Here is a 49,287-nt window from a genome sequence, read left to right as displayed (position 1 = left end):
GAGCAGCATCGAGCCATGCCCCGCTGACAGCACGAAGCGGTCGCGGTCCGGCCAGTTGGGGTGCGCCGAGTCGAATTTCAGGAAGCGCGAGAACAGCACGGTCGCAACGTCGGCCATACCCATGGGCAGACCTGGATGGCCGGACTGCGACATCTCGATGGCGTCGACCGCGAGGAAGCGGACGGCGTTGGCGAGATCGTTATGCGAGACCGCGGTGAGGTCGGCTTCGGCGTGGACGGAGATGTTCATCGGGTTCTCTCCTTGCTCACTTCAAGCTGCGCTTGCGCTCGATCAACTGCATGATCAGCGGCGTCAGGATCAGTTGCATCGCCAGGTCGAGCTTCGCGCCGGGGCACACGATCGAGTTCGCGCGGGACATCCAGCTTTGCGGCAGCATCGACAGCAGATACGGAAAGTCGATGCCGCGCGGATTCTTGAAGCGGATCACCACCATCGATTCGTCCGGCGTCGGGATCCAGCGTGCGACGAACGGATTTGAGGTATCCACCGTCGGCACGCGCTGGAAGTTGATGTCGGTCTCGGTGAATTGCGGACAGATGTAGTGGATGTAATCAGGCATCCGCCGCAAGATCGTGTCGGTGACCGCCTCGGTCGAATAACCGCGCGCGCTGCGGTCGCGGTGCAGCTTCTGGATCCATTCGAGATTGATGACGGGCACGACGCCGATCTTGAGATCGGCATAGCGCGCGACATTCACTCTATCGGTGACGACGGCGCCGTGAAGGCCTTCGTAGAACAACAGGTCCGAGTTTTCCGGCAGCTGCTTCCATTCGGTGAAGGTGCCGGGCGCGGCGCCATGCAGCGCGGACTCCTCGGCGTCGTGCACATAGTGCCGCGTCGTCGCCGTGCCGGTCTCGCCGTAGTCGCGGAAGGCCCGCTCCAGCTCCTCGAACAGATTGGTCTCGGGGCTGAAATGGCTGAAGTGCTTGTTGCCGCGCTCGGCCTCGTTAGCCATCTGCGCGCGCATCTCGGCGCGGTCATAGCGATGGAAGGCGTCGCCCTCGATGTAGGCGGCATTGACCTTCTCGCGGAAGAAGATCTGCTCGAAGGTCTTCTTCACCGAGGTCGTGCCGGCGCCGGAGGAGCCGGTGATGGAGATGATCGGATGCTTCCTGGACATCGGTCACCTCCCTCACAGCCGGAAGAAGCCGCGGCGCGCGAACAGCGGCGCGGAGACGCTGGCACCCAGCAGCGGATCGCAGTGCAACTCGGCGGCGCGCCGCACCTCGTTGCTCGAGCCCATGATCAGCGGCACGCGCTGGTGCAGGCTCTGCGCCGAGAGGTCGAGGATGCGCTCGCGGCCGGTCGTGGCGGAGCCGCCAGCCTGCTCGATGATCATCGCCATCGGGTGCGCCTCGTAGACCAGGCGCAGACGCCCGTCGCCGTAGCCGGGCCGCGCATCGGAGGGATAGAGGAACACGCCGCCGCGGGTGAGGATGCGATAGGCCTCCGCGACGAGCGAGCCGATCCAGCGCATGTTGAAATTGTGGTTCGCAGGCCCGTCGACGCCGGCGAGGCATTCGTCGATGAAGGCGCGCACGGGCGGGTCCCAGTGCCGGCGGTTCGACGCGTTGATCGCGAATTCCTCGCAGGCCTCGGATATCTGCACGCCGCTGCGCGCGAGGCGGAAACAGCCGGCTTTGCGGTCGAGCGTGAAGATGTCGACGCCCTCGCCAAGCGTCAGCACCAGCGAGGTCTGCGGACCGTAGGTGACGAACCCCGCCGCGAGCTGCGCCGATCCGCGCTGATGAAAGGCAAGCGCGAGATCATCAGGCGCGGGCAGGATCGAGAAGATCGTGCCGACGGTCATGTTGATATCGATGTTGGAGGAGCCATCCAGCGGATCGATCGCAATGCAGATCTTCGCCTGGCGATCCCAGATCTGGGGCTCGCGCATTTCCTCGGATGCGAGCGCCGCGATCGGCTGCCTGCCGAGGTAGCGGCGCAGGATCGCGTCGGCCTGGACATCGAGGTCGCGCTGGACGTCGCCGTCGCTGTTGCAGCCGGTGGTCAGGCCGGAAGCGTCAGCGAGGTCTCCGCTGGCGATGAGGTCGGCGATCTCGATCGCCGCCGCCGCGATGGCATCAACTGCCGCCGCCACGGCCAGCGCATGCGGCGCCGTCTCGGAATACCGTTGAAGGTGGTCGTCCAGCCTGAGTTGCCCGGTCATCTGCGTCCATCCCCTTTGCCGGCGCCGCATCCATGTCCTCCCCGCTGGAGGTCGGTGCGGTCAGTCTCGGCACGAGGAGATTGACAGGGGCGGCTTAATAAGGAAAATTTCTATTCATAATGAGTGCCAAAGAATTTTCTTATAATGGCTCCGGCCATGCAGCCGCCCAGCTCCGGCATCTGACGATCCGGCAGTTGCGCTCGCTTGCGGCGCTCTCGGCCAAGGGCAGCGTCACCGCTGCGTCGACCCAGCTCGGCCTGACCCAGCCGGCGGTGACGCAGCAGCTGCGGCAGCTTCAGGACCTTGCAGGTTTGCCGCTGGTGCAGCGGACCGGCGATGGGATGCTGCTGACGGAGGCAGGTCGGGAAGTTCTGGCGCTCGCCGAACGCGTCGAAGCCGCCATCACCGACTGCCAGGGCGCCCTCGATCTGCTTGCGGGCAGGACCGGCGGCACGGTGCACCTTGGCGCGGTCTCGACCGCGAAATACTTCGTGCCGCATGCCATCGCGGCGTTCTCCAAGCGCTCACCGAAAATCGAGATCAAGCTCACCATCGGCAACCGCGAGGAGATCCGCGAGGCCATGCACGGCTACGAGCTCGATTTTGCCGTGATGGGTCGGCCGCCGGCCGACGTCAGCGTCGACGTCCGCCAGCTCGGGCGCAATCCGCACATCATCGTCGCGCGCAAGGGGCACTGGCTGGAGAAGGATTCAGGCCTCAGCCTGACCGATCTCGTGCACGAGACCTTCCTCACCCGCGAGCCGGGGTCGGGCACGCGCACGCTGATGGAGGGCATGTTCCAGAAGTCCGATCTCGAGCCGATCATCGGCATGGAGATGAGCAGCAACGAGACCATCAAGCAGGCGGTGATCGCCGGGCTCGGCATCGCCTTCATCTCGGCACATACCGTGGCGCACGAGCTCGCCGAAGGCCGCCTCATCGTGCTCGACGTCGCAGGCCTGCCGATCGTGCGGCAATGGTATGTGATCCGCCGCAGCGACAAGGTGCTGCTGCCGCCGGCGCAGGCGATGTTCGATTTTCTGGGCTCGGAAGGCGCGAACTATCTGCCCGAAGTCCCCGATTTCGGCAAGCGATAGCGCCGCCAGCGCTCAGGCCATCAGCTTCATCGCGACGGTGGCCGCCAGGATAAGGATGATCTGGAGCAGACGCTCTGTCGTGAAAATACGGTTGAATGTGGTCATCGCGCGCCCCCGGCCGTCGTAAACGGATTTGGACGAATTGCTAGCACAGGCGGGCAACAGGGCAACTCCGTAGTCGCCCCGGGCCCGCTCTCGACTACGCTCAGGCGGCGAGCACGGCGGCGTGATCCGCGCGGGCCGCGAAATAGGCTTCCAGTTCCGACAGCGCGCGAGCTTCCCACTCGTTGGCCTGCTCCAGCAGCGAGCCGCGCTGGCCTGGACGAAACGCCGCGGTCTGGCGATAGAGCGATGCGATGCCGCGATAGCGGCGCACGTTCTCGAAGATGGCGTGTCCGTTGATCTGGCCGGTCATGTCGAAAACTCCCTCGTATTCCCGCGGGAGAAATTGCGGCCAAATCTTTTTTGAAAAGTTAGCGGCGTGACCCAAGCGCGCGGATGGTTGCCGGACTGTTGCCTCAGCGCAACGAGCGCTCTCGGCGGCACCTGTTTATTGCGAATTCGTTGCCGCGCTCTCGCCCGACGACTTCAATCCGCCACGGCGGTTGATGGTCATGCTCGCACGGCAGAGATCGGCAAGGCCAATCACCAGCACGGCCAGCAGGCAGAACAGGTTGACGGAATCCGCGTTCGCACTCGACAGCGCCGTGAACTCGAAGAAGGGCGGGATGAACGCCCACCACACCAGGGGAATGGTGAGCAGCGCGGCAAACACGGCCGCCGGCACGCCCGCGACAATGCCGAGCACGAACAGGCTGGGCAGGAACGCCGCAAAATAGAGCTTTGCACCGAGCGCGACGCAGACGCCTTGAAGCACAGCCGACGCTGCGACGACGACAAATCCGAACAGAAACGCCTGCCACGACCATGGCCGCAACCGCGGTACGCCAACCAGTCCCGCACGCCTCATAGGGCCTCCCCTGCCGCCGTTAACCAGGCCGCTTGCGACCAAAGTACTACAGCAGCAGGGAATCCGCGAGGCGGAAATCGCATCTTCACCGCGGCCCGATGCGAGGCTGGTAAACGGGGCCACGGCACACAATCGTACCTCTATTCCGTGACCGCGTAGAGCAGGCCGGCGACGGGCAATGCAAGGCCAATGGCCGAGGCCAGCGTCCAGCCGCCTTGCGCGAACGCCCAGGCGCCGAGCGCGGACCCCGCTGCTCCGGCCGCAAAGAACGTTGCCATATAGAGCCCGTTGAGGCGGCTGCGATGTTCGTGTCCGAGCAGGAAGATGGCGCGAAAGCCGAGCACCACATTGCCCTGCACGCCAAAATCGATGGCGATCGCGGCCACAACGAGAGCGGCCAGATTGAGCATCGAGCCGGCCGCGCCGACATGCGTCACCAGGAAGCCCAGCGCAACGAACAGCATCGCGGCGAGCGTGGCGATGCGGCTATGGCCGCGATCGGCAAGCCTGCCTGCGATCGGCGCTGCGAACACGCCGGACACGCCGGCGAGCGCGAACAGGGCGATGCCGCGCTGGGTGAAGCCGAATTGGACGGCGAGCTGGAGCGGCACCACGGTCCAGAACAGGGTGAAGGCGCCGAACAGGCCGGCCTGGTACAGCGCACGCCGCCTGAGCAGCGGCGTGGTCCGCACCAGATGCGGCATTGACAGCAGCAGCGCGCCGTAATGCATGCGCGCCACCGGCTTGCGCTTCGGCAGCGTGATGCGCAGCACGACCGTGAGCGCGATCATCAACGCTGCCGAGCAGAAGAACACCGCATGCCAGGACAGCGCCGCGGTAACGAAGCTCGACACCGGGCGCGCCAGCATGATGCCGAGCATCAAGCCGGTCGAGACGTTGCCGACGACACGGCCGCGAATGGCTTCCGGCGCGAGGTGGGCGGCATAGGGAATGATGATCTGCACCGCGACCGAGCCGAGACCGATGAACAGCGCCGCGATCAGGAACGGCAGCGCATGGGTCGCGAGCGCGGCCGCGAGCAGCGCTGCCGCGCCGAGCGTGATCACGGTGCAGATCAGCGTGCGGTTCTCGACGAGGTCGCCGAGCGGCACGATCAACAGCAGCCCCGTGCCGTAGCCGATCTGCGTCATGGTCACGATCAGGCCCGCGGCCGCATGCGACAGGCCGAGCGCCGCGCTGATCGGAGCGATCAGCGGCTGCGCATAATAGATATTGGCGGCGACCATGCCACAGGCCGCGGCAAGCACGAAGGTCAGTCGCTGCGAGACCGCATCCGCCTGCGGTGCGGTCTCGATCGTGGCATTCATCGTCATCTAGAACTCTCCGACACTCCAAGGCCTTCAGATATAGGAAACGATCATTCCCTAATTCGACAAAAGTTCACGCGAGCAGCTTCATCGCGACGCCGATCAGGCGCTCGCCCTCGAGCGACAGACGCGCCTTGCCGACCACGCGCAGCCCCTGCGTCATGCAGATCATCAGCCGCGCCGTACCGTCGGCATCGACATGGCCGGGAATCGAGCCATCAGCCTGCCCTTCGCGGATGAGGCCGGCGATGAAGGCCTCGTTGCTCTTGAGCTGCGCCGTGACGCGGGCTCGCATCACCGGATCGACCGCCGACAGTTCGACCGCGCTGCCGACCACGATACAGCCGCGCCGTCCCTCGCTGCCCTGGGAGTGCTCGACATAGGACATGAGCACGTGCCGCACCCGCTCGCGACCGTTTGCGCCGCGCGCGGCCGCCGCGCGGGTCTGCTCCCCGCGTATCGCGGTGTAACGCTCGAAGGCGGCGAGGAAGACGGCATGCTTGTCGCGAAACGCCTTGTAGACACTCCCGGTGGCAAGCCGCATCGCCGCCGTGAGGTCGCCGATCGAGGTGGCGTGATAGCCGCGCTCGCAAAACACCTTGACGGCGCCGTCCAGCGCGATGTCCATGTCGAACTCGCGGGGACGACCGGGAGGAAGGGCGAATGCTCTCGATTTTCGAGCGACTTTTTGCATCGCGACATAATAGGGAATGATCGTTTCCGAATAAAGACACGTGGTTGTGACTTGGGAGCGACGGGCCGGCGGCCCGGGCTCTGCAGCGCGCCGCCGAAGAGACGCTGCGCTGCGTCCGGGCACGAGAGCGGCGTTTGGAGCACGCTCTTTCCACACCGTCATTGCGAGCGCAGCAATGACGGCCTATGAGGGGACGGGCATCGCTCCTGCGACCAGCACTCAAATTGCAGATACGCCTTCTCGCCCTCGCGAGAGCGCGATCACCCCTTCGGCATCACCGGCGTCCCGTCCGCCATAACAGCCACGCCCTTCCGCTCGGCGATCATCCCATAGGCCTGCGGCTGGCGATGAATGTCGAAATTGAAAGTCGTCCGCTTGTAGGAATTGCAGAGATCGAGATCGCAGCGGGCGAGCGCGAGCTCGTCGCCCTTGGTGGTGCAGCGAGCGACGATTTCGCCTGACGGAGCGATGATGCAGCTGCCGCCGATATGGTCGACGCCTTCCTCGACACCGGCCTTGGCGACGCCAACGACGAAGGTGCCGTTCTGGTAGGCCCCTGCCTGCATCACCAGATGATTGTGGAACAGCGAGAGGTCGTCGTGCTCCGGCGCGGGCGGATTGTGCACCGGAGTGTTGTAGCCGATCATCACCATCTCGACGCCCTGCAAGCCCATCACCCGATAGGTCTCGCTCCAGCGGCGGTCGTTGCAGATCGCCATCCCCATCACGCCGCCGAACGCATCGACCACGCCGAAGTCGCCGCCCGGCTCGAAATAGCGCTTCTCCAGATGCTGAAACTTGCGCCACGGCTCGTGCTCGGCGTGGCCGGGCAGATGAACCTTGCGGTACTTCGCAACGATGGTGCCGCCCTTGTCGACGAGAATCGAGGTGTTGTAGCGATGGACGATTCCGGCTTCGAGCGTGAGCTCGGCATAGCCGAGGCAAAATCCGATGCCGCACGCGCGGGCGAGATCGAACAGCGCTTGCGTCTCCGCTCCGGGCATCTCGCGTTCGAAGAAGCTGTCGATCTCGGCTTGGTCCTCGAAGTACCAGCGTGGAAAGAACGTGGTCAGCGCAAGTTCGGGATAGACGATCAGATCGCAGCCATTGGCATGTGCTTGGCGCATCAACGCCATCAGCCGCGCCACCACTTCGGTCCGGGTCTCGGTCCTCGCAATCGGGCCCAACTGGCCGGCCGCGACAGTCACAAATCTCGCCACGAATTGTCCCTCGTTCGTTTCCCGGTCGATCGGGCTCTCGCGCCCATGCAGGTTCTGCGCCTGACGGCGCCGGTATCGGAGGATGAGCTATCGGCCACAGCTATTCCAGGAACTTTCGTTGCCAATCTGCAACGGTTCCCCACGATCTAAGACCGGACAAAAGAAACGCCCATTGCGGCCACGAACCCTGCTCACAACGCCGTGAGACAAGTCAGGGGAACGACGATGCGTGCACAACGCGTTTGGAACGTGACGGGAGCCGCCAGCATCGGGCAGCTTCAGTCCAGATTGGACGATTTGAACAAGCGACTCAGCCAGCTCGAGGGCCAGCACCCCGAGGGCGCGAAAATCGACGAGCTGAAGTCGAGCGCGCTCAGCCTCTCCAGGGAAATCGACGACATCCGCTGCGCCGAGGCGACGGCCGCGTTGCGCGAGTTGCTCCGGAAATAGCCGGACCTCGACGATTCGGCGCGGCGCAACGGAACCAACGCTCTGGCCCGCCATTTCCATGGAGAGCATGGAGCGAAATCATGACCAGGCATCTGACGCGAGCCCATCTCGCGCGCGGTGTGGCCGGCGCGGTTTCCACGCTGGTCCTGTGCGCGACGATGGCCTTCACCATCGCCTACCACTTCGCATTGTGAGGAAGCACTCGCATGATGTCCGACCCCGAGGAGTCGGTAAGGCTGCAAGGCTACGGCGAGATGACGTTGCGCACCGCAATCGCGACGGTGATGCTGCTTGCCCCACGCGAGCGCGCGGACGCCGCGATCTTCCGTGTCCGTGACGGCGTGCGGCTCGCGCAAAGCGAAATCGCCGAACTCGCATCACACTGGGACATTCCGCCGGCGGCTCACGTCAGGTCACCGAGATTGGTCCCGGAGCAGCACTGGTCCGATATCGTCCGCGGCATGGTGCGTGAGGCGCCGCTGCCGTCGCTGATGGTGGCATTCATGCTGGGCGTTCTGGTGGCGCGGCGGTAGGGCTACCGCTCCTGCAGCAGCACGATCGATGAAGCAGAGGACGATTGATCAGGGCGCGCCCTGAAGTTCAATGCGCCCTAGACCTCAGATCGTTTCTTGCCCGCAGATCAGCCAGCCATGCCCGCGGAACAGGTCACTCTGCGAGGACCAAATCGGCCGTGGACCCGCCCGCAAAATCGTTGCAAAAGGGGACCTGAGACGCCAGCGGCCGGTCCGCCAAGCCTTTGCAAAACGCCAATTTTTGGAAGAATGGTCGGAGTGGCAGGATTCGAACCTGCGACCCCTGCGTCCCGAACGCAGTGCTCTACCGGGCTGAGCCACACTCCGACAAGAGGCCGGCTTATAGCGTCCGGTTTGGCGCACCGCAAGCGGCCGAGATGAGGAATTTTATCCCTGTGAAAACGGGTCTTGAGACGCTGATTTTGCCGGCCGGCGCGGCTGCCGCCGAGGCCGCCGCCGGGACCTTGGCCGCCGGCGGGCTGGTCGCGTTTCCGACGGAGACGGTGTATGGGCTCGGCGCGGACGCCGCCAACGCCACGGCCGTCGCCCACATCTACAGCGCCAAGGGGCGGCCGGCCTTCAACCCGCTGATCGCCCATGTCGCAGACCTCGCCGCCGCGCAGCGGATCGGCCGGTTCGATGCGCGCGCTCTCAGGCTTGCCGAGGCGTTCTGGCCGGGGCCGCTGACGCTGGTGGTGCCGAAGACGGAGAATTGTCCGGTGGCCGATCTTGCCACCGCAGGCCTCGACACGGTCGCGATCCGCATTCCCGCCCATCCGGTAGCGCAGGCGATCTTGCGCGCGTTCGGCGGGGCGGTGGTGGCGCCGTCGGCCAACATCTCGGGCCACGTCTCACCGACGCTGGCCGGCCATGTCGAGAGCGATCTTGCCGGGCGGATCGACCTGATCGTCGACGGCGGACCAGTCGCGGTCGGCGTGGAATCGACCATTGTCGGCTGCTTCGAGACGCCGATGCTGCTGCGCCCGGGCGGGCTATCGCGCGAACGGATCGAGGCGGTGCTCGGCGCGAGCCTGGCGCGGCCGGCCGTGGAGGCCGACAGCGGCGACAGCCAGCCGCTGGCCCCGGGCATGCTGGCCTCGCATTACGCCCCGCGCACGACCGTGCGGCTTCGCGCGGGGGACGTTGCGCCTGATGAAGCGCTGCTGGCGTTCGGCCCTGCGCGCCTGCCCGGCCAGGACGCCGCCGCCGCTGTCATGAATTTGTCGCCCGCGGCTGATCTCGATGAAGCCGCCGCCAATCTGTTCGGCTATCTTCGCACGCTCGATGCGAAGAGCCCACGGGCGATCGCCGTGATGGCAATTCCCGAGGAAGGTCTGGGCGAAGCGATCAACGACCGGCTGCGGCGCGCGGCTGTTGCGAGATAAGAGTGGAAGACGAGACAATGAACATCAACCAATCCGCTACCCCGCCGCTCGCGCCCGAGCTGATCGACCAATTCCGTAAGATCGTCGGCGATCGTCATGCGATCACCGATGCGACCGACATCCAGCCTTACGTGACCGAAGAGCGTAATCTGTTCCACGGCCGCTCGCCGCTGGTGCTGCGTCCGGGCTCGACCGCCGAAGTTTCCGCGATCTGCAAGCTCGCCTCCGCGCACAAGATCGCGCTGGTGCCGCAGGGCGGCAACACCGGTCTCGTCGGCGGGCAGACGCCGCATAATGGCGAGGTCGTGGTCTCGTTGCGACGCCTGGACAAGATCCGCGAGGTCGACACCGCCTCCAACACCATGACCTGCGAAGCCGGCGTGGTCCTGCAGGTCGCGCAAACGAAGGCATCGGACGTGGACCGGCTGTTTCCGCTGTCGCTCGGCGCAGAGGGAAGCTGCACCATCGGCGGCAATCTCTCGACCAATGCCGGCGGTACCGCCGCGCTCGCCTATGGCGTGGCGCGCGAGATGGCGCTGGGGCTGGAGGTAGTGCTCGCCGACGGACGGGTGCTCAACGTGCTGTCCAAGCTGAAGAAGGACAACACCGGTTACAATCTGCACAACCTCTTCATCGGCGCGGAAGGCACGCTCGGCATCATCACCGCGGCGACGCTCAAACTGTTTCCCAAGCCGCGTGCGGTCGAGACCGCCTATGTCGGGCTGAAATCGCCGGCGGCAGCGCTCAAACTGCTGACCATCGCGCAGAGCGAAGCCGCCAATGCGCTGACGAGCTTCGAGCTGCTGTCGGAGATGGCGGTCGATTTCTCGGTGCGCCACGGCATCGACGTGCGCGATCCGCTCGCAGAGAAGCACCCCTGGTACGTGCTGATGGAATTGTCCTCTGCGAGTGACGATGCCCGTACGCCGCTGGAGACGATCCTCGCCCGCGCCATGGAAGAAGAGATCGTCGACGACGCCGTGATCGCGGCCAGCCTCGCCCAGCGCAACAATTTCTGGAAGCTGCGCGAGGAAATGTCGGCGGCGCAGAAGCCCGAGGGCGGCTCGATCAAGCACGACATTTCGGTGCCCGTGGCCGCCGTGCCCGCCTTCATCGAGGAAGCCAACGCCGCCGTGGTGAAGCTGATCCCCGGCGCGCGGCCGGTGCCGTTCGGGCATCTCGGCGACGGCAATTTGCACTACAATGTCAGCCAGCCCATCGGCGCCAACGCCGCCGATTACCTGGCGCGCTGGCACGAGGTGAACGCCGTCGTGTTCGAGATCGTGCTGCGCATGGGCGGCTCGATCTCGGCCGAACACGGCATCGGCGTGCTCAAGCGCGACGAACTGCCGGAGGTGAAGGACAAGACCGCGATCGAGCTGATGCGGTCGATCAAGACGATGCTCGACCCGCTCGGCATCATGAATCCGGGGAAGGTGCTGTGAGCGTTCTTGCAATCGAAGCGATCAAAGATGCCGATGTCGAGAACGTCGTGGCGCTGTGGCAGCGCTGCGGCCTGACGCGCCCCTGGAACGATCCGCACGCCGACATCGCGCTGGCGCGGCGGCGCGACAATTCGACCGTGCTGATCGGCCGCGACGTCCGTGCGATCGTGGCGACCGTCATGGTCGGCCATGACGGCCATCGCGGCTGGGTCTATTACGTCGCGGTCGATCCCGATGGGCGCAAGCGAGGCTTTGGCCGGGCGATCATGACAGCCGCCGAGGATTGGCTGCGCGCGGCCGGCATCGCCAAGCTCCAGCTGCTGGTGCGCCGCGAGAATGCGCAAGCCAACGCGTTCTATCAGTCGCTCGGCTTCGAGGAATCGACCTCGGTGATGTTCCAGAAGTGGCTCGACGGCCGCGAACACTGAAAGACAGCAATGACCATTTCCGATCGCGTCCGCATCAAGGACGTCCGCGTGCTCTCGGACAACTGGACGCCCCTGAAGGAGACGACGTTCGAGTACCGGCGCGCCAGCGGCGAGTGGCAGACGCAGCATCGCGAGACCTATGAGCGCGACAACGCCGCCGCCGTGCTGCCGTACAATCGCGCTCAACGCAGCGTGATCCTGGTGCGCCAGTTCCGCCTGCCCGCCTTCATCCGGGGCTATGACGACCTCCTGATCGAAGCGGCCGCCGGCGTGCTCGATAACGCCGAGCCCGAGGAGCGCATCCGCGCCGAAGCCGAGGAGGAAACCGGCTATCGCCTGCATCACGTCGAAAAAGTGTTCGAGGCCTTCATGAGCCCCGGCGCCATCACCGAGAAGCTGCATTTCTTCGTCGCGGAGTACGAGCCTTCGATGCGCGTCAGCGCCGGCGGCGGGCTCGCGCACGAAGGCGAGGACATCGAGGTGCTGGAGCTTTCCATCGATGAGGCGCTGATAATGATCGCCGATGGCCGCATCATCGACGCCAAGGCGATCATGCTGCTGCAATACGTGGCACTGCATATCTTCAGATAGAGCTATCTTCACCTCGCCCCGCTTGCGGGGAGAGGTCGGAATTTGCGCGTAGCGCGAATTTCGGGTGAGGGGGAGCCTCCGCGAACCCAACTCTCACCGTCCTCTCGGAGGCTCCCCCTCGCCCCAACCTCTCCCCGCAAGCGGGGCGAGGGAGCGCACCTCCCGCGCGGCGAGCCATAGCGCATGCAATTCAGACCTGCGCCGGCGCTCCCCCCGTTGAGCAACCCGAAAACTATCTCTAGTCTGGCGCTCAACAAGAACCAGGAGACGCGCCCATGTCAGCTGAGACGTCCGCCCCGCGCGACGATGAATTCGGCTTTGCGCCCGACTACGACTCCCCCATTCCCTATATGCAGCGCACGCGCGACTATTACGCGGCCATCGGCTACACCACGCCGTATCGCTGGGCGCATTACACCGCGGCGCCGTTTCAGCCGCTGAAGAAGCCGCTGGCGAAGTCTCGCGTCACGATCATCACTACGGCGGCGCCTTATGATCCCGCCAAGGGCGACCAGGGGCCGGGCGCGGCGTATAATGGCAGCGCGAAGTTCTACCAAGTCTATGACGGGGACACGTCGCAGCCGCACGACCTTCGCATCTCCCATATCGGCTACGACCGCAAGCACACCTCGGCCACCGACAGCGGCACCTGGTTTCCGCTGCCGCAGCTGCTGAAAGCGTCGGCTGCCGGCCGCATCGGCGAAGTCGCTCCGCGCTTCTTCGGCGCCCCGACCAATCGCAGCCATCGCGTCACGCTCGACACCGACGCGCCGGAGATCTTGGCGCGCTGTCTCGCGGACAAGATCGACGTCGCCGTGCTGGTGCCGAACTGTCCGGTCTGTCACCAGACCACGGCGCTGGTGGCGCGGCACCTGGAGGCAGGCGGGATTCCGACCGTCATCATGGGCTGCGCCAAGGACATCATCGAGCACGCCGCTGTCCCGCGCTACCTGTTCTCTGATTTCCCGCTCGGCAATTCCGCCGGCAAGCCGCATGACGTCGCCTCGCAGGCGCAGACGCTGGAGCTGGCCTTGAGGCTGCTGGAGACCGCGAGCGGGCCGCAGACCACGATGCAGTCGCCGCTGCGCTGGAGCGAGGACGCGTCCTGGAAGCTCGACTACAACAACGTCGCGCAGTTGTCTCCGGAGGAACTGGCGCGCCGCCGCGCCGAATTCGACAAGCAGAAGGAGATCGCGCGCGGCAATCGCGCCGCCTGACGTCCTCCAATAACCAAAGCAAACAGGGAGAGCGACGTGACGCGACCATTCGAGGGCGTGAAAATCCTGGACTTCACGCAAGTGCTCGCCGGCCCCTATGCGAGCTACCAGCTCGCGCTGCTAGGGGCCGACGTCATCAAGGTCGAGCGGCGCGAGGGCGAGGACATGCGCCGCACGCCGCTCTCGCGCGAATGGGCCGAGCGCGGGCTGGCGCCGGCGTTCCAGGCGATCAACGGCAACAAGCGGAGCTTGACGCTCGATCTGCAAAAGCCCGAGGCGATCGCGATCGTGAAGAAGCTCGCGGCACAAGTCGACGTCGTCATGGAGAATTTTCGCCCGGGCGTCATGGACAAGCTCGGCATCGGCTATGAAGCGCTCTCCGCGATCAATCCAAAGCTGATCTATTGCGCGGTGTCAGGCTTCGGCCAGACCGGACCGGACCGCCTGCGACCCGGCTATGACGGCAAGATGCAGGCATTGTCGGGCATCATGGCGATTACCGGTCACCCCGAGACCGGACCGACGCGCGCAGGCTTTGCGGTGTGCGACGTTCTCTCGGGCGCGACGGCCGCATTCGCGGTGTCGAGCGCGCTCTACCAGCGCGACCGCACGGGCAAAGGCCAACTCGTCGACGTCTCCATGCTGGAGGCGACGCTGGCGTTTTTGTCGGGCCAGATCGCGGACTGGTCGGTCGCCGGCCATCGCCAGCAGCTGTCGGGCAACCAGGCCGTGAGCCGCAAGACGACGGCGAATCTGTTCAAGGCCGGTGACGGCTACATTCTGCTCGCAGTCAACAACGAGAAGCAGTACCGCGCGCTGATGACCACGCTCGGCCGCGAGGACACGCTGTCGGATCCGCGCTTCGCCGACTGGTTCTCACGCAACGAGAACGAACCGGCGCTGCGTGCCATTATCGAGGAGGCACTCGCCGCCAAACCCGCGCGCGAATGGGAGACGATCCTGGAAGACGCCGGCGCGCCCTGCGCCAGCATCTGGAAGGTCGAGGAGGTAATCGACCATCCGCAGGTGAAGGCACGCGGCGCGATCCAGGAGCTCGATACGCCCTACGGCCGCCTCCGCTTTGCCGGCAGCGGGTTCAAGCTCGCGCATGGTGGCGGAAAGCTCGATCGCATGGCACCGGAGCTGGGCGCGGATACGGATGCGGTGCTCGGCGATTTAGGGTTTGATGCGGCGGAGATCGCGGCACTGAGGGCAAGGGAGATCGTTTAGAACTCCGTTACCGGAGGATGGGCAAAGGCGCAACGCGCCGTGCCCACCATCTCTCTTTCCTCAACACGCAATGGTGGGCACGCTTCGCTTTGCCCACCCCACGGAAACGGGGCTAAAACAACGACCCCTGCCCGTCATCGGCCGACACGGTGGCCGCCTTCCGCGCGACCTTCTTTGGCTTCACCGCCTCAGCCTCGATCTCTGCCGCGCTGATCGGCAGCAATAGCTGCTCGTCGTCGTTGACGACGCGGTTGACGCGGGTGGAGACCGGGTGCCAGTCGAATTCGCCGATGCGCGGCGCGGTCATCAGCGGCAGGATCGCGTCGATCTCGTCGCCACGGCAATCGAGCCAGCGCTCGAAATCGCGAGGACCGATGGTCACGGGCACGCGGTCATGCAGCGCGGCGAGATCCTCGCCCGCGGCCGCCGTGACGATCGCAACCGTGTCGAGTTCCTCGCCGTTCGGCCCGATCCAGGTCTCGAACACCGCGGCAAAGCCGAGCGGCGCACCGTCGGCGCGGTGGATGAAGAACGGCTGCTTGCGGCCGTCCTCCGCCTTCCATTCGTAATAGCCGTCGGCCGGGATCAGGCCGCGCCGCCGGCGAATCGCTTTCTTGAAGGCCGGCTTCTCCAGCACCGTTTCGGAGCGCGCGTTGATCAGCAGCGTAAAGCCCTTGGGATCCTTCACCCAGCTCGGCAGCAATCCCCAGCGCATCAGGCGGAAATGGCGCGCGCCATTCTCGACCAACACGACCGGAATCGGTTGCGTCGGCGCGACATTGTACCGGGGCGGGAAATTCGGCTGCTCGATATAGCCGAACAGTTGCCGTAAAGCCGCGGGGGCCGAAGTTATGACGAAGCGTCCACACATCTCGAAGCGTCTATATAGGGTGCGTTCAGGTCCTTTTAACCCCGAACGTTAACACTGCGGCCGATGAGCTCAATGGCCTCCCAACCCGCGCGGACGCATGTACAGACGGGCCCTGAGGCTGCGGCCTGGGCGGAACGGCTGCGCGTGGCCAATATCAACCCGCGGACCGGGCTTGCCACCGACTATCTCAACCATTTCAATGAAGCGGTGATGCTCCTGGAGATGATCCCGGACATGCCGGAATGCGCCGAGGACTTTCTGACCTGGTCGCCGCTGTCCTATGCCGAGCATTTTACGGCCTCGAACTTCAAGGCCCGGGATCTCGCCATCGAAGCCTATGAGAAGGCCGATCCCACCGTGCGGGCCCAGTTCGACCACATCACCGACACCATGACCTCGATCCTGACCGCGGTCGGCTCGGCCATGCGCGAGGTCGAGAAGGACGCGACCCGTGTCCGCCTCGCCGAACAGGCGACGGCTTGGGTCAAGCCTCTGATCGCAGCCTGTGGCGGCATTATCAATGGCGGCGCGGAAGCCGACGTCGACACCATCATGGCGAACTGAACCGTGGCTTCGGTCCCCCAGCCCACTCATCCCCAGATCGCGGTTAGCGCCGCGATTTTCCGCGAGGGCAAGGTGCTGCTGACCCGCCGCGCCCGCTCGCCCGCCCAAGGCTTCTATTCGCTGCCGGGCGGCCGGGTCGAGTTCGGCGAATCGCTGCACCAGGCGCTGAGGCGGGAGGTCGACGAGGAAACTGGGCTCGAGATCGAGATCGTCGGGCTTGCCGGCTGGCGCGAGGTGCTGCCGGCCGCACCGGGCGCCGGCCATTATCTGATCATGTCCTTTGCCGCCCGCTGGACGGCCAGGGAACCGTCTTTGAACGACGAGCTCGACGATTTCAGCTGGATCGCCCCGGATGCCCTGGGCAGCCTCGGCGACCTCAAGCTGACAGGAGGGCTGGAGGAGATTATCCAGTCCGCCCACCGGCTGATTGGCCCCTGAGCGCCCGCCTTGCGTCGTCAGCCCTGAAGGGGCATACAGCCCGCCGATGTCGACGCGATTTCTAGCCATTTTAGCCCTGATTCTCGCCTGCGCTTCCGCGCCCGTCCGGGCCCAGGACGCGGCAGCGCCGTTCGACGCCGATTTGCAGCGGCTGGCCGAGATCCTCGGCGGATTGCATTACCTGCGTGGTATTTGCGGCGCCAACGAGGGCAACAAATGGCGCAACGAGATGCAGGCGCTGATCGATGCCGAAACCCCCTCCGGCGAACGCCGCACCCGCATGATCGCCGGGTTCAACCGCGGCTATAACGGCTTTCAGCAGACCTACCGGAGCTGCACGCCGGCAGCGACGGTGGCGATCCGCCGCTACATCGAGGAAGGCTCGAAGATCTCGCGGGACTTGACGGCGCGTTACGCGAACTGAGCTCGTCGGAACTCTGTCATCGACTTTGTTCACAGCCGTTAACCGTTCTTAAAGATGTGGCCTAGCGGTCGTTAATGCCCGTGCTACACCTCTTCGTGCAGCGCATCGCCGTGGATCGCGCCCCAGCCCTGATCGAGTTTCATGAGCCAGCCGATTTCCTACGCCCCCGCCCGCGCGCCGCTGCCCGACCACGAGCAGAAACAGGCCGCCTTGAGCTATCTGAACGAGGCCTGGGCCGAGGCGCGCCATGACGGCGTCGATGGCGACTGCCTGGCCCAGGCGAGCCTGTTTGCGGCGCTGGCCGAACTCGTCGGCACCTATGGCGAGGACGCGGTGGCGAAGTTCGTCGAGGGCTTTCCCGCCCGCATTCGCAACGGCGAATTCTCGGTCTGCCTTGCAAGGCAATAAGATCCGCCGAAGACAGCCGCGCCATACGGGCGCGGCCATTCCTCACGGCGCGATCTTGAGCGTCGCTTTCATATTGGGATGATAGCGACAGTAATAGTCGACCGTTCCCGCCTTCTTCAGCACTGATGTGGCCGACTTGTTGGGCGGCAGATTCACGTCGAAATCGCCGTTCTTCGCGGTGGCGGTGTGGGCGAAGACGTCCTTGTTGATCCATTGAATGGTGTCGCCGACCTTCGCCGACACTTCGGCCGGCGAGATCACGAGATTCTGCATCGTGATCTCGATGGTCCCGGCGTGCGCCGGGACGGCGGTCGTCGCGAAGACAAGGGCGATCGAAGATAGCCGTCCCAGCCTCATCGCACGGTCCTTACTTCAGCTCGGCCGCGACGTGTTCGGCATGCTGTTCATGGCCCTGGAAAATCTTCAGGCCGGTCTGCAACAGGCTCTTCAGCTCGGCATTGCTGGCGGACGGAATCAACTGGGTCTCCAGCGCGCCGTTGACCGTCTTGTGGTAGGCGACCTCGTTGGCAACATAGGCCTTGTCGAAGGCCGCACCGTTCAGCTTGTCGAGCTCGGCCAGCTTGTCGCTCGCCTGCTTCGACAGCGCCTTGCTGGTGTCGTTGTCCTCAGGCGTGACGTTCAGCTTCTTGACCAGCGCCAGCGCCTGCTTGTTGACAGCCTCGTGGTCGCGCAGCATGTCCTCGGCGAACGCCTTGACGTCCTTGTTCTTGGCCTTCTTCTGCGCCTGCTTGGCCGCGTTGATGTCGATCACGCCAGCAGTGTAGGCGATGTGGGCGATCTGCGGATCGGTGAGCTTGTCTGCAGCCCGCGCGCCTTGCAGCAGCACGGGGCTGGACAACAGAATGGCTGCGGCGATCGCCGCGCTCCGACGAACGAACATGTTTGACACTCCTGTGCTGCCGGACGTTTCGCCGGCGTCGCTTCACAGGAATTGGATGGAGGTTTGGCGCAAACGTTCCCGAGAAATTTCAGCCGACACCGAGACGCTTCAGCACCGCCACGGTCAGGCGCTCGCAGCGCCAGCCGGCGAATGGAAACGCGTCCATCATGACAGGGCCGATCTCCTTCTCGACATTCTCGCGCAACATCGTGCGGGCCCGATGCAGCCGCGTCTTCACGGTCTCGGGCTTGACGCTGAGCAGATCGGCCGTCTCCTCGATGCTCATGCCCTCCATGACCCGGGCGACGAACACCATGCGGAAGACATCCGGCAACTCGTCGATGGCGCGCTCGACGACGCGCTGGATTTCACGTTGGGCCATGGTCCTTTCCGGATCGCCTGCGGGAGAAACGGGAAACTTGATGATCTGCGCCTCGAGCGCTTCTTCCGGTACCGCACCGAGCTCGACATGCGGTTTTGCGCTTCGTACCCGTCCGAGCGCCTCATTGATGGCGATACGGGACAGCCAGGTCGACAGCGCGGACTCGCCCTTGAAGCCGTCGAGATGGGTGAAGGCCCGGACGTAGGTCTCCTGCACCACGTCCTCGGCTTCGCTGTCGCTGCGCAGGATGCCGCGCGCGAGGCGATAGAGCCTGCGGTTGTTCGCCTGCATGATCTCGCGGAGCGCAGCCTCGTCCCGATCGCGCGCCCGATCGATCAATTCGGCTTCCGACGTTCTTGCGCCGGCGGACAGGCCGGCTGCGGTCCGTTGCATGGCAATCACCCTGTCTCCATTTGTTCCGGACATTGGATGCCGGCCGGCAGGAAAGGTTCCCGACTTTCTAACCCTTCCCTGGGAGGTAAGATCCTCCGCCTAATCTGTCTCGATCGGCAGCGCCGGGTCCCTCGCCCACTCGCCCATGGAGGCATCGTAGAGCGTCAGCCGATCGTAGCCCAGCTGCGTCAGCATCAGCAGGTCGATCGTCGCCGAGATACCGCCGCCACAATACAGAATCACGTTCTTGTCGCGGGTGACGCCCGCCGCGGTGAATTTGGCTTGGGCGTCGGTGAGCGGGGCCAAGGTCTTGTCGGCATTGACGAGCGTTGCAGCCGGTACATTGACGCTGCCGGGCACGCGGCCCGGCCGGCCGTAGCGGCTCGGCTCGAGGCCTCGATGATATTGCGGCCCGAGCGCGTTGACGATGATCGTCGAGGGATCGCCGATCCGGGCCTTCACAATGGTCTTGTCAACGAAGAAGCCGGGGTGTGGCACGGCTTTGAAGGTCGCGGCCGGATAGCCCTTCGAGGCACCTGTTTCGACCGCGCGCCCCTCGTCCTTCCATTTATCGAAGCCGCCATCGAGCACCCGCGCGTCGACGCTGAGCGAGCGCAACATCCACCAGAACCGCGTTGCCCACATCATGGTGCCGATGCTGTAGAGCACGATGGTCTTGCTCGCATCGAGACCGTGGCGGCCGAAGGCGGCTTCGAGCTGCGCCACATCGGGCATCATGAAGAATTGCTGCGCAGAGGTGTCGGAGAACTCACCCTGCAGGTCGAGGAAATCGGCGCCGGGGATGTGGCCGGCGGCGAAGGTCTTGTCACCGGGGACGGCGCGATAGGGCACGTGGCTGCCTGGCGGCGCGGGTTCGAGATAGGTCGTGCAGTCGTAGAGGCGAAGGTCGGGGTCGCTGAGGACAGCGGCGAGTTGCTCGGTCGTGATGAGGGATGATGGCTGGGCCACTGGACTGCACTCCCGTTCAAGAGGAAGTGTAGACCTCTCCCCTCGTCATTGCGAGTGGGGAGCAGCCTGCGCCCCACCCCCTACTGCTTCAGCGTCTCCAGAAACCGCACCGGCTCGCCTTGCGACGGGGTCACCAGCTCGCCCTGCCACATCACGCGCGTGCCGCGCACAAACGTGCCGACGGGCCAACCGGTGACGCGCAAGCCGTCATACGGCGTCCAGCCGGCTTTCGACGCGACCCATTTATTGGTGATGGTTTCGCTGCGTTTCAAATCGACCACTGTGAAATCGGCATCATAGCCGGCGGCGATGCGGCCCTTGCAAGCCATGTTGTAGAGTCGCGCGGGGCCGGCGCTGGTAAGATCGACGAACCGTGCCAGCGACAGGCGGCCCGCGTTGACGTGATCGAGCATCAGCGGCACCAGCGTCTGCACGCCGGTCATGCCGGAAGGCGAAGCGGGATAGGTCTTCTGCTTCTCTTCCAGCGTATGCGGGGCGTGGTCGGAGCCGAGCACGTCGATGATGCCCTGCTCGATGCCGCGCCAGATGCCGGCGCGGTGATCGGCTGATCGCACCGGCGGGTTCATCTGCGCCAGCGTGCCGAGCCGCTCGTAACATTCGGGGGCCACCAGCGTGAGATGATGCGGCGTCGCCTCGCAGGAGGTGACATCCTTGTGGTCACGCAGGAACTCGATCTCTTCCTTGGTCGAGATGTGCAGCACGTGGATGCGTTTGCCGGTCTCGTGCGCGAGTTTGACCAGGCGCTGCGTCGCCATCAGCGCCGCGGTCTCGTCGCGCCAGACCGGATGCGAGCGCGGGTCGCCCTCGATGCGCAGCGACTTGCGGTCGTTGAGACGGTACTCATCCTCGGCGTGAAACGCGGCACGGCGGCGGATCACCTGGAAGATGCGGCGCAGGCTTTCGTCGTCCTCCACCAGCAGCGCGCCGGTCGAGGAGCCGATGAAGACTTTCACGCCGGCGCAGCCCGGTGCGCGCTCCAGCACCGGCAGGTCCTGCACGTTCTCGCGCGTGCCGCCGATGAAGAAGGCGAAATCGCAATGCATGCGGTGATGGGCCCGTTTCACCTTGTCCGTGAAGGTGGCTTCGGTCACTGTGAGCGGCGAGGTGTTCGGCATCTCGAATACCGCGGTGACGCCGCCCATCACGGCGCTGCGCGAGCCGGTCTCGAGGTCTTCCTTGTGCTCCAGCCCCGGCTCGCGGAAATGCACCTGCGTGTCCATGACGCCGGGCAGGATGTGCAGGCCCTTGCAGTCGATCACCTCGGCGGCGGAGCCTTGCGACAGCGAGCCCAGCTCGGCGATACGCCCGCCGGTGATGCCGATATCGCGGACACCCTCGCCGTCCTGGTTGACGACGGTGCCGCCCCTGAGGATCACATCGAAACGCTGGGTCATGGGCCTCTCTCATCCCCAAGCGCAGGGCTCGAGGTCTTGTCGTTTATGCCCTGCGGGCTTACGTTCCGGAGCACCATGTCGCAAGAGATTTTCGCATGAAATCAGCGTTTCTTCCCGACCGGGGCGTGATCAAGGTCGCGGGCGATGACGCACGCAACTTCCTCAACGGCCTCATCACGACCGATCTCGACAGGCTCAAGCCGGGCCTCGGCCGATTCGGTGCGCTGCTGACGCCGCAGGGCAAGATCATCGTGGATTTCCTGATCACGGAAGCGCCCGCCGGCCATGGCGGCGGGTTCCTGATCGACTGCCCCAGGGCACTGGCGGACACCCTCGCCACCAAGCTGAAATTCTACAAGCTGCGCGCCAAGGTGACTGTGGACATCCTCGATCTCGGCGTGCTCGCGGCCTGGGACGGCTCGCCGGCAGCGCAGCCGGACCTCGCCTTCACTGACCCGCGCAATGGCGAGCTTGGCATCCGCATTTTGATCCCTGAAGATCTCAAGCAAAAACTGTCCGATCTCATCGGCGCCGAGCTGGTCGACGCGTCCGACTACGAAGCACACCGTATCGCGCTCGGGGTGCCGCGCGGCGGCCTCGATTTCATGTACAGCGACGCGTTCCCGCACGAGACCAACATGGACCGTCTCGCCGGCGTCGATTTCGACAAGGGTTGCTATGTCGGCCAGGAGGTTGTCTCGCGCATGCAGCATCGCGGCACCGCGCGCACCCGCAGCGTCAAGGTGCTGCTCGACGGTCCTTCGCCCGAGGCCGGCGCGACCATTCTCGCCGGCGACAAGCCGGTCGGCACGATCGGCTCGAGCGCCCGCGGCAAGGGCATCGCACTGGTGCGGATCGACCGCCTTGCGGACGCGCTCGATGCCGGCCAGCCGCTCACCGCCGGCGGCCTCGCCGTGAAGCTCGCCGAACCCGACGTCGTCCGCATTCCCGCAAAGCAACCCACCGCATGAGCCGTGCTCCCCGCCTGCACCCCGACGGAAAGACCCGCTGCCCCTGGCCCGGCGAAGATCCGCTCTATGTCGCCTATCACGACACCGAATGGGGCGTGCCCGAGTACGATGACCGCGCGCTCTATGAAAAGCTGATCCTCGACGGATTTCAGGCCGGCCTCTCCTGGATCACGATCCTGCGCAAGCGTGATAATTTCCGTAAAGCCTTCGACGATTTCCAGCCGGAGAAGATCGCGCGCTACACCGACAAAAAGGTGCACGTGCTGATGAACGACGCCGGCATCGTCCGCAACCGCGCCAAGATCGAGGGCACGATCCTGAGCGCGAAGTCCTATCTCGACATCATGGAAAAGGGCCCGGGGTTCTCGAAGCTCTTGTGGGACTTCATGGACGGCAGGCCCAAGGTCAACAATTTCAAGACCACGGCCAGCGTGCCGGCCTCGACACCGCTGTCGGTGCAGATCTCCAAGGAGCTGTCCTCGCGCGGCTTCAAATTCGTCGGTCCAACCATCGTCTATGCCTTCATGCAGGCGACCGGGATGGTCAACGACCATCTCGTCGACTGCCATTGCCATGCGACCTGCAGCAAGATGCAGCGCAAGCCGCGCCTCAAGGCCAAATGACCGCGAAGAAGACTGCACCCGGCGCGGAATCCCGCGCCTGGCAGCGCATGCTGTCGGGCCGGCGGCTCGATCTGCTCGATCCCTCGCCGCTGGACGTCGAGATCGCCGACATCGCGCATGGGCTCGCACGCGTCGCGCGCTGGAACGGGCAGACCACCGGTGCGCACATCTTCTCGGTTGCGCAGCACACGTTGCTGGTGGAAACCGTGCTGCGGCACGAGATGCCGCGCGTCGATGCGCGCATGCGGCTCGCGGCGCTGCTGCACGATGCACCCGAATATGTGATCGGCGACATGATCTCGCCTTTCAAGGCCGTCCTCGACGGCCACTACAAGGCCGTGGAGAAGCGCCTGTTAGGTGCCATCCACATCCGCTTCAGCCTGCCGCCGGTGCTGCCGAACGAGATCACGTTAGCGATCAAGGCCGCTGATCGCGGCGCGGCTTATCTCGAGGCGACCGAGCTTGCCGGTTTCAGCGAGAGCGAGGCCAAGCGCCTGTTCGGCAAGGATCCGGGCCTCTCCGACAGTGTCAGGCGCGACTATCTGACGCCCTGGACGGCGGCGCGGGCCGAGAAGCAATTTCTGGAGCGGTTCGGCGCCGTGTTTGCGTAGGTGCTGTAGGGCGGGCAAGGGCGCCCTTGCGCCGTGTCCACGTCTTCGGATGCCTGCGCCCGGGAACGTGGGCACGCTTCGCTTTGCCCACCCTACGGCACCGGCTATAATCACCGCCCAAAAGGTCCGCCATGATCCACGTCTGTTCGCTCGCCGCCCTCCCTGAAACCGTCCGCCGCACCGGGGCCAGTCATGTGCTGACCGTGATGGCCAATGTCGAGCAGGTGGCGCGACCGGTGTCGGTGCTGCCGGCCAACCATCTCAAGGTGTCGATGGACGATATCACCGAGGAGATGGACGGTTTTGTCGCGCCCTCCGAAGCTCACATCGATCAGGTGCTGAATTTCGTGCGCGGCTGGGATCGCGGCGCACCGCTGGTGGTGCATTGTTATGCCGGCATCAGCCGCTCGACGGCGAGCGCATTCGCCGCCGTCTGCGCGCTCAATCCCGATCGCGACGAGGTCGAGATCGCGAAGAAGATCCGAGCAGCATCTCCGGTCGCCTCGCCGAACCGGCGCATCGTCAGCCTTGCCGACCGCGCGCTGGGGCGTAACGGCCGTATGCTGCGCGCTCTCGACGAGATGGGCCCAGGCGAGATGCTGGTCGAAGGCCGCCCCTTCGTGATCGAGCTCGAATGACATCAGCGATCGTCACGGGATGAGCGACAAGCTGCTGACGCCGATCGAGATCGGCCTGACTGCCGCGATCGTCGCGATCGAGGATCACGAGCCGTTGGTGCTCACCGCGCGGGGCAGCGACGGGCTCGCCGGCCTCCCGTTCGGTCCGTTCGATGCGCCGAGCCATCGCACCTTCGAGATCGGCCTGCGCGCCTGGGTCGAGGAACAGGCAGGCCTGCGGCTCGGCTATGTCGAGCAGCTCTACACCTTTGGTGATCGCGGCCGCCATGCGGAGGCCGGCGACATCGGCGCGCATATGGTGTCGATCGGTTATCTGGCGCTGACGCGCGCAGCCGAAGGCGCCGCGAATGCGGCGAGCTTCGAGCCCTGGTATCGCTTCTTCCCCTGGGAAGACCGGCGCGAGGCGCCCCCCGCGATCATTGCCCGCGACATCATCCCGGCGCTGACCGCCTGGGCCGAGGAGGAGCCGGCGGAGACCACCCGCGCGTTGCCGCGGAAGGATCGCGTGCGGTTCTATTTCGGTCTCGAGGGTGCTGCCTGGGACGAGGAGCGCGTGCTCGACCGCTACGAGCTCCTGTACGAGGCCGGCCTCGTCGAGGAGGCCAGGCGCGACGGCCGGCCTGCGGCACTGGCGCGCAAGGCGCTGCCCGCGCTCGGCACCTCCATGCGGTTCGATCACCGCCGGATCCTCGCCACCGCGATCGCCAGGCTGCGTGCAAAACTCAAGTATCGGCCCGTGGTGTTTGAACTTTTGCCCGCCGAGTTCACACTCACTGAGTTGCAGTACACGGTGGAGGCGATCTCCGGCCGCCACCTGCACAAGCAGAATTTCCGCCGCCTTGTCGAAACCGAAGCCCTGGTCGAACCGACCGGCGTGATGTCGACACAGACGGGCGGGAGACCGGCGGCGCTCTATCGCTTCCGCCGTGACGTGCTCCAGGAGCGACCCGCCCCGGGCTTGCGCGTACGCTCCCGGCGCTAGATCAAGTTTGCGATCGGCCCCTGCCCGCCGATCGCCTGGAGGCCCTATGTTCGACGCCCCGTTCGACGTCTTTGCGGTGATGATTGCGATCGTCGCCTTCCTGATCGCGCTGAAGGCGTCGAACCAGACGACCGAACTGCGCCGGCGGCTGGGCTCGCTGGAAGCCGCGTTGCAGGCGCAGCGACAGGTCCCGCCACCGCCGCCCTTGCCCGTGCAGGAGCACGTGAGCGCGCCCACGGCAGAACCGCCACCGCTTGCACCCGAAGCTGAGGCCGAGGTCGACGTCGCACCGCCGCCGCTCGTCATGGAAGAGGCTGCGCCGCCCCCGCCCCAGGCCAGCCCCGAAGCCGATGCGCCGCCGCCGTTGCCCGCACCGGCACCAGGCTTCGAGGAGCGACTGGGCACGCGCTGGGTGGTGTGGATCGGCGGCCTTGCGCTTGCGCTCGGCGGTTTCTTCATGGTGCGCTATTCGATCGAGGCGGGTCTGCTCGGTCCCGGCGTGCGCGTGTTCCTCGGCGGCCTGTTCGCGGCCGCGCTGCTCGCCGCCGGCGAATGGACGCGGCGCAAGGAAAGCATCTCCACCCTTCAGGCACTGCCGATCGCCAACATCCCCGCGATCCTGACCGCGGCCGGAACGGCGGTCGCGTTCGCAACCGTCTATGCAGCGTACGCGCTCTATGGCTTCCTCGTGCCTGCCACCGCCTTCGTGCTGCTCGGCATCGTTGCGATGGGCACGCTGGCGGCAGCGCTGCTGCACGGGCCGGCCCTCGCGGGCCTCGGCGTGGTCGGCGCCTTCGCAACTCCGGTGCTCGTCTCCAGCGACAAGCCGGATTATTGGGCGCTGTACATCTATCTCGCCATCGTCACCGCCGCGAGCTTTGGCCTCGCCCGTATCCGGTTGTGGCGCTGGCTCGCCGTGACCACCATCGTCTTCGCCGTGCTCTGGATCTTCCCGGGCCTCGACACCGGCGAGCTGCAGGTCGCGCCGCACGCCTTCCATGCGATCGCGGGCTTCGTACTCGCCGCACTGCTCGTGGTCTGCGGATTCACGTTCGGCCCTGATATCGAGGACGGGCAGATCGAGCCGGTCTCATCGAGCGCGCTGGGTGCTTATCTGTTCGGCGCAATGCTGATCGTGCTGTCGAGCGCTCATGCGGATCTCTCGCTGATCGCCTTCACGCTTCTCGTTGCGGCGACGCTGTTCGTCGCCTGGCGCGCGGAGTCCGCCGTCGGCGCGCTGGGGGCGGCCGCCGCGACCGTGTTCATCGTGTTCGCCGAATGGGCCGTGCGCGCCAATCCGGACATGCTGGTGCTGCCGGGCGGCCCCATGCCGGGCATCGCGCCGACCGCGACCGACAGCGCGGTGACGCAGCATCTGGTGATGGCCGCAATCTTCGCCGCCGGCTTCGGCATCGCGGGCTTCTTCGCGCAGGGACGATCCCGTTCGGCGATCATCCCCGTGGTGTGGTCGGCGGCGGGCGTCGCCACGCCGATCGCAATCCTGATCGCCCTCTACGCCCGCATCGCTCATCTGGATCGCTCGATCCCGTTCGCGATCCTGGCGGTGCTGCTCGCAGCCAGCCTTGGCGCTGCGACGGAAGCGCTGACCCGCCGCGAGACCCGGCCGGGCCTTGCGATCTCGACGGCGCTGTTTGCCACCGGCACGCTCGGCGCGCTGGCGCTGGCGCTGACCTTCGCGCTGGAGAAGGGCTGGCTCACCATTGCACTGGCGCTGATGTCGCTCGGCACGGCCTGGATTGCGATGCAGCGGCCGATCCCGTTCCTGCGCTGGCTGGCCGCCATCTTCGCCGCGATCGTCACCGCACGCATCGTCTATGATCCGCGCATCGTCGGCGATGCCGTCGGCACGACGCCAATCCTGAACTGGCTGCTGTGGGGCTACGGCCTGCCCGCGGCCTCGTTCTGGGGGGCGAGCATCCTCCTGCGCCGCCGCGGCGACGACGCGCCGCTGCGCATGGTGGAAGCTGCCGCGATCCTGTTCACTGCGCTGCTCGCCTTCATGGAGGTCCGCCATCTCGCAACCGGCGGCGACATCATTGCAACGCCGTCACTGCTCGAGGCCGCCTTGCAGGTCTGCGTGGCGCTGGCCATGGCGATCGGGCTGGAGCGGTTGCGGCTGCGCAGCCACAGCATCGTGCACAATGTCGGCGCGGTCGTGCTCACCGCGATCGCCGGCCTCGTCAGCGTGTTCGGCCTCCTGATCCTGGAAAACCCGCTGATCTGGCGCATCGATGTCGGCGGCGCAGTGTTCAACCTGCTGCTGCTCGGTTACGGGCTGCCGGCGGTGCTGATGTTGCTGCTCGCCTATGCGGCGGCCGGCGAACGCGGCAAGGTTTACGCTAACACGATCGCGGGCGGCGCGCTGGTGTTCGCACTCGCCTACCTCACGCTGGAGATCCGCCGCTTCTATCACGGTCCGTTCCTCGACAGCGGCGAGACCACGGGGGCCGAGCAATACACCTATTCGATCGGCTGGCTCGCTTTCGGCGTCGTGCTGCTCGGTGTCGGCATAACAGTCAACTCCGAGCGCGCACGGCTGGCGTCTGCGGCCGTCATTGCACTGACGGTCCTGAAAGCCTTCGTGATCGACATGTCGACGCTCACAGGCGTCTACCGGGCGCTGTCCTTCATGTGCCTCGGCATCGTACTGGTGGCGATCGGCTGGCTCTACCAGCGCATCCTGTTCCGGCGGCAGGTCACACCACCGCCGGCGCCTCAGACGGGCAGTTGACGATCAGGCCGCGCGGACCGACTCCAGGAACTGCGCGACCTCGACCTTGAGACGCGTGCTGTCGGACGCCAGCGATTTCGCCGCCGAGAGCACCTCGACCGAGGCCTCGCCGGTCTCGATCGCGCCGCGCTGCACATCGGTGATGTTCGTGGAGACCTCTTGGGTGCCGACCGAGGCCTGCTGAACGTTGCGCGAGATCTCCTGCGTCGCCGCGCCCTGCTCCTCGACCGCGGCGGCAATCGCCGCCGACACCTCGGACAGGCGCTCGATCGTGCCGCCGATCTCCTGGATGGCGCTGACGGATTCCTGCGTTGCGGCCTGGATACCCGAGACCTGCGCCCCGATCTCCCCGGTTGCCTTGGCGGTCTGTTCGGCCAGCGCCTTGACCTCGGAGGCAACGACGGCAAAGCCGCGGCCGGCTTCGCCCGCGCGCGCCGCCTCGATGGTGGCGTTCAGCGCCAGCAGATTGGTCTGGCCAGCGATCGTATTGATGAGTTCGACCACGTCGCCGATGCGGGCGGCCGCCTGCGACAGCTCGTTGACTCGCGCGTTGGTCCGCGTGGCCTGTTCCACGGCCTCCGCAGCCATCCGCGCGGAGTCCTGCACGCGGCGGCTGATCTCGGTGATCGAGGACGACAGTTCCTCCGAAGCGGATGCCACCGCCTGCACGTTGGTGGACGCCTCCTCCGAAGCCGCGGCCACGACGGTCGCCAGCTCCTGTCCGCGCCGGGCCGTGTTGGTCAGCGTCGACGCCGAGGCCTCGAGCTCGGTCGAGGCCGACGACACCGTCCCGACAACCTCGCCGATCATGGTTTCGAACTTGCGGGTAATGGCGTCGACGCGGCGGCCGCGTTCGATCTTGGCTTCGGCGTCGGCTGCGGCGGCCTCGTCGGCAGCCTTCTTGGCGATCAACGCCTCCTTGAAGATCTGGAGCGCATCCGCCATCGAGCCGATCTCGGTCCGCTCGCCACGATGCGGCACCTCGGCCGTGAGGTCGCCCTCGCCGAGCGACTGCATCGGCTTGATGATGGACGCAATGCCGCTGGAGACGTCGCGCACGAGATAATAGGCGGCGCCGATCGCCAGCGCGACCGAAGCGACGATGATGCCGACCAGCACGCGGAAGATGGTAGCGTAGCTGTCAGCGGCCTGCTTCGTTTCCAGCTCGGCGCCGTGGTTGTTCAGCTCGATGCCCTTCTGCAGCAGCGGGTCGGCCGCCTGGGCCATCTTCGCGACCTTGGTCTGCAACATCTCGTTGGCGTCCGCCGGGAACTTGCCGGGACTCTTGCGCGACAGCGCCATCACGTCCTGTACACCGTTCAGATATTCCGCCCACGCCTTGCTCCACTGCCCGTAGAGCGAACGCTCCTCGGCGGAGGTGATCAGCGGCTCGTAGACCTTGCGGGTCTGGTCGATTCGCGCCTGCAGCGAAGCCAGACGCTTCTCGGCCGCTTCTTTGCCCTCGGCGGTGTCCTGCATCAGATGCAGACGCAGCGCGACGCGCAGTTCGTTGATATCTGCGCGCATCGAGCCGAGCGCACGCACGCTCGGCAACCAGCTCTCGGCGATCTCCACGGTATGGGAATTGATGTTCTGCATGGTGCCGATCGCCACCACGCCGACGCCGGCGAGCGAGAGCACGAGGACCGACAGCACGGTCAGCAGCTTGAAGACGATCGACAATTTCGACATCACGACAAATTCCGATGGTATCCGGCAACGCGCAAGTCATCCGCACCGCGACCATCGCGTCGGACGGTGGGTGGGATTCATTCCAACAATGCTGGCTGGTTCTTATCTCGTAAGATTGGGCACATAATCGCAAACAGGCGTTAACAGGAACCTACGCCAAACCATGGGTCGGTTCCCAACATTCGACGGGAACGGTGATCTCGTCAGGCCGCCCGCACCGAATCCAGGAAACGTGCGACCTCACTCTTCAGCCGGGTGCTCTCCTGCGACAGCGATTGCGCCGCCGAATGCACCTGCGCCGAAGCAGCCCCGGTTTCGCTTGCGCCGCGCTGGACCTCGCCGATATTCGCGGACACGTCCGAGGTGCCCTGCGCGGCATGCTGGATGTTGCGGGAGATCTCCTGCGTCGCTGCCCCCTGCTCCTCGACCGCGGCGGCGATGACCGAGGAAACCTCCGACATTCGCGCGATGGTATCGCCGATCTCCTTGATCGCGCCGACCGAGTCCTCCGTCGCGGTCTGGATCGCACCGATGTGCTGGCTGATCTCGCCGGTGGCTTTGGCGGTCTGCTCGGCGAGCGCCTTCACCTCGGTCGCGACGACCGCAAAACCCTTGCCGGCTTCGCCGGCCCGCGCGGCCTCGATGGTCGCGTTGAGCGCCAGCAGGTTGGTCTGGGCAGCGATGGTATTGATCAACTCGACCACATCGCCGATGCGGGAGGCGGCCTTGGTCAGCTCCGCGACGCGTGCATTGGTGCGTTGGGCCTGCCCGACCGCGACATCGGCGACGCGCGCCGATTCCTGAACCTGGCGGCTGATCTCGGAGATCGAGGAGGTCATTTCCTCGCTCGCGGACGAGACTGACCGCACGTTCGCGGAAGCCTCCTCCGAGGCCGCCGCCACGGCAGTCGCAAGTCCGTTGCCACGCTCGGCGGCCTGCGTAAGCGTGTTGGATGAGGCTTCAAGCTCGGTAGCCGCCGACGACACGGTCTCGATGATCTCGCCAACCGCGCCTTCGAATCCATCGGCGAGCCGCTTCATGTCCGCCCGGCGCTGCTCGCGCGCCCGCGCATCCGCTTCGGCCTGTTCGGCGCGCAGCCGCTCGGCCTCCATCATGTTGGTCCTGAACACCTCGACCGCGCCGGCCATCTCGCCGATCTCGTCCTTGCGACCGACGCCGGGAACCGCAATCGAGAGTTCGCCGCGCGCGAGCCGCGCCATCGCATCAACCATGCCGGACAACGCCTTGGAAATCGAGCGTCCGAGCAGGAAGCCGACCGCGGCAAGAACGACGATGGTGATGCCGAAGGCGATCACCATCCAGAACCTGACGGCGTCGCGGGTGGCGGCTTCTGCAGCGTCCGCCTGCCTGTACGTGGCTTCGACCGCGCTCCGCACCTCGGTCATGACAGGCTCTATCTCGCGAAAGGTTTTCATCATGGCGGCATCGAGAGCTGCGCTTTGCTGCGCGGTCTCGGCCCAGGCTGCGAACTCGGCCTGGTATTTCTGGAGCTTGGCAGTAATGTCGTTCATTACCGCGGTCGGGACTGCGACGAGTTCGATCGCATTGGAGAATTCACCCGCGGCCTTCTTCAGCTCGGCAAGATATTTGGGGTCGCGCCGCAGCATGAAGTCCTTTTCGTGCCGGCGCATCATCAGCATCCAGCTCGTCGACCTGGGATCGTCGACCTGCTTCAGCTTCGCTTCGATGTCATGCACCGCGACGCGGAGCGAGCCCGACAGGCCGAGCGTCTCGTTCAATCCGAGCCTGGTTTCGGCAGCCACCAGTGAATTGAAATCCGCCGCGTAACGCTTGAAACCCTGCTGGGCCTGCTTCATCGTCTCGGCCAAGGCACCCATGCCGCCGGCGGACATCAGCCGCTCGATCTCATCGAAATCACGTTCGATCGGGCCGATCAGCTCGGCATGCGCCTTGGCATAGCTCTCGTTGCGGCGCTGCTGAAAATTCTTCTCGTCGCGGCGGGCCTCCAGCATCTCGATCGAGAGCTGCTTGTTGAGATCGGCAATCGCGCGGGCGCGGCTGGCGGCATCGCGGGACGCATCCTGGGAAAGGCTGCCGATCTCAAAGATTGCGCCGAACGCCACGAGGCCCAGCAATCCGAATAATCCGATCGCCATGACCTTGTGGGTGAGACGAATGGAAAGGCCGCTCATGAATGTGCTCCAAAGGACGAAGGCAATACGCGACGGGCGACTCAGCACCGGAATATTGCGGACATCATGCCTGCGTCGCTTTTCCGGAAGGTTAACCCTGCCTGCACGGCCGCTGCGCCGACATACCGACGCGCGCAAGCGCTGCGTGCTTGCACGCGGCGATTGAAGATCGGATATGCGGAATGACGGCGCCGTCAGGCCGCGCGCACGGTACCGAGAAACTTGCCGACCTCGAGCTTGAGGCGGTTGCTGTCACCGGAGAGCATCTGCGCGGCGGACAACACCTGCGACGACGCCGAGCCGGTCTCGCTCGCGCCGCGCTGCACATCGGTGATGTTTGCCGACACCTGGTGGGTGCCTGCGGCTGCCTGCTGAACGTTCCGGGAGATTTCCTGAGTCGCCGCGCCCTGCTCTTCCACGGCAGCAGCAATGGTGGAGGAGATCTCCGACAGTTTCTCGATAGTCGCGCTGATGTCCTTGATGGCGCCGACCGATTCCTGCGTCGCCGCCTGGATGCCGGAGATCTGCTGGCCGATCTCGCCGGTCGCCTTCGCCGTCTGCTCGGCGAGCGCCTTGACCTCGGAAGCGACGACCGCAAAGCCCTTGCCGGCCTCCCCGGCGCGCGCTGCCTCGATCGTGGCGTTGAGCGCCAGCAGATTGGTCTGACCGGCGATCGTGTTGATCAGCTCGACGACATCGCCGATGCGCGTTGCCGCCTTGGACAACTCGCTGACGCGCTCGGTGGTGGTGCGGGCCTGGCCGACCGCCTCGCTGGCGACGCGCGCTGATTCCTGCACCTGGCGGCTGATCTCCGTAATCGAGGACGACAGCTCTTCCGTCGCCGATGCCACGGACTGCACGTTGGTGGACGCCTCCTCGGAGGCGGCAGCAACGACGCTCGTGAGCTCCTGACCGCGTTCCGCAGTCGACGTGAGCGTCGATGCCGAGGCTTCGAGTTCGGTCGCGGCCGATGACACGGTGTCGACGATCTCGCCGATTGCTGCTTCGAAACCGTCGGCGAGCTTGTGCATTTCGGCCCGACGCTGAGCCGCGGCAACCTGATCCTGCCTGATCTTGGCCTCCGCCTCCTCCCGCGCTTTCTGTTCAGACACGAGCTTGAACTTCTCGACGGCCGCCGCCACGCCCCCGACCTCGTCCTTACGACCGAGCCCGGGCAGCACCACGGAGAAGTCCCCGCCGGCGAGCCTGTCCATGGCTACAGTGAGAGCGCGAATGGGACGCGCGATGCTCAGGAACGACATCAGCCAGGAGCCGACGAGGACGAGCATGGCAAGTGCACCGACCACCATCCCGATCTGCTCGCTCGACGTCATCTCCTGCACGGAAGCGGCGATCTCGGCTTCACTCTTGCGCGTGGCGAAGTCGGCGATCTGGCCGGCAACCTCGTCCATTTGCGCGGCAATCGGCAGCGTCCCTTCGCGGGTGAGACGCGCGGCTTCCTCGATCAGCTGCGCTGCCTTCGTAGCTGCCTCGGGCCCCGTCGCCTCGAAAGCCTCGCCGCGCATCGCTGCGACCTCCCGGGCCGCCTTGAGATAGTCGGCGGCCAGGGTCTTGAGCTTTTCCATCCGCGTCCGGTTTTCCGCCGCATGTGACTGCTTCAGCATCGCTTCGGCAAGTTTGGTCAAGGCATCGGAGCGCTCGACGAGAGCACCGCCGGCCTTCTGCAGGTCGGCAGCGTTGCCCGCGAGCCGGATGTCGCGGACGGCGAGCTGCATGCTGCGCGCCGCCAGCTTGGCTTCCACCGCCTCGCGCGCCAGCTGCAGCTGCGCGACTGCGGCCTCGTTGGCCGCTCGAACATTGCCGTTGCCGATGTGTTGACTTGCGATGATGCAGAGGACCAGAAGGATGCCCAGCGCCGACGCGATCGCCAGTTTGGTCCCAATCCTCAGATTCTGAACAAGTCTCAACATGGGCGTGTTTCCCCGGAAGGAATATGCAGCCGGGTCTTTGTCGGCCGCCCCTGGCGTTGATCTCGCCCTTGCCCAAAAGCTGAGCGTTTCACATTCCAATTTGGTTAACGAGATCCCTCGCAGAAATACTGATTTTTTACGCTAAATAATTGAAGTCGAAAGCAAATGCTGTCGTCATAGTTGTAAATTTCAGCCTGAAGTCGGCGCGCGGTCATTTTACATCCGCGGCCTCGCCGACCAGGCTGATGCGAAACACCGGCTCCTTGTTCTCGTCGAGCAGCTCCATGCTCCACTTCGCATTCGGCTTCAGATTGCGCGAAATGCTGCCGAGCAGATTGGCGCAGACTTCGGTCATCTCGGTCCAGGCCGCAGCCCGATCCTCGAACTCGTACGGCTGGTCGGCGGCACCAGAGTAGCGGCCGGTGCTGATGCGAAAGAAATACAGCGACATCGTTGAACCCGTTCGTAGGGCCGCTCCCGGCCATCGCGCAGGCTGGGGCGCCAGTCGCTACCAACGCATGAAAACCGCGGGCCGTATGACTACGGCGTGGCGGCTTCACCAGCGGTGCATTCCGTCAAAGGCGCGCGGTGGCTTCGCGCAGGATGTCACTCGGTCGAGCGGCGCAGCTCCAGCGGAGCGTCGTTCTTCGACTCCGTCTTGGGCTCGGACTTCACCGGCTCGATCCGGCTGCTCTCGACCCGCGGCGTCTCGACCCGCGCGGCGATTTCAGTGCTGGATGCAGTGATCGAACCGGTATGCTCCGAGCTGCGCAGCGAGCGCGGCCGCGCGACGGCGCGTGCCATCAGCATCTGGTTGCCACCCTGGTGATGGAAGTCGCAATAGGCGAAGCCCATGCCCGAGACGGAGCCGCGGAAGCTGCGATCGTCGGTCTTTTCCAGGTTGAAGCAAGGCTCGAACGGAATGCCCTTGATCGAGGCGCAGACGTTCTGGCCGCGGATCTGGAGCGTGTTGCCGGGGAGCCGAATATGGCGCACCGGGCCCGAGCCCGAAAACTGCACCGCGCCGGCGGCGCCGAGATCATCGAGGATGCGGCCTGCGCCGCGGGTGCCGTCGAAGCAGGTGAAGGCGAACACCTTGCCGGCCACGAAGCGGCGCGCCTCGTCCGCATTCATGCCCCCGGCCAAGGCGACGGCCGGCGCAAACGTCACGGCCGCCGTGACAGCCCCCAACACAATACGCGCAAGCATGCTCAACTCCGAACTAACCCCCGCAGCGGGCGATGCCTTATCTCTTTACCCGCTGCTTACCATACTAACCATGGCGACATTGAAGCAGCTTGGTTGGTAAAGTCTGAACGCCGTTAGACAATTTTTACCACGATCCGACCGCGGACCTGCCCGGCCAGGATTTTGGCGCCCCATTCCGGAACTTGGTCGAGTGGGATTTCCTTAGTGATTTCAGCTAGTTTCGTTCGATCGAGGTCGGAGGCGAGGCGCTGCCAGGCGGCTTTTCGCGGCTCAATCGGACACATCACGGAATCGATGCCGAGAAGGCACACCCCACGCAAAATGAAAGGTGCGACAGAAGACGGCAGGTCCATGCCGGCGGCGAGACCGCAGGCTGCAATGGCGCCGCCGTATTTGGTCATCGACAACAGATTCGCGAGCGTGGTCGAGCCGACGCTGTCGACGCCGCCTGCCCAGCGCTCCTTGGCCAGTGGTTTCGCCGGCGCCGACAATTCATTGCGGTCGATCACCTCGGCAGCGCCCAAGCTTTTCAGGTAATCGGCCTCCGAGGCGCGGCCGGTCGAGGCGATGACGTGATAGCCGAGCTTCGACAGCACGGCCGTCGCGACCGAGCCGACGCCGCCGGCGGCGCCGGTCACGACGACGGGGCCGCTCTTGGGCGAAACGCCGTGCTTTTCCAGCGCCAGCACAGAGAGCATGGCGGTGAAGCCGGCGGTGCCGATCGCCATGGCGTCGCGCGCCGAGAGGCCCTGGGGCAAGGCGACCAGCCAGTCGCCCTTGACGCGCGCCTTCTCGGCATAGGCGCCGAGATGGGTCTCGCCCATGCCCCAGCCGGTGCAGACCACCTTGTCGCCCGCTTTCCATTGCGGATGGGAGGAGGCTTCGACGGTCCCGGCGAAATCGATGCCGGCGATCATCGGGGAGCGCCGCACCACGGGCGCCTTGCCGGTCAGCGCGAGGCCGTCCTTGTAGTTCAGCGTCGACCATTCCACGCGGACCGTGACGTCGCCCTCCATCAGTTCGGCTTCGTCGAACTGCGTGAGCTGCGTGGTGGTGCCCTTATCGGCCTTGTCGATCCGGATTGCCTTGAATGTGGCCACGGCCTGAACTCCCTGACTGTTTGACCGGGATGTTTAGCCGATCAGGCAGGCTGCGCAACCGCTCGTGCGACCGGCTTCTCCACGATCGGTAAATTGATCAGCGCGGAGAGCACGCCGAACAGGATCGAGAGCCACCAGATCGGCGTGTAGGAACCAAACTTCTCGAACACGATGCCCCCTAACCAAACACCGAGGAAGCCGCCGACCTGATGGCTGACGAAGGCAAAGCCATAGAGCGTTGCAAGCCAGCGCGTGCCGAACATCAGCGCCACCAGCGACGAGGTCGGCGGCACCGTCGACAGCCAGGTCAGGCCGGAAACTGCGCCGAACGCGATCGCAGAGAACGGGGTGATCGGGAACGAGATGAAGGCGAGCGTCGTGAGCGCACGGGTGAAATAGATCGCCGACAGGATGTAGCGCTTCGGCAAGCTATTCTGGAGATAGCCGACGCTCAGCGATCCCATGATGTTGAACAGGCCGATCGCCGCGATCACCCAGCCGCCGGTTTGCGCCGAGATGCCGCGGTCGACCAGGAAGGCCGGCAGATGCACGGTGATGAAGGCGAGCTGGAATCCGCAGGTGAAGAAGCCGAGCACCAAGAGCACGTAGGAGCGATGGCCGAAAGCTTCGGCGAGCGCCTTGGTGATGGTCTGCTCGTCCGCGGGCGCGGTGCTGGCGCTGCTTGCAACCGGCGGCGTCGAGATCGCCAGCGCCAGCGGGATGATCAGCAGCATGAGGAAGCCGAACACGCTGAGCGCCTGCTGCCAGCCGAAATTGTCGATCAGTGCCACGCCAATGGGCGCGAACAGAAACTGGCCGAGCGAGCCCGCCGCAGTGCCGGCGCCGAGCGCAAGTCCGCGCTTCTCGGCCGGCAGGAGTTTCGTGAACGCCGACAGTACCAGATTGAACGAGCAGCCGGCGAGACCGAAGCCGACCATGACGCCCGCTCCGATATCCAGCGCCAGCGGCGTCGCGGAATAGCGCATCAAGAGGAGCCCGCCGGCATAGAGCAGCGCGCCGACGCACATCACGCGATAAAGGCCGAAGCGATCGGCGACTGCGCCGGCAAGTGGCTGGCCCAATCCCCACAACAGATTCTGCACGGCGATGGCGAGGCCGAACACATCGCGGCCCCAAGCGAATTCATGGCTCATCGGCTGCACGAAGAAGCCCAATGCCGAGCGCGGGCCGAAACCGAGCATGCCGATCGCACAACCGCAGAGGATGATCACGGCCGGCGTGCGCCAGTTGGAGGAACGTGAGGAAGGAGCGAGCTCGCCCGCTTGAATCGACATGGTGTTCCTCATTCGTCGGTTGGCGGCCCGCAGATCGGCGACCGCAAGGCAGCATTTAATGCAGTTGCATGGAAATCCCAAGCCAAAAATGATTGCGTTCCACGAGGGGCTCCCGCGGAAGCATTGCGTTTCATTGCGGCTCGTCCAGCGTGCAAAATACGACTTGACGGAAATGTGTGCGGCCGGACCTAGCGGTGCCATACAAGCCGTGTTATGTCGGATTTACTCAGATTGAGCATATTTAGGACGTCCTGAATTCCACCCGGCCCGTCGGCCGGATTTCTCAGGTCCCATATATACTCAAACTGAGCATATATAACTCTTGGGAGGCTTCGATGCCGATCGCTGCAATTTACGGCCCAGATGATTTTACCAATCGACCACCGGGCCAAGCCACCTCCACCTCGGTCATACCGACGCGAACCGCGCCCGCGCTGCCGAGACCTTCGCTGGAATGGACCAGCGAGGTCGAACGCGCCACGGCCCCGATCCACGCGCGCGTCAAGCATGTCATTCCGCCCATCGAGTGGCCGCTGATGGCGCCGACGATTCACGCGATCAACCAGCTCAAGCGTGCGCACAACGCGGTGATCCTCGCGCACAACTACCAGGCGCCGGAGATCTTTCACGGCGTTGCCGACATTGGCGGCGATTCGCTCCAGCTCGCCGTCGAGGCCACCAAGGTGAAGGCCGATGTGATCGTCCAATGCGGCGTGCACTTCATGGCGGAGACGTCGAAGCTGCTCAATCCCGAGAAGACGGTGCTGATCCCGGATAGCCGCGCCGGGTGCTCGCTCGCCGCCAGCATCACCGGCGCCGACGTGCGGCTCCTCCGCGAAAGATTTCCCGGCGTACCTGTCGTTGCCTACGTCAACACCTCCGCGGAGGTGAAGGCCGAGGTCGACATCTGCTGCACCTCGTCGAACGCGGTGCAGGTGGTGGAGAGCCTCGGCGCGCCGAGCGTGATCTTCCTGCCCGACCGCTATCTAGCGACCTATGTCGCCTCGAAGACCAATGTGAAGATCATCGCCTGGAAGGGCGCCTGCGAGGTCCATGAGCGCTTCACCGGCGACGAGCTGCGCGCCTTCCGCGACGCCGATCCGTCGGTGCAGATCATCGCGCATCCCGAATGCCCCCCGGACGTGTTGGCGGAGGCCGACTTCACAGGTTCGACCGCGCACATGATCAACTGGGTGCGCGAGCGTCGGCCGAAGCGCCTGGTGATGATCACGGAATGCTCGATGGCCGACAACGTCCGCGCCGAGCTGCCCGACGTCGAGATGCTGCGTCCCTGCAATCTGTGCCCGCACATGAAGCGCATCACGCTCAGCAACATCCTGGAGAGCCTGCTGACGCTCGGTGAAGAGGTGACGATCGATCCGGCGCTTGCGCAGCGGGCGCGGCGCTCGGTCGAGCGGATGATCAATCTGAAGAATTGAGGGCAACATGACCGACAACATCCACAACCTCACCCGCTCCACCGACGACGTCGTCATCGTCGGCGGCGGACTTGCCGGGCTGTTCTGCGCCCTGAAGCTCGCCCCGCGGCCGGTGACGCTGATCTCGGCGGCACCGCTCGGACAGGGAGCATCGTCCGCATGGGCCCAGGGCGGCATCGCCGCCGCGGTGGCTGAAGGCGACAGTCCCGAAGCGCACGCGGCGGACACCATCGCGGTCGGCGGCGGCATCGTCGACCAGGCCATCGCGCTCGGAATCGCCCGCGAGGCGAGCCCCCGGATTCACGATCTGCTCGCCTATGGCGTGCCGTTCGATCGCGATCTCGAGGGCCGGCTTGCCGTGGGGCGGGAAGCCGCGCATTCCGCGCGCCGGATCGTCCATGTCCGCGGCGATGGCGCCGGCGCTGCGATCATCGCAGCGCTGAGCGAGGCCGTGCGCCGCACGCCGTCGATCCGTCTGATCGAGGGTTTTGTGGCCGAGGCGCTGCTGACCGAGGACGGTGCAGTCACCGGCGTGCAATTGCGCGAGGCCGGAAACTTCGCGGCGAGGCCAGTGATGATCGCCGCCCGTGCGGTCGTGCTTGCGACCGGCGGCATCGGCCATCTCTACGCCGTCACCACCAATCCGGCTGAGGCGAACGGATCAGGCCTTGCGATCGCCGCACGCGCCGGCGCCGTGATCGCCGATCCTGAATTCGTGCAGTTTCACCCGACCGCCATCATGGTCGGCCGCGATCCGGCGCCACTTGCGACTGAGGCGCTGCGCGGCGAAGGCGCGACGCTGATCAACAGCAGTGACGAACGGTTCATGACGGCGCTCCATCCGCTCGCCGAGCTCGCGCCGCGCGACATCGTGGCTCGCGGCGTGTTCGCCGAGATCGCATCGGGACGCGGCGCGTTCCTCGATGCACGGCAGGCACTGGGCGCGCGCTTCGCCGACAAATTCCCGACGGTGCATGCGAGCTGCGTTGCCGCCGGCATCGATCCGGCGACGCAGGCCATCCCAATCGCCCCCGCCGTGCACTATCACATGGGGGGCATCGCAGTCGACGCGCTCGGCCGCAGCTCGATGGACGGGCTCTGGGCCGCAGGCGAAGTGTCGTCCACCGGCGCGCACGGCGCCAACCGGCTCGCGTCGAACTCGCTGCTTGAGGCCGTGGTCTATGCCGCACGCATCGCCGAGGACATTGCCGGTCAGGCGATCCCCTCGCCTACCCGCCTGCCTGAGGCGCTGATAACGCCGCGTAGCGGCGCGCCAGATGCGGGCGCCGTGAAGCGGCTGCGGACGATAATGAGCGCGAATGTCGGCGTAATCCGCGAGCGCGACGGACTTGCGGACGCCGTCCGCAGTTTTGCTGCGCTCGAGCACACGGCCACCAGCATCGCGGTCCGCAACATGGCGACATCGGCCCTGCTCGTTGCTGTCGCGGCCTGGAGCCGGCGCGAAAGCCGCGGGGCGCATTTCCGCTCCGACCATCCTGCGGAGGTCCCTGCCCTGACGCAGCGAACCATGACGACACTCGCCGAAGCGCACGACATCGCGGACGGCCTCACCGAGCGTCCAACGCCGCGCGTGGCGCAAACCATGATCGCCTGAAGGAAAGACCATGATCACCCCCAGCTCCCTGCTCTATCCCGACGCCTTCCTCTCTCCGCTTGCGATCGACGAGGCCGTGCATCGCGCGCTCGACGAGGACCTCGGCCGCGCCGGCGACATCACCTCGCGCGCGACTATTCCGGAAGCAACCAGCGCGCAAGCCGTCCTCGTCGCGCGCCAGTCCGGCGTCATCGCGGGCCTGCCGCTCGCGCTGGCGACGCTGCAAAAGCTCTCGCCCGACATCGAGGTGCGCGCGCATGTCCGCGACGCCGCGCGCGTAACCCGCGGCCAGCAAGTACTGACGATCTCGGGCCCTGCGCGTGCCATTCTCACCGCGGAGCGGACCGCGTTGAATTTCGTCGGAAGGTTGTCCGGGGTCGCCACGCTGACGGCCGACCATGTCGCGCGCACCGAAGGCACCAAAATGCGCATCTGCTGCACGCGCAAGACCACGCCGGGATTGCGGGCGCTGGAGAAGTACGCGGTGCGTTGCGGCGGCGGCTTCAACCACCGTTTCGGCCTGGATGATGCGATCCTGATCAAGGACAATCATATCGCGGTCGCCGGCGGGATACGTGCCGTGCTGGAGCGCGCCCGCGCCCATGCCGGCCATCTCGTCAAGATCGAGATCGAGGTGGATACGCTGACGCAGCTGCGCGAGGTGCTCGACACAGGACTTGCCGACGCCGTGCTGCTCGACAATATGGATATCGCGGCCTTGCGCGAGGCCGTCAGGATGACGGAAGGCCGCCTGAAGCTGGAAGCCTCCGGCGGAGTGACGCTGGACTCGATCCCCGCCATCGCGGCCACCGGCGTCGACTACGCCTCCTCAGGCGCGCTGACACACTCGGCGCCGAATTTCGACTGTGCGCTGGATATCGATGTCTAAGCGGCTACCGCCGCTCGGTCACGCCCATCTCGGCGGAGCTCTTCGCCTCCTGGACCAGCTCGGCCGAGAGCGCGGCGGTCTGCGCGGGCGTGCCCCAGCTGGGCTCCTCAGCTCCATCGCCCCAGTTGCGCGGCCGGTAGAAGGTGTGCACGCCGAACTTGTACATCTTCTTCATCTCGGACACCCAGGAGGGGCGCACCCAATAGGCATGATAGTGCGTGGACTTGCCGACCTCGGGCAACCAGATCTGGCCGTCGAGCATCGCCTTCGAGATCTTCTTGGCGCGCTCCCACATCTCGGGCTCGCGGATCACGTCGGGATTGTTGTCGCAGGCGAAGGTGAACTGGCAGGCGAAGTGACGGTATTTGTTCTGATAGACCACGCCGCAGACCGTATCAGGATATTTGCCGGAGAAGACGCGGTTCATCACCACTTGCGCGACAGCGATCTGGCCGCGGACGGCCTCGCCACGGGATTCGAAATAGACGGCTTCGGCGAGGCACTTTTCGGACTTCGCGCGTGACTTGTCGTCGAGCGCGAGACGCTCCGCCGGCGATTTGGCGCGCTGGTTGTCGGCGTTGACCTCGCCCTTCGGCGCGACGCTCTCGCCGCTTTCGGTCGCGTTACCGACGTCCTCGTTCGGCGGCGACAGCGAGGCCAGCTTCATGTCGGGATCTGGCATCACGATCAACGGCTCCGCGCCGGGCTGCCAGCTTTCGATGCTCTCGACGGGACCGCCGAGCGAGGAGCTGCCGAAGAACAGGCTCGAGGTTTTCACGCTGAAAGGATCGCGCGGCGGGGTCGCGACCGTTGCCTGCTTCGGCGCATTGACCGGCTGCGCTGCGAACGGCAGCGCGACGTCGTCGGCCTTCGGATTGGCGTACTGCGTCAGCGGCGGCGCGCGCATGGCCTCCTGGAGCTCGGGATCCAGCGCTGCCGCGGACTCCGGCGACATCGCTTGCGGCTGTGGGACAGGCCGCTCAGCGGTCTTGGCGCCGAACACAGAGCTGTTCGAAGTCGCAGGATTCTCCTGCGCGGGCGCGGCAGCCGGCGCGGCCGTCTCGGGTGCCAGCGCGGGCGTCACGATGGCGAGACGGTCGCCCTTCAGCGCGCGATCGACCTTGGGAAAATCGGAGGCCTGATAGCGCGCCGGCGCCTGGAGCGCCGGGTTGCGCGGGATCGAGCCGGTGACGTCGCGGCCATCGAGGCTCGCGAGGCGAACCATTGCGCTCTGCGGCGCGGACGTCCCGATCGGGCGCGAGAAACTGTAGGTGGCGAGCTGAATGGACGAGGCCGCAGAGAAGACCTGCTTCTGCCAGCGCTCGGCGACGCCGGGCTGACGCGCCAGCAGCGAGCCTATGTCCTGATAGCCGATCTCTCGCGGCATCAGCGCGAAGACCAGGAGACCGATTCCGAAGGACGCGAACCGCGCGCCCTTCGGATGGTTACGCAACACTGACATCGATACGCTCACGCTACGCTTACGCCAGTCTCCGATCGAACTCAGTACATCCGTGCAATTCGATCTTTATCGTCAGTATCCAATTTAGGTTGCCGGGGCGTTAATCAGCGTTGCGCACGGAGCACACTCAAGCGATGTCGGGTGTTTTCACGGAGCGATGAGGCGCGGTGGTAAATGCGGGCTGATCTGAAGCGGTAAACAATCGGTCAATGCGAATGGTGAAGGAACTCTTGCTGATAGATTTTGCGCGCACGTATCATTACGGGACGTCGTAAGCTTCCTCCGTCGTCATTGCGAGCGCAGCGAAGCAATCCAGAGCCTTTCCGCGTAGACAGTCTGGATTGCTTCGTCGCAAGCGCTCCTCGCAACGACGAGCCGATCGAACATCGCCCCAAAATGAAAAGAGGCGGAGCCCAGCCCCGCCTCTCTCGCATCTCGTATGTCGCCCCGCCTTAAGCCTGGCTCGCAATCTCCTTGCCCAGCGCAGCCTGGGCCGCGGCGAGCCGCGCGATCGGCACGCGGTAGGGCGAGCACGACACGTAGTTGAGACCGACGTTGTGGCAGAATGCGACGGAGGCCGGGTCGCCGCCGTGCTCGCCGCAGATGCCGACCTTGAGCGACGCGCGCGTCTTGCGTCCGCGGGCGACACCGATCTTGACGAGCTCGCCGACGCCTTCCTGGTCGAGCGAGATGAAGGGATCGACCGCAAGGATGCCCTTCGCCACGTAGGGACCGAGGAAGCTTGCGGCGTCGTCGCGGCTGATGCCGTAGGTCGTCTGCGTCAGGTCGTTGGTGCCGAACGAGAAGAACTCGGCGCTCTCGGCGATCTCGCCGGCGAGCAGGCAGGCGCGCGGCAGCTCGATCATGGTGCCGACCTGATAGGCGAGCTTGGTATTCGTCTCGCGCATCACGGCCTTTGCGGTGGTGTCGATCCGGGCCTTGACCAGATCGAGCTCGGCCTTGGTCGCGATCAGCGGCACCATCACCTCGAGGCCGACGGCCTTGCCGGTGCGCCTCTCGGCCTCGACCGCAGCTTCGAAGATCGCCCGCGCCTGCATCTCGGCGATTTCGGGATAGGCGATCGCGATGCGGCAGCCGCGGAAGCCGAGCATCGGGTTGAACTCCGACAGCTCGCGCGCACGGTCGGCCAGGCGCCGCGGATCGGTGTTCATGGCGCGCGCCACTTCCTCGACCTCGGCATGGGTGTGCGGCAGGAACTCGTGCAGCGGCGGATCGAGCAGACGGATCGTGACGGGCAGGCCCTTCATGATCTCGAACAACTCGACGAAGTCGGCGCGCTGCATCGGCAGCAGCTTGGCAAGCGCGGCCCGGCGCGACTGCTCGTCCTCGGAGAGGATCATCTCGCGCACCGTGCGGATGCGCGTCTCCTCGAAGAACATGTGCTCGGTGCGGCAGAGGCCGATGCCTTCGGCACCGAACTTGATCGCGGTGCGGGCGTCGTCAGGCGTGTCGCCGTTGACACGGACGCCGATCTTGCGGACCTGGTCGGCCCAGTTCATCAGCGTGCCGAATTCGCCTGACAGTTCCGGCTCGATCATCGGCATGCGGCCGGCCAGCACCTGGCCGAGCGAGCCGTCGATGGTGATGACGTCGCCGGCCTTGAAGGTGCGCGAGCCGATGCTCATGGTACCGCGGCCGTAATCGACGCGGATGGTGCCGCAGCCCGAGACGCAGGGCTTGCCCATGCCGCGGGCAACCACGGCGGCGTGCGACGTCATGCCGCCACGGGTCGTCAGGATGCCTTCGGCGGCGTGCATGCCGTGGATGTCTTCGGGGCTGGTCTCGATGCGGACCAGGATGACCTTGCGGCCGTCGCCCTGGAGCTTGGCCGCTTCGTCCGACGAGAACACGATCTCGCCCGAGGCAGCACCCGGGGACGCCGGCAGGCCGGTCGCGATCACGTCGCGCTTGGCGTTGGGATCGATGGTCGGATGCAGCAGCTGGTCGAGCGAAGCCGGATCGATGCGAGTAACCGCTTCCTTCTTCGAGATCAGGCCTTCATTGGCGAGCTCGACAGCGATGCGCAGCGCCGCCTTGGCGGTGCGCTTGCCGCCACGGGTCTGCAGCATCCAGAGCTTGCCGCGCTCGACGGTGAACTCCATGTCCTGCATGTCGCGGTAATGCTTTTCGAGCTGCGTGTAGATTCGCGTCAGCTCCTTGAAGGCTTCCGGCATCGCCGATTCCATCGACGCCTTGTCGGAGCCAGATTCCTTCCGCGCATCCTCGGTGATGTCCTGCGGCGTACGGATGCCCGCCACCACGTCCTCGCCCTGCGCGTTGATCAGGAACTCGCCGTAGAGCTTGCTCTCGCCGGTCGAGGGATTGCGGGTGAAGGCAACGCCGGTCGCCGAGGTCTCGCCCATGTTGCCGAACACCATGGCCTGCACATTGACCGCGGTGCCCCAGGATTCCGGAATGTCGTGCAGCTTGCGGTAGGTCACCGCGCGCGCGTTCATCCAGGACGAAAACACCGCGCCGACCGCACCCCAGAGCTGGTCGTGCGGATCCTGCGGAAACTCCTTGCCGGTCTCGCGCGCGACCGCGTCCTTGTACTTGCCGACCAGCTCGATCCAGTCTTCGGCGGTGAGGTCGGTGTCGAGCGTGTAGCCCTGGCTGTCCTTGAAGGTGTCGAGGATTTCCTCGAAATGATGGTGCTCGAAACCGAGCACCACGTCGGAATACATGGTGATGAAGCGGCGATAGCTGTCATAGGCGAAGCGGCGGTCGCCCGACAGCTCCGACAGCGCTTCCACGGTCAGGTCGTTGAGACCGAGATTCAGCACCGTGTCCATCATGCCCGGCATCGAGGCGCGCGCGCCCGAGCGCACCGAGACCAGCAGCGGGTTCTTGGTGTCGCCGAACACCTTGCCGGTCAACTTGCCGACATAGTCCAGCGCCTTTTCAACCTGCGGCTTCAGCTCCTTCGGATACGTCTTGTCGTGCTCGTAGAAGTAAGTGCAGACCGAGGTTGGGATGGTGAAGCCGGGAGGCACCGGCAGACCGAGATTGGCCATCTCGGCGAGGTTGGCGCCCTTGCCCCCGAGCAGGTCGCGCATCTGCGAACGGCCCTCGGCCTTGCCGTCACCGAACGTGAAGACCCACTTGCCGGCCGGAACCTTGGCCGCAACGCTCTTGGCGGCAACCTTCGGCGCCGTCGGCTTGGCTGCGGCTTTTGCCGCCGGCTTGGCAGCAGCCTTCGCAGCGGTCTTCACGGCAGTCTTGACTGCAGTCTTGGCGACCGGCTTCGGGACGCTCTTCACGGCGCTCTTGGGGAGCGCCTTGCGGGCCGCCGGCGCGGCTTTCGCCTTGGCGGAGAGCTTTGATTTCGCTGCAGTTTTATTAGGCTTCGAGGCGGCTTTGGCCATAGCTTGCACACAACCTGCGAGAGGGACGGGAAATTGCGGGCCTTACACCATTTTGGGCGGGCCCGCGCAAGTCAGAGTTCCGGAAAATCAAGGCCTAGAGATGGAGCCACTTCAATAAGCCGAGCCCGATCGCGCCGTTGATGATGAGGAAAATCGCCACGATCAGGTTCAGCAGGCGCGGCATGATCAAAATGAGCACGCCCGCAAGCAACGACAGAAGCGGCGAGATGTGGGCGACAGTGATGTGCATGAATTTTCTTTCCGAGCGTTGGGACGAATCGCGGCCGGATCATACCGGACCCGGTTCCGCGGGTAGAGACGCGCTGCGGCGCCCTGAGTTCCGGGTTTCGCGAAAACTGCCCGAAATTGCCGCGTATGCGGCAGGGCTTTTTCCGGAACATCGCGCGCGGCGCAGCATTGGCAACCGGTCGCGCCATTGGCGCTTCCGTCAGACTACGCCGCAAAAATACGTCGAAGGAGTTGCCCATGCGGAACAGGATTCTTGCCCTTGCAGCGCTCGCGGCCGCGATCGGCTCGCCCGTCGCAGCGCAGGCGCAAACCGGGATCACGGTGGGACGCGCGCCGGCCGTGGTCGATAGCGGCCCCACAATCACCGTCGAACAGCGGCCGGCCTTCCGGGAGTATGTCGTCGAGCAACGTGTGCCGGCCTTCAGCATTCCCGATCGCGTCGTGGTCGGTGCCACCTTACCTGAGACCGGCATCACCTATTATGACGTGCCGCAACGTTTCGGCGCGACGACCTACCGCTACACCGTCGTGAACGGCGAGACCGTGCTGGTCGAGCCGCGCTCGCGGCGCATCGTCGAGGTGATGGATTAGTTCGACTCGATGTCCGGCGCGCCGATCGAGACGTGGCGCGAGCAGTGTAATCGGACATCAGGCCCCGCCCGGTCTTCCCCCCGCCGGGCGGGGCATTTTTATTGTCATTCCGGGGCGCGCCACTTGGCGCGAGCCCCGGAATGACACTGTGTTTGCCGCGTGACCCCGCCCTCAATCCTGGATCTTCGAGAAATCCGCCACCGCGCGCGTGGCGCTGCGGATCTCATTGAGCAGCTTCAGCCGGTTCTCGCGCACCTTCGCATCGTCGTCGTTGACGCGAACCTTGTCGAAGAACGCATCGACCGGCGGACGCAGCTTCGCCATCGCGCTCATCGCGGCGGCGAAGTCTTCCTTCGCTACGGCCGCGCCGGCTTCCGCCTTCACCTCGTCGATCGCCTTGGCCAATGCCTTCTCTTCGCCGAGGCTGTAGAGCGCAGCATCCGGTGCACCGTCGAACGTACGCTTGTCCTTCTTCTCCTCGATCGAGAGGATGTTGCTGGCGCGCTTGGTGCCGGCGAGCAGATTCTTGCCGTCGTCAGAGTCGAGGAATTTGCCCAGCGCCTCGACGCGGCGGACGATCATCAGCAGATCGTCCTGGCCGCCGAGCGCGAATACGGCGTCGACCAGATCGTGCCGCGCGCCCTGCTCGCGGAGCTGGACTTTCAGGCGATCCGCGAAGAAGGCGAGCAGATCGCTCGGCAGCTTCTGCGCGTCCGCAGGCTTCACCGACAAGCCGGCAAGAGCGGACGCAGCCACCTTCATCAGTGACAAGCGCAGAGCGTTCTCGGCGATCAGGCGAATCACGCCAAGCGCTGCGCGACGCAACGCATATGGGTCCTTCGATCCCGTCGGCTTCTCGTCGATGGCCCAGAAGCCAACGAGCGTATCGAGCTTGTCCGCGAGCGCGACGGCAACGCTGACCGGATCGGTCGGCACGCGATCGGTCGGGCCTTGTGGCTTGTAGTGCTCTTCGCAGGCGGCGGCCACAGAGGCGTCCTCGCCCTGGGCCAGCGCGTAGTACTTGCCCATCAGGCCCTGCACCTCAGGGAATTCGCCGACGACTTCGGTCAGCAAATCCGCCTTGGCGAGATGCGCGGCGCGCGTTGCCTTCGCGACATCAGCGCCCACCAGCGTCGCGATCTCCGCGGCCAAACGCTCTATGCGCTTGATCCGCGCGGCCTGCGTCCCGAGCTTCTCGTGGAACACGATCTGCTCGAACTTCGGCAGACGATCCTCGAGCCTGGTCTTCAGGTCGGTCTCATAGAAGAACTTCGCGTCCGACAGCCGCGCGCGGATCACGCGCTCGTTGCCGCCGATGATGGTCTTGCCGCCGTCGGTCGCCTCGATGTTGGCGACCAGAATGAACTTGCTCGCGAGCTTGCCCGTCTTGGGGTCGCGCACCACGAAGCATTTCTGGTTGTTGCGGATGGTGGCGCGGATGACCTCGTCGGGCGTCTTCAGGAACTCAGGCTCGAACGATCCCATCAGCACGACCGGCCATTCGACGAGGCCCGAGACCTCGTCGAGCAGGGTCTGGTCCTCGACGAGGTCAAAGCCCTGCGCAAACGCAAGTTGCCTGGCGTCGGTGAGGATCGCGTCTTTGCGGCGCTCGGGGTCGAGCACGACCTTGGCGTCGAGCAGTTTTGCCTCATAGTCCTCGAAGCGGCGCACCTGAATCGCGGCCGGCGCGAGGAAGCGATGGCCGTACGTGGTCTGGCCGCTCTCGATGCCGTCGACGGAAAACTTTACGACATCGGGCTCTTCCGTTTCGAGGCCGAAGGTCGCGGTGATCGCGTGCAGCGGACGCACCCAGCTCAGCGACCCGGGTTTTCCCGAGCGCGCGCCCCAACGCATCGATTTCGGCCAGGGGAAGGTTCTGACGATAACGGGCAGGATTTCCGCGAGCACGTCGATTGCGTCGCGGCCGGGCTTCTCGATCAAGCCGATGTAGAAATCACCCTTGGGGTCGCGCTGAATCTTGGCTTCATCGAGCGACTTCAGACCCGTTGCCTTCAGAAAGCCCTGCACGGCCGCATCGGGCGCGCCGACTTTCGGGCCGCGACGTTCCGTCTTGAGGTCGGGCTGGCGCGCCGGGATGCCGTGCACGGTGAGCGCGAGGCGGCGCGGCGTCGCG

Annotated in this window: 47 protein-coding genes, 1 tRNA gene and 1 pseudogene (1 of these 49 only partly in view); 23 read left to right on the top strand and 26 right to left on the bottom strand. The window is 65.3% G+C overall.

Going from position 1 to position 49,287, the window contains the following annotated elements:
* The 3 genes and pseudogenes from IF809_RS20660 to IF809_RS20650 all read right to left on the bottom strand — a co-directional run.
* Positions 1-249: pseudogene (locus IF809_RS20660) on the bottom strand (transketolase); the annotation flags it as partial.
* Positions 250-265: 16 nt separating this feature from the next.
* Positions 266-1,141 carry a phosphoribulokinase gene (locus tag IF809_RS20655; RefSeq protein ID WP_462838326.1) on the bottom strand — a complete coding sequence of 292 codons (876 nt, stop codon included), beginning with the start codon at positions 1,139-1,141 and terminating at the stop codon, positions 266-268.
* A 12-nt stretch (positions 1,142-1,153) separates the two neighbouring features.
* On the bottom strand, positions 1,154-2,191 hold the full coding sequence (locus tag IF809_RS20650; protein ID WP_462838325.1) for a class 1 fructose-bisphosphatase: 1,038 nt from the start codon (positions 2,189-2,191) through the stop codon (positions 1,154-1,156).
* Between the two features lie 119 nt (positions 2,192-2,310).
* On the opposite strand from IF809_RS20650, the gene IF809_RS20645 reads away from it, so the two are divergent.
* The gene (locus IF809_RS20645; RefSeq protein ID WP_128967765.1) at positions 2,311-3,288 is read left to right on the top strand and encodes a LysR family transcriptional regulator; all 978 of its coding nucleotides are present in this window, start codon (positions 2,311-2,313) and stop codon (positions 3,286-3,288) included.
* A gap of 205 nt (positions 3,289-3,493) precedes the next feature.
* On the opposite strand, the gene IF809_RS20640 is transcribed toward IF809_RS20645, so the two are convergent.
* The 5 genes from IF809_RS20640 to IF809_RS20620 all read right to left on the bottom strand — a co-directional run bounded on the left by IF809_RS20640 (position 3,494) and on the right by IF809_RS20620 (position 7,500).
* Positions 3,494-3,703, bottom strand: a complete 210-nt coding sequence (locus IF809_RS20640) for a hypothetical protein (RefSeq protein WP_128967766.1) — start codon at positions 3,701-3,703, stop codon at positions 3,494-3,496.
* A 135-nt stretch (positions 3,704-3,838) separates the two neighbouring features.
* Positions 3,839-4,258 carry a DUF4118 domain-containing protein gene (locus IF809_RS20635; RefSeq protein WP_128967767.1) on the bottom strand — a complete coding sequence of 140 codons (420 nt, stop codon included), beginning with the start codon at positions 4,256-4,258 and terminating at the stop codon, positions 3,839-3,841.
* Between the two features lie 140 nt (positions 4,259-4,398).
* Positions 4,399-5,592, bottom strand: coding sequence for an MFS transporter (locus tag IF809_RS20630; protein WP_462838324.1), 1,194 nt, complete (start codon positions 5,590-5,592; stop codon positions 4,399-4,401).
* Between the two features lie 67 nt (positions 5,593-5,659).
* Positions 5,660-6,214: a TetR/AcrR family transcriptional regulator gene (locus IF809_RS20625; RefSeq protein WP_462838323.1), complete on the bottom strand. Its 555-nt coding sequence runs from the start codon at positions 6,212-6,214 to the stop codon at positions 5,660-5,662.
* A gap of 326 nt (positions 6,215-6,540) precedes the next feature.
* Complete coding sequence (locus tag IF809_RS20620; protein ID WP_462838322.1) at positions 6,541-7,500, bottom strand: N-carbamoyl-D-amino-acid hydrolase; 960 nt, start codon at positions 7,498-7,500, stop codon at positions 6,541-6,543.
* A 225-nt stretch (positions 7,501-7,725) separates the two neighbouring features.
* On the opposite strand from IF809_RS20620, the gene IF809_RS20615 reads away from it, so the two are divergent.
* A complete protein-coding gene (locus tag IF809_RS20615) occupies positions 7,726-7,950 on the top strand; it encodes a hypothetical protein (protein ID WP_128967771.1) in 225 nt (74 codons plus the stop codon).
* Positions 7,951-8,156: 206 nt separating this feature from the next.
* A complete protein-coding gene (locus IF809_RS20610; protein ID WP_128967772.1) occupies positions 8,157-8,483 on the top strand; it encodes a hypothetical protein in 327 nt (108 codons plus the stop codon).
* A 250-nt stretch (positions 8,484-8,733) separates the two neighbouring features.
* Here IF809_RS20610 and IF809_RS20605 read toward each other — a convergent pair.
* Positions 8,734-8,810: transfer RNA gene (locus tag IF809_RS20605), tRNA-Pro, on the bottom strand.
* Positions 8,811-8,878: 68 nt separating this feature from the next.
* Here IF809_RS20605 and IF809_RS20600 point away from each other — a divergent pair.
* The 6 genes from IF809_RS20600 to IF809_RS20575 all read left to right on the top strand — a co-directional run bounded on the left by IF809_RS20600 (position 8,879) and on the right by IF809_RS20575 (position 14,779).
* Positions 8,879-9,868, top strand: a complete 990-nt coding sequence (locus IF809_RS20600) for an L-threonylcarbamoyladenylate synthase (RefSeq protein WP_462838321.1) — start codon at positions 8,879-8,881, stop codon at positions 9,866-9,868.
* 17 nt (positions 9,869-9,885) lie between these two features.
* Positions 9,886-11,313, top strand: a complete 1,428-nt coding sequence (locus IF809_RS20595) for an FAD-binding oxidoreductase (RefSeq protein WP_462838320.1) — start codon at positions 9,886-9,888, stop codon at positions 11,311-11,313.
* Complete coding sequence (locus tag IF809_RS20590) at positions 11,310-11,741, top strand: GNAT family acetyltransferase (protein ID WP_462838319.1); 432 nt, start codon at positions 11,310-11,312, stop codon at positions 11,739-11,741. The genes IF809_RS20595 and IF809_RS20590 overlap by 4 nt, the downstream gene beginning before the upstream one ends.
* A gap of 9 nt (positions 11,742-11,750) precedes the next feature.
* Positions 11,751-12,332, top strand: coding sequence for an NUDIX domain-containing protein (locus IF809_RS20585; protein ID WP_462838318.1), 582 nt, complete (start codon positions 11,751-11,753; stop codon positions 12,330-12,332).
* A gap of 275 nt (positions 12,333-12,607) precedes the next feature.
* Positions 12,608-13,549, top strand: coding sequence for a glycine reductase (locus IF809_RS20580; RefSeq protein ID WP_128967777.1), 942 nt, complete (start codon positions 12,608-12,610; stop codon positions 13,547-13,549).
* 36 nt (positions 13,550-13,585) lie between these two features.
* Positions 13,586-14,779, top strand: a complete 1,194-nt coding sequence (locus IF809_RS20575; protein ID WP_462838317.1) for a CaiB/BaiF CoA transferase family protein — start codon at positions 13,586-13,588, stop codon at positions 14,777-14,779.
* Positions 14,780-14,891: 112 nt separating this feature from the next.
* On the opposite strand, the gene IF809_RS20570 is transcribed toward IF809_RS20575, so the two are convergent.
* Entirely contained in the window at positions 14,892-15,650 is a 759-nt protein-coding gene (locus tag IF809_RS20570) for an SOS response-associated peptidase (RefSeq protein WP_128967778.1), read from the bottom strand.
* A 63-nt stretch (positions 15,651-15,713) separates the two neighbouring features.
* Between IF809_RS20570 and IF809_RS20565 the strand changes: the two genes are divergently transcribed.
* The 4 genes from IF809_RS20565 to IF809_RS20550 all read left to right on the top strand — a co-directional run bounded on the left by IF809_RS20565 (position 15,714) and on the right by IF809_RS20550 (position 17,484).
* Positions 15,714-16,214 carry a hypothetical protein gene (locus IF809_RS20565; protein WP_128967779.1) on the top strand — a complete coding sequence of 167 codons (501 nt, stop codon included), beginning with the start codon at positions 15,714-15,716 and terminating at the stop codon, positions 16,212-16,214.
* A gap of 3 nt (positions 16,215-16,217) precedes the next feature.
* A complete protein-coding gene (locus IF809_RS20560) occupies positions 16,218-16,652 on the top strand; it encodes an NUDIX hydrolase (RefSeq protein WP_128967780.1) in 435 nt (144 codons plus the stop codon).
* Positions 16,653-16,698: 46 nt separating this feature from the next.
* Positions 16,699-17,076, top strand: a complete 378-nt coding sequence (locus IF809_RS20555) for a TIGR02301 family protein (protein WP_128969442.1) — start codon at positions 16,699-16,701, stop codon at positions 17,074-17,076.
* Between the two features lie 141 nt (positions 17,077-17,217).
* Positions 17,218-17,484 carry a hypothetical protein gene (locus IF809_RS20550; protein WP_092227477.1) on the top strand — a complete coding sequence of 89 codons (267 nt, stop codon included), beginning with the start codon at positions 17,218-17,220 and terminating at the stop codon, positions 17,482-17,484.
* 42 nt (positions 17,485-17,526) lie between these two features.
* Here IF809_RS20550 and IF809_RS20545 read toward each other — a convergent pair whose 3' ends face one another.
* From IF809_RS20545 to IF809_RS20525, 5 genes are all read right to left on the bottom strand, one after another.
* Positions 17,527-17,841 (bottom strand): cupredoxin domain-containing protein, encoded by a 315-nt coding sequence (locus IF809_RS20545; RefSeq protein ID WP_128967781.1) that lies wholly within the window; start codon positions 17,839-17,841, stop codon positions 17,527-17,529.
* Positions 17,842-17,851: 10 nt separating this feature from the next.
* Positions 17,852-18,385 carry a DUF4142 domain-containing protein gene (locus tag IF809_RS20540; protein WP_128967782.1) on the bottom strand — a complete coding sequence of 178 codons (534 nt, stop codon included), beginning with the start codon at positions 18,383-18,385 and terminating at the stop codon, positions 17,852-17,854.
* Positions 18,386-18,473: 88 nt separating this feature from the next.
* Positions 18,474-19,160 (bottom strand): RNA polymerase sigma factor, encoded by a 687-nt coding sequence (locus IF809_RS20535; RefSeq protein ID WP_164938830.1) that lies wholly within the window; start codon positions 19,158-19,160, stop codon positions 18,474-18,476.
* Positions 19,161-19,259: 99 nt separating this feature from the next.
* Positions 19,260-20,129, bottom strand: a complete 870-nt coding sequence (locus IF809_RS20530; protein WP_462838316.1) for a sulfurtransferase — start codon at positions 20,127-20,129, stop codon at positions 19,260-19,262.
* 80 nt (positions 20,130-20,209) lie between these two features.
* The gene (locus IF809_RS20525; protein ID WP_128967785.1) at positions 20,210-21,544 is read right to left on the bottom strand and encodes a dihydroorotase; all 1,335 of its coding nucleotides are present in this window, start codon (positions 21,542-21,544) and stop codon (positions 20,210-20,212) included.
* Positions 21,545-21,639: 95 nt separating this feature from the next.
* Here IF809_RS20525 and ygfZ point away from each other — a divergent pair, with 95 nt between their 5' ends.
* The 6 genes from ygfZ to IF809_RS20495 all read left to right on the top strand — a co-directional run bounded on the left by ygfZ (position 21,640) and on the right by IF809_RS20495 (position 28,121).
* On the top strand, positions 21,640-22,515 hold the full coding sequence (gene ygfZ, locus IF809_RS20520; protein WP_128967786.1) for a CAF17-like 4Fe-4S cluster assembly/insertion protein YgfZ: 876 nt from the start codon (positions 21,640-21,642) through the stop codon (positions 22,513-22,515).
* Positions 22,512-23,138 carry a DNA-3-methyladenine glycosylase I gene (locus tag IF809_RS20515; RefSeq protein WP_462838315.1) on the top strand — a complete coding sequence of 209 codons (627 nt, stop codon included), beginning with the start codon at positions 22,512-22,514 and terminating at the stop codon, positions 23,136-23,138. The genes ygfZ and IF809_RS20515 overlap by 4 nt, the downstream gene beginning before the upstream one ends.
* Positions 23,135-23,749, top strand: coding sequence for a YfbR-like 5'-deoxynucleotidase (locus IF809_RS20510; RefSeq protein ID WP_128967788.1), 615 nt, complete (start codon positions 23,135-23,137; stop codon positions 23,747-23,749). Before IF809_RS20515 ends, IF809_RS20510 begins: the two co-directional genes overlap by 4 nt.
* A gap of 131 nt (positions 23,750-23,880) precedes the next feature.
* A complete protein-coding gene (locus IF809_RS20505; RefSeq protein ID WP_092298450.1) occupies positions 23,881-24,387 on the top strand; it encodes a tyrosine phosphatase family protein in 507 nt (168 codons plus the stop codon).
* 19 nt (positions 24,388-24,406) lie between these two features.
* Positions 24,407-25,369, top strand: a complete 963-nt coding sequence (locus IF809_RS20500; RefSeq protein WP_128967789.1) for an NUDIX hydrolase — start codon at positions 24,407-24,409, stop codon at positions 25,367-25,369.
* Between the two features lie 46 nt (positions 25,370-25,415).
* Complete coding sequence (locus IF809_RS20495; RefSeq protein ID WP_128967790.1) at positions 25,416-28,121, top strand: DUF2339 domain-containing protein; 2,706 nt, start codon at positions 25,416-25,418, stop codon at positions 28,119-28,121.
* A 3-nt stretch (positions 28,122-28,124) separates the two neighbouring features.
* Here the strand turns inward: IF809_RS20495 and IF809_RS20490 are convergent, their stop codons facing one another.
* From IF809_RS20490 to IF809_RS20460, 7 genes are all read right to left on the bottom strand, one after another.
* Positions 28,125-29,813, bottom strand: coding sequence for a methyl-accepting chemotaxis protein (locus IF809_RS20490; protein ID WP_164938831.1), 1,689 nt, complete (start codon positions 29,811-29,813; stop codon positions 28,125-28,127).
* 203 nt (positions 29,814-30,016) lie between these two features.
* Positions 30,017-31,987 carry a methyl-accepting chemotaxis protein gene (locus tag IF809_RS20485; protein ID WP_462838314.1) on the bottom strand — a complete coding sequence of 657 codons (1,971 nt, stop codon included), beginning with the start codon at positions 31,985-31,987 and terminating at the stop codon, positions 30,017-30,019.
* 194 nt (positions 31,988-32,181) lie between these two features.
* Positions 32,182-33,918 (bottom strand): methyl-accepting chemotaxis protein, encoded by a 1,737-nt coding sequence (locus tag IF809_RS20480; RefSeq protein ID WP_128967793.1) that lies wholly within the window; start codon positions 33,916-33,918, stop codon positions 32,182-32,184.
* 211 nt (positions 33,919-34,129) lie between these two features.
* Positions 34,130-34,369 carry a DUF6894 family protein gene (locus IF809_RS20475; protein WP_128967794.1) on the bottom strand — a complete coding sequence of 80 codons (240 nt, stop codon included), beginning with the start codon at positions 34,367-34,369 and terminating at the stop codon, positions 34,130-34,132.
* Positions 34,370-34,524: 155 nt separating this feature from the next.
* On the bottom strand, positions 34,525-35,127 hold the full coding sequence (locus tag IF809_RS20470) for a hypothetical protein (protein ID WP_128967795.1): 603 nt from the start codon (positions 35,125-35,127) through the stop codon (positions 34,525-34,527).
* A 113-nt stretch (positions 35,128-35,240) separates the two neighbouring features.
* Positions 35,241-36,227: an acrylyl-CoA reductase (NADPH) gene (gene acuI / locus IF809_RS20465; RefSeq protein WP_128967796.1), complete on the bottom strand. Its 987-nt coding sequence runs from the start codon at positions 36,225-36,227 to the stop codon at positions 35,241-35,243.
* A gap of 41 nt (positions 36,228-36,268) precedes the next feature.
* Positions 36,269-37,522 (bottom strand): MFS transporter, encoded by a 1,254-nt coding sequence (locus tag IF809_RS20460; protein WP_128967797.1) that lies wholly within the window; start codon positions 37,520-37,522, stop codon positions 36,269-36,271.
* 335 nt (positions 37,523-37,857) lie between these two features.
* On the opposite strand from IF809_RS20460, the gene nadA reads away from it, so the two are divergent.
* The 3 genes from nadA to nadC are packed head-to-tail and all read left to right on the top strand — an operon-like array spanning position 37,858 to position 41,465.
* Positions 37,858-38,961 (top strand): quinolinate synthase NadA, encoded by a 1,104-nt coding sequence (nadA, locus tag IF809_RS20455; RefSeq protein WP_128967798.1) that lies wholly within the window; start codon positions 37,858-37,860, stop codon positions 38,959-38,961.
* A 7-nt stretch (positions 38,962-38,968) separates the two neighbouring features.
* Positions 38,969-40,576: an L-aspartate oxidase gene (locus tag IF809_RS20450; protein WP_128967799.1), complete on the top strand. Its 1,608-nt coding sequence runs from the start codon at positions 38,969-38,971 to the stop codon at positions 40,574-40,576.
* 10 nt (positions 40,577-40,586) lie between these two features.
* A complete protein-coding gene (gene nadC, locus IF809_RS20445; RefSeq protein WP_453992490.1) occupies positions 40,587-41,465 on the top strand; it encodes a carboxylating nicotinate-nucleotide diphosphorylase in 879 nt (292 codons plus the stop codon).
* A 4-nt stretch (positions 41,466-41,469) separates the two neighbouring features.
* Here nadC and IF809_RS20440 read toward each other — a convergent pair whose 3' ends face one another.
* The 3 genes from IF809_RS20440 to IF809_RS20430 form a co-directional block, all read right to left on the bottom strand.
* A complete protein-coding gene (locus tag IF809_RS20440) occupies positions 41,470-42,927 on the bottom strand; it encodes a cell wall hydrolase (RefSeq protein WP_164938832.1) in 1,458 nt (485 codons plus the stop codon).
* Positions 42,928-43,379: 452 nt separating this feature from the next.
* Positions 43,380-46,313, bottom strand: coding sequence for a pyruvate, phosphate dikinase (ppdK, locus tag IF809_RS20435; RefSeq protein ID WP_164938833.1), 2,934 nt, complete (start codon positions 46,311-46,313; stop codon positions 43,380-43,382).
* A 94-nt stretch (positions 46,314-46,407) separates the two neighbouring features.
* The gene (locus IF809_RS20430) at positions 46,408-46,563 is read right to left on the bottom strand and encodes a DUF3096 domain-containing protein (protein WP_014497329.1); all 156 of its coding nucleotides are present in this window, start codon (positions 46,561-46,563) and stop codon (positions 46,408-46,410) included.
* A 236-nt stretch (positions 46,564-46,799) separates the two neighbouring features.
* On the opposite strand from IF809_RS20430, the gene IF809_RS20425 reads away from it, so the two are divergent.
* On the top strand, positions 46,800-47,153 hold the full coding sequence (locus tag IF809_RS20425) for a DUF1236 domain-containing protein (RefSeq protein WP_128967804.1): 354 nt from the start codon (positions 46,800-46,802) through the stop codon (positions 47,151-47,153).
* Between the two features lie 171 nt (positions 47,154-47,324).
* Here IF809_RS20425 and glyS read toward each other — a convergent pair whose 3' ends face one another.
* A protein-coding gene (gene glyS / locus IF809_RS20420) for a glycine--tRNA ligase subunit beta (RefSeq protein WP_462838313.1) crosses the window boundary here: on the bottom strand, positions 47,325-49,287 show its 3' portion. 137 nt of this gene lie beyond the right edge of the window; 1,963 of the gene's 2,100 nt are visible here — the last part of the coding sequence; the start codon falls outside the window, past its right edge; it ends in the stop codon at positions 47,325-47,327.

The organism is Bradyrhizobium sp. UFLA06-24 (assembly GCF_054967145.1).
Note: the sequence above shows the minus strand (reverse complement) of the source record. Positions and strands in the feature narration are given on the sequence as shown.

Bases quoted from the DNA above. Each gene is read 5' to 3' on its own strand.
- IF809_RS20655 (WP_462838326.1), bottom strand. From the start codon at position 1,141: ATGTCCAGGAAGCATCCGATCATCTCCATCACCGGCTCCTCCGGCGCC.
- IF809_RS20650 (WP_462838325.1), bottom strand. From the start codon at position 2,191: ATGACCGGGCAACTCAGGCTGGACGACCACCTTCAACGGTATTCCGAG.
- IF809_RS20645 (WP_128967765.1), top strand. From the start codon at position 2,311: ATGAGTGCCAAAGAATTTTCTTATAATGGCTCCGGCCATGCAGCCGCC.
- IF809_RS20640 (WP_128967766.1), bottom strand. From the start codon at position 3,703: ATGACCGGCCAGATCAACGGACACGCCATCTTCGAGAACGTGCGCCGC.
- IF809_RS20635 (WP_128967767.1), bottom strand. From the start codon at position 4,258: ATGAGGCGTGCGGGACTGGTTGGCGTACCGCGGTTGCGGCCATGGTCG.
- IF809_RS20630 (WP_462838324.1), bottom strand. From the start codon at position 5,592: ATGACGATGAATGCCACGATCGAGACCGCACCGCAGGCGGATGCGGTC.
- IF809_RS20625 (WP_462838323.1), bottom strand. From the start codon at position 6,214: ATGGACATCGCGCTGGACGGCGCCGTCAAGGTGTTTTGCGAGCGCGGC.
- IF809_RS20615 (WP_128967771.1), top strand. From the start codon at position 7,726: ATGCGTGCACAACGCGTTTGGAACGTGACGGGAGCCGCCAGCATCGGG.
- IF809_RS20610 (WP_128967772.1), top strand. From the start codon at position 8,157: ATGATGTCCGACCCCGAGGAGTCGGTAAGGCTGCAAGGCTACGGCGAG.
- IF809_RS20595 (WP_462838320.1), top strand. From the start codon at position 9,886: ATGAACATCAACCAATCCGCTACCCCGCCGCTCGCGCCCGAGCTGATC.
- IF809_RS20585 (WP_462838318.1), top strand. From the start codon at position 11,751: ATGACCATTTCCGATCGCGTCCGCATCAAGGACGTCCGCGTGCTCTCG.
- IF809_RS20580 (WP_128967777.1), top strand. From the start codon at position 12,608: ATGTCAGCTGAGACGTCCGCCCCGCGCGACGATGAATTCGGCTTTGCG.
- IF809_RS20570 (WP_128967778.1), bottom strand. From the start codon at position 15,650: ATGTGTGGACGCTTCGTCATAACTTCGGCCCCCGCGGCTTTACGGCAA.
- IF809_RS20565 (WP_128967779.1), top strand. From the start codon at position 15,714: ATGAGCTCAATGGCCTCCCAACCCGCGCGGACGCATGTACAGACGGGC.
- IF809_RS20555 (WP_128969442.1), top strand. From the start codon at position 16,699: ATGTCGACGCGATTTCTAGCCATTTTAGCCCTGATTCTCGCCTGCGCT.
- IF809_RS20550 (WP_092227477.1), top strand. From the start codon at position 17,218: ATGAGCCAGCCGATTTCCTACGCCCCCGCCCGCGCGCCGCTGCCCGAC.
- IF809_RS20545 (WP_128967781.1), bottom strand. From the start codon at position 17,841: ATGAGGCTGGGACGGCTATCTTCGATCGCCCTTGTCTTCGCGACGACC.
- IF809_RS20540 (WP_128967782.1), bottom strand. From the start codon at position 18,385: ATGTTCGTTCGTCGGAGCGCGGCGATCGCCGCAGCCATTCTGTTGTCC.
- IF809_RS20535 (WP_164938830.1), bottom strand. From the start codon at position 19,160: ATGCAACGGACCGCAGCCGGCCTGTCCGCCGGCGCAAGAACGTCGGAA.
- IF809_RS20525 (WP_128967785.1), bottom strand. From the start codon at position 21,544: ATGACCCAGCGTTTCGATGTGATCCTCAGGGGCGGCACCGTCGTCAAC.
- ygfZ (WP_128967786.1), top strand. From the start codon at position 21,640: ATGAAATCAGCGTTTCTTCCCGACCGGGGCGTGATCAAGGTCGCGGGC.
- IF809_RS20515 (WP_462838315.1), top strand. From the start codon at position 22,512: ATGAGCCGTGCTCCCCGCCTGCACCCCGACGGAAAGACCCGCTGCCCC.
- IF809_RS20510 (WP_128967788.1), top strand. From the start codon at position 23,135: ATGACCGCGAAGAAGACTGCACCCGGCGCGGAATCCCGCGCCTGGCAG.
- IF809_RS20505 (WP_092298450.1), top strand. From the start codon at position 23,881: ATGATCCACGTCTGTTCGCTCGCCGCCCTCCCTGAAACCGTCCGCCGC.
- IF809_RS20500 (WP_128967789.1), top strand. From the start codon at position 24,407: ATGAGCGACAAGCTGCTGACGCCGATCGAGATCGGCCTGACTGCCGCG.
- IF809_RS20495 (WP_128967790.1), top strand. From the start codon at position 25,416: ATGTTCGACGCCCCGTTCGACGTCTTTGCGGTGATGATTGCGATCGTC.
- IF809_RS20490 (WP_164938831.1), bottom strand. From the start codon at position 29,813: ATGTCGAAATTGTCGATCGTCTTCAAGCTGCTGACCGTGCTGTCGGTC.
- IF809_RS20485 (WP_462838314.1), bottom strand. From the start codon at position 31,987: ATGAGCGGCCTTTCCATTCGTCTCACCCACAAGGTCATGGCGATCGGA.
- IF809_RS20480 (WP_128967793.1), bottom strand. From the start codon at position 33,918: ATGTTGAGACTTGTTCAGAATCTGAGGATTGGGACCAAACTGGCGATC.
- IF809_RS20475 (WP_128967794.1), bottom strand. From the start codon at position 34,369: ATGTCGCTGTATTTCTTTCGCATCAGCACCGGCCGCTACTCTGGTGCC.
- IF809_RS20470 (WP_128967795.1), bottom strand. From the start codon at position 35,127: ATGCTTGCGCGTATTGTGTTGGGGGCTGTCACGGCGGCCGTGACGTTT.
- IF809_RS20460 (WP_128967797.1), bottom strand. From the start codon at position 37,522: ATGTCGATTCAAGCGGGCGAGCTCGCTCCTTCCTCACGTTCCTCCAAC.
- nadA (WP_128967798.1), top strand. From the start codon at position 37,858: ATGCCGATCGCTGCAATTTACGGCCCAGATGATTTTACCAATCGACCA.
- IF809_RS20450 (WP_128967799.1), top strand. From the start codon at position 38,969: ATGACCGACAACATCCACAACCTCACCCGCTCCACCGACGACGTCGTC.
- nadC (WP_453992490.1), top strand. From the start codon at position 40,587: ATGATCACCCCCAGCTCCCTGCTCTATCCCGACGCCTTCCTCTCTCCG.
- IF809_RS20440 (WP_164938832.1), bottom strand. From the start codon at position 42,927: ATGTCAGTGTTGCGTAACCATCCGAAGGGCGCGCGGTTCGCGTCCTTC.
- ppdK (WP_164938833.1), bottom strand. From the start codon at position 46,313: ATGGCCAAAGCCGCCTCGAAGCCTAATAAAACTGCAGCGAAATCAAAG.
- IF809_RS20430 (WP_014497329.1), bottom strand. From the start codon at position 46,563: ATGCACATCACTGTCGCCCACATCTCGCCGCTTCTGTCGTTGCTTGCG.
- IF809_RS20425 (WP_128967804.1), top strand. From the start codon at position 46,800: ATGCGGAACAGGATTCTTGCCCTTGCAGCGCTCGCGGCCGCGATCGGC.